This window comes from Actinomadura mexicana (assembly GCF_900188105.1).
Lineage (GTDB): Bacteria > Actinomycetota > Actinomycetes > Streptosporangiales > Streptosporangiaceae > Spirillospora > Spirillospora mexicana.
This window is the reverse complement of sequence record NZ_FZNP01000010.1, coordinates 225,063-281,605: the sequence shown is the minus strand read 5'-3', so window position 1 is coordinate 281,605 and position 56,543 is coordinate 225,063. Positions and strand designations below refer to the sequence as shown.

The window sequence follows — 56,543 nt, the reverse complement described above, 5'->3', positions numbered from 1 at the left end:
CCTCGTCGCCCTCGGCCGCCGCGCCCGCGCCCTGGCCCAGGAGGCGGCCCGCGACATCACCCGCCCCGGCCCCGCCCCCTCCGCCGCACCCGGGGAGGGGCCCGGCCCCGCGCTCGGCGCTCCGCCCGGCGGGGGGCCCGACCCCGCGTCGGGCGCCGCCTCCGGCAGCGTGTCGGCCACCGCGCCCGGCCCGGCATCCGCCGTCGGGCCCGTTTCCGCGTCGGGCGCCACGTCCGGCGCCGAGTCCGGCGTCGCGACCCGCGAAGGGCCCGGCGCCGCGGCCGGCGCGGTTCCCGCCTCCGGCATCGCGCCTGGTGAAGGGGCTGGTGAGGGGGAGGACGGGGACGATCCGCTGCGGCAGCTCGTCAGTGAACTGAACCAGGAGACCGGCAGCCTCGTCGACGCGCTCGACGACCTCGGCCCGCCCGACGCGTTCTCGCCCGAGGGGTACGGTCGCCTGCGCCGCCTCCGCGACGAGCTGCGCGTCCTGCGCGGCCAGGTCGGGCTGCCGCTGCCCGACCTGGTCAACGAGGTCGAGCGCGCGCTCGGCCTCGACATCGAGGTCGCGGCGCGGTCCGGGCTCGACCCCGTCACCGCCCGCGCCGACCTCGACGCGTTCATCGACGCCGCCGCCACGTTCGCGGGCGACGCCGAAGACCCGACGCTCGGCGCGTTCCTCGCCTACCTCAAGGCCGCCGAGACCGAGGAGTTCGGGCTGGAGGCCGGTCGGGTGGGGGAGACCGACAGCGTCAAGCTCCTCACCGTGCACGCCTCCAAGGGCCTGGAGTGGCCGGTCGTCGTCGTCCCCGGCCTGGCGTACACGCCGCAGAAGAACGGCTCCCCCGCCAAGGGGTCGATCTTCCCTTCGCCGCCGCAGAACGCCACGCGCTGGACCGCGAACCCGCGCGTCCTGCCGTTCATGCTGCGCGGCGACCGCGCCGACCTGCCCGCGCTGACCGGGCTGGACAAGGACGACCTCTCCGTCTTCGACCAGGCGTGCTCCGAGCGCGACCTGCGCGAGGAGCGGCGGCTCGCCTACGTCGCGGTCACCCGCGCGTCCAGCCTGCTGATCACCACCGGCTACTGGTGGGGGTCCTCGGGGCGCCCGCTCGGCCCGTCGCCGTTCCTGGAGGAGGTGCGGGCCGTCTGCCTCGCCGGGGCCGGGTCCGTCGCCGTGTGGGCCGACCCGCCGGAGGAGGGCGCCGCCAACCCGCTGCTCGCCGACCCGGAGGAGGCGCACTGGCCCATCGCGCCGGGCGAGCGCGGCCGGTCCGACCTGTCGGCGCGGGCGCGCTACGAGGCGGTCGTGGAGGGGGCCCGCATGGTCGAGGACGAGATGGCCGGGCGCACCCGCCACTGGGCCGGGGACACCGGCCTGTCCGACGCCGACCGGGGACGCATGACGGCGTGGGCGCGCGACGTCGAGCTGCTGCTCGCCGAGCGCGACCGGGGACGCGGGGGCGACGGCCTGGTCGTCGAGCTGCCCGCGCACCTGTCGGTGTCGTCGCTGGTGTCGCTGGCGCGCGATCCGGCGGCGCTCGCGCGGCAGATCCGCCGTCCCATGCCGCGCCCGCCCGCCCCCTACGCGCGGCGCGGCACCGCGTTCCACACCTGGCTGGAGGGCCGCTGGGGGCAGCAGCGCCTCCTGGACCCGGACGAGCTGCCCGGCGCCGCCGACGAGGGCGCCGCCGACGACGCGCACCTGGCGGTCCTGCGCGAGCGCTTCGAGCGGTCGGAGTGGGCGGCGCGCGAGCCGCTCGACATCGAGGTGCCGTTCGAGACCATCATCGGCGACCGGCTGGTCCGGGGCCGGATGGACGCGGTCTTCCGGTCCCGGGACGGCGGGTACGAGGTCGTCGACTGGAAGACCGGCTCCCCGCCGCGCGGGGACGAGGCCCGGTTCGCCGCCGTGCAGCTCGCCGCGTACCGGCTGGCGTGGGCCGAACTCGCCGGGGTGGACGTCGCGCGGGTCAGCGCCGCGTTCCACTACGTCTCGGCCGAGGTCACCGTGCGTCCCGCCGACCTGCTCGACGCCGCCGGGCTCGCCGCGCTGCTGGACGGCGTGCCCGCCGCCTGAGGTTTCATCGCCGCCCCCTGTTCACCGTGCGTGGTTTCGGGGATGATCCGGGCAACCATCCGAGGAGGCGGCGTGTCGGTGACCCATGACGAGAAGGTGGTACGGGAGTTCTCCAAGCAGGCGGCCGGGTTCTCCGACCCGAGGCTGAACACGGCCTTCACCCGCCATCTGGACCGGCTCGTCCGGTTCATGGACCCCGAGCTCGACCTGGAGGACGTCGTTCTGGAGGTCGCCGCCGGGACCGGCATCGTGTCCCGCGCGATCGCCCGCCGCGTCCGGCACGTGACGGCGCTCGACCTCACGCCCGCGATGCTCGCCGAGGGCAAGCGCGACGCCGACCACGCCGGCCTCACCAACGTGACCTTCGCGCACGGCGACGCCACCGCCCTGCCCTACCTCGACCGGTCGTTCACCCTCGTCGTCACCCGCTTCTCGCTGCACCAGGTCGCCGACCCCGAGGCCGTCGTGAGGGAGATGGCCCGGGTCAGCCGCCCCGGCGCCGCGCTGATCATCGCCGACCTGGTCCGGCCCGAGGGCCTGGACGGCGACCCCGACCGCGTCGAGCGCCTCCGCGACCCCTCGCACGCGGAGGCCCTCACCGAGGCGCGGATCGCCGGGCTCGTCACGGCGGCGGGCGCGACGGTGAAGCGCGCCGACCGGTTCGACCGCAGCCGCCCGCTGGACCCGTGGCTGGAGTTCTCGCACACCCCCGCGGAGACCGCGGCGCAGATCAGGCGGGAGCTGGAGGACGAGCTGGCGGGCGGGCCCGCCACCGGCATGCGCCCGAGCATGGTGGACGGCGTCCTGCACTTCACGCACTCCTACCTCTTCCAGCAGGCCATCGTCGGATAACGTTCTCGAGCAGACGTTCGACGCGTGTGACGCGTGTGGTCTATGTTGTCGAACATGGGTTCTAGCACCGTGCGCTCCCTCGATCGCGAGCCGGCCGCGCTGGCGATGCGCATCGGCGTGGTCGCGGCCGAGGCCGCCCTCGCCACCTTCGCCCGCAACCTCGACCTGGACGACCTGGAGGACGGCGTCGACTTCCAGGGCGTGATCGGGCCCGCCGAGTGGCCGGTGTTCTCCCTGGTCATCGACACCCTCGCGGAGGCCGGGCCGGGCGACCGCCGGACGCTGGACGAGCGCCGCGCCGACGCCCTCAACGACCTGGCCCGCATCTGCATGGCCGCCAAGCGGCACGCCGGCGCCGCCTGACCCCCGGGACTGGGGCACGCCCGGGACCTCGCGGCCCTGGGCCCGGGCGTTTCCCTCATCGACCGCCGGAGGCCGGCCGCTTGACCTTGCCGGTGCTGGTGCGGGGCAGTTCCCGCACGAACCGGACGTCCCGCGGGACCTTGTACCGGGCCAGGTGCGCGCGCACGTACTCCTTGAGGTCGTCCTCGGTGACCGCCGCCCCCGCGCTCCTGACGACGTGCGCGGCGAGCCGCTGCCCGAACCTCTCGTCGTCCACCCCGGTCACCGACACCTCCGCGACGTCCGGGTGGCCGCCGAGCAGGTTCTCCACCTCGCCGGGGAACACGTTCTCCCCACCCGAGACGACCATGTCGTCGGCGCGGCCGTCGATGAACAGCCGCCCCGCCGGGTCGAAGTGCCCGAGGTCGCCGGTGCCGGTCAGTCCGTCCCGCACGCGCCTGCCGCCGCCCCCGGTGTACCCGGCGAACCGCAGGCCGCCGCCGGTGTGGACCTCCCCGGTCTCGCCCGCGGGCAGCTCCCGACCGTCCTGCCCGAGCACCTTGATCGTGAGCCGGAAGGACGGCCTGCCGACCGTGCCGGGCGCGGCCCGGAGGTCCTCGGGCGTGGCGATCGTGGCCCACCCGGTCTCGGTCGCGCCGTACACGTTGACGAGCACATCGCCGAAGGCGTCCATGAACGCCTCGGACAGGTGCGGATGCAGGGCCGCCCCGCCGCACACGACGGCCCGCAGCGCCGGCGTCGGCGGCGGGTCCGCCACGTCCAGGACGCGCTGGAGCATGACCGGCACCGCCACGAGCGCCTCCGCCCGGCAGTCCGCGATCGCCTCCAGGACCTGCCGGGGATCGAAGCGGCGGGACAGCACGAGCGGCATCCCCATGGCGAGCCCGACCGTCGTGTAGGCGAAGCCGAGCAGATGGAAGAGCGGGGGTCCGATGACCATCGGCGCACCCGACCGGACGGGAACGCGCATCAGGTGGCTCAGGGCCGCGGGCAGCAGCGACGAGGCGGACAGGTCGTGCCGCGCTCCCTTCGGCGTGCCGGTCGTCCCGGACGTCATCAGGACCACCCGGCTGACCCGGTCGGGCCTGACGGGTTCGGGGACGGTCTCCGCGATCAGCGCGTCGAGCGTCCCACCGCCGTCGGCCCACGCGACCACCCGCTTCCCGGCGTAGCCCGACTCCTCGACGGCCGGCCCGAACTCCTCGTCGTGGACGAGCAGCTCGATCTCCTCACGTTCGACGACCTGCCCCAGTTGCCTGCCGGAGAAATCGGTGTTCAGCAGCACGACGTCGTTGCCCAGCCGCGACGCCGCGAGGACCGTCTCGACGAACCCCCGGTGATTGCGGCACAGGACCCCGACCTTCCCGTCGCCCACACGGCCGCCGAGCGCCGTGGCCAGCGCCGCCGCCCGCCGTTCGAGCTCCGCGTAGGACAGCGCCCCGCGCTCGTCGATCAGGGCCGTCCGGTCGGGGAACCGCAGCGCGGCCATGGCGCCGAGCGTCGCGGGAACGGGTCCGAACCGCACGTACGGGAACAGCAGCCGCGCCGCCCGATCGGGCCGGATCGGCCGCACCACCCCGGCGTCCCGCACCGCCCGGACCGCCCTGACTCCCGCCTCCGCAGCACAACGCACCCGCTCAAGCACCGGCAAGCCACTCCTCCGCAGTCCCGGACTCCGCCTCCCGCCGTCCGGCATACCCGGCTTTTCGGTCGAGCAAAGGCGCCGCCAAGCGACGGGTAACGATCGGCGTAGGCGGCGCCGATGGTCAGTGTCCCCAGGGGAGATTCACGGCGGCGTGCGGGTGATCGAGTCGATCAGGGCGGTGCGGACGGCGCGGACGGCGGGGGAGCGCCAGCGGGAGGACGGCTCGGCGAGCCACAGGTGGTGCCGGGACAGGCCGGCGGGCGGGGTCAGTTCGGCGAGCGCGCCGGCGGCGAGTTCGTCGGCGACCGCGACCGTGGGCAGCAGCGCCACGCCGAGGCCCGCCGCCGCGCAGCGCTTCACCGTCTCGATGCCTCCGAAGCGGGGCGGGCTCGCCGTGGGGTCGGCGGCGGTGACCAGGGCGGCGACCTCGTCGCTGTAGGAGCAGCCCTCCTCCAGGAGGAGGACGCCGGTCGCGGCCAGCTCCGCCGGGGTCAGGGGACGGTCCCCGGGGAGGGGCGTGGACGCCGCCGCGACGAGTGACAGGGCCTGGGCGCCGAGGTCGACCAGGCCCACGCCGGACAGGTCCGGCGAGGGGGCGAGGACGAGGGCCACGTCGGCGCGGCGGTCGGCGAGCGCGGTGAGCGCGGTCCGCGTGTCGGCGGGGGACAGCGAGATGGTCACGTCGGGGAGCCGCGCCCGCAACCGGGGCAGGAGGGGCGCGAGCCAGTAGGCGCACACGGACTCCGGGGCCCTGAGCCGCACGGGGCCTGACGGCTCGGTGCCGGCGGCGGTGACCTCGGCGAGCATCCGCTCCTGGAGGTCGAGGACTCCCCGGGCGTGCTCGGCGAGCAGCGAACCGGCGCGGGTGGGGGAGACGCCGCCGGGGCGGCGGTCGAGCAGCGGCGTCCCGGCGAGGCGCTCCAGCGCCTGGACGTGCGCGGTGACCGTGGACTGCACGAAGCCGAGCTCCGCCGCGGCGGCGGTCATCGCGCCGGTGCGCAGGACCGCGAGGAAGGTGGTGAGCAGGCGCGTGTCCATCGAGTGATCCGATGCCCTCCATCAATATCCATCGTTGGACGCGATGGTAGCCGCTGGAGCAGACTGCCCGCATGAGCGACATCGCACAAGCACTCCGGTACACCGCCTTCGACGTGGACGGCGAGGGCGGCAACCCGGCCGGGGTCGTCCTGGACGCCCGGGGCATGGGGGCCGCGAGGATGCAGGAGATCGCGGCCGAGATCGGGTTCTCCGAGACGGCCTTCCTCGTGGACGAGGGAGGCGCGCCCGAGCGGTTCGCGATCCGCTACTTCAGCCCGCTGGCCGAGGTCGCCTTCTGCGGGCACGCCACGATCGCGACCGCCGTCGCGCTGGCCGAGCGGCGGGGGACGGGGAGCCTGCGGCTGAGCACTGCGGCCGGCGAGGTCGGGGTCGAGACCCGGGAGGCGGACGGCCGCGTCCTCGCCACCCTCACCAGCGTCCCGCCCTCCGTCCGGGCCGTCGAGGAGGCCGACCTCGCCGCGGCCCTGGGCGCGCTGCGCTGGGAGGCCGGGGAACTCGACCCGGAGCTGCCGCCGCGCATCGCCAACGCGGGGAACGACCACCTGGTCCTGGCGGCGTCGACGCGCGCCCGGCTCGCCGACCTCGACTACGACCGCGACGCCCTCGGCGAGCTCATGGCGCGCCGCGGCTGGACGACCGTCCACCTCGTCTGGCGGGAGAGCGGGACCGTCTTCCACGCGCGCGACCCGTTCCCGCCGGGCGGGGTCGTGGAGGACCCGGCGACCGGCGCCGCCGCGGCGGCCTTCGGCGGGTACCTGCGCTCGCTGGGCCTCGTCGACCCTCCGGCCCGGCTCACGGTCCACCAGGGGGAGGACATGGGCCGTCCCAGCCGGCTGCTCGTGGACGTCCCCGCGGGGGGCGCGGGCATCGGCGTGAGCGGGACCGCCGCGCCGATGGGCTGACGGGCGGCCAGGGGTCGTCCAGTAGCGTCGGGCCATGCCGAACCCGACCTCCGCCGTGACCGCAGACGATCTCGACCTCGCCGTTCAGCTGGCCGTCGCCGCCCTGCGGGAGACTCCCTCCGAGGCATGGGACGGGAAGGCCGGGTCGCTCGAATGGGACTGCTGGGAGACCGTCGAGCATCTCAGCGACGATCTGTTCGCCTACGCCGCCCAGCTCGCGCCGAGGACGCCGCCGACGGACGGCGAGGTGCCGTTCGTCTGGGAGAGCCGGCGGTCCGGGGGGCCGGCCAACGCGATCCACGCGGACAGGAGCGCCGGGCCCGCGGGGCTGCTGCAGGTCCTCGACGCGTGCGGCGGGATGCTGGCCGCCGTGGTCCGCTGCACGGCCCCGGACGTCCGGGCGCACCATGTCTTCGGCGCATCGGACGCCGAGGGGTTCGCCGCGATGGGGGTCGTCGAGACCCTCGTCCATATGCACGACCTGGCGGACGGGCTCGGGCTGCCGTGGGACCCGCCCGCCGACCTGTGCGCACGCGTGCTGGGACGCCTGTTCCCCGGTGCGCCGAAGGACACCGACCCCTGGCCGACCCTGCTGTGGGCCACCGGTCGCGGAGACCTTCCCGGCCAGCCGCGCGTCACGTCATGGCGCTGGTACGGGAGCCCCCGCGACTGACCGTCGGCGCCCGGTCACCGCCGATAGTGGAAGGCCGGTTTCGGGTGCATCAGGAAGTCGTGGTGGGAGATGTTCCAGGCGTAGGCCCCGGCCATGGTGAAGGCGACGACGTCGCCCGGCGCCAGTGGCGGGACGAGGACGTCCCGCGCGAAGACGTCCTTCGGCGTGCAGAGCTGACCCACCAGGGTGGCCCGACGCTCCGAGCCGTTCGCGGTGAGAACTTCGAAAGGCTGGTCGTGGCCCTTCGTCACGGGGGTTCTCAGGTGGTGGGTGCCGCCTCTGAGAATGGCGTAGGTCTCTCCGCGCGTGGTCTTCACGTCCAGGACGTCGGTGACGTACCAGCCGTGGTAGGCGGTCATCGCCCGTCCCGGTTCTATGCGGACTTTCGCTGGAATGCGGCTCAGGCCCGTCCCGTAGGTCTGCCAGTCGAAGCGGGATTCTGGGGCCGTGTAGTCCACCGCCATGCCGCCGCCCACGTTCAACTCAGGGTCGTCGACTCCTTGTGAGTGGAGCCAGGGGATCGCCCATTCTGCTATCTGGTGGGCCAGGTCGAGCATGACCGGCGCGTCCAGGCCGGAGGCCAGGTGGGCGTGGACGCCTCGAAGGGTGAGGTTCGGATACTCGGCCAGAAGGCGGGCGCAATGGCCGAGGGTGTCCTCGTCCATGCCGAAAGGGCCGCTCATGGTGAGGGCGGCGTTCGGCACGTGCACGGGCAGATTCGCGCGGAGCAGGACGTCGGCGGGCCCCAGGGCGGCCAGGCGGGCCAGTTCGTTCGGGCTTTCCACATGGATCCGGTCGGCCTTGAGCGTGCGGGACAAGGCCAGTTCGTCAGCCGTTTTCCCGGGTCCGCCGAAAGCCACGGGCTTGCCGGGGAGGGTCTTCCGGACGTGGGCGAGTTCGCCGCCGGACGACACCTCCACGCCGTCGACGTAGGGCGCGAGAGCCCGGAGGATCTCGGCGTCCGGATTGGCTTTGGCGGCGTAGAGGACCTCCGTGTCCGGCAGCGCTGCGCGTATGCCGCGGACGTGGGATTCGAGACCGGGCAGGTCGTAGACGTAGGCCGGGTACCGGTCGAGGTTCAGCGCGAACTCGTTCACAGCGGTCTGGGTGCGGCGAGCGGGTTGGGGACGGGGACGTAGGCCGCGCCGCGGTCGGCCGTCCGTGACCAGCGGGTGCGGAGATTCGCCTTGGCGGGCAGCGGCACACCGGCCAGAAGAGCCCTTACCTGCGGGTGGCGGTCATAGGCGGCGAAGTGCTTGCGCGCCGCGTGCCAGAGGGTCTCGTCCAAGGACGGGTGGAGGTCGGCCACGGCGGCGGCTATCTCGGTGAGGTGGTTGACGAGGAGGCAGTAGACGACACGGTTCCAGCCCTTGTCGGGCGCATAGGTGAGGCCCTCGGCCACGCGGCTGGGGAGGTGCGACAGGTCCCAGTGCCCGGCGGTCAGTTTGGTGCCTTCCATGTCGCGGAACACGGCATGGACGGGCATGCCGTCAGGGTCGACGCAGACGAGGACGTTCTGCAGATGAGGCTCCAGGACGACGCCGTGGTCCAGATAGGAGCCCAGCACGGGCGGTGCCACATGGGCTACGTATGCGTCCCACCAGGCTTGGGCGCCGTCCGGGGACGAGAGGGCGGGCAGGTCGGACAGGAGCGCGTTGTAGGGGTCGGCCAGAGCGCCCGCAAGGAGAGGTGTGCCGGGAAGCGACCTGATGCCCTGCCGCAGGATCACTCCAAGGCCCTCATACAGGCGTCGGTCAGGAAGGGCGACGCTACGGTAGGCGGGTTCTCTGAGGAACGTGGCGTTCAGCTTCTCCAGGATGGGCGGCAGCAACTCGTCGAGCGTCATCGCCCCGGTCAGTTCGTACCAGGCGTTCTTGCGGACGCAGTTGGTGATGCGGACATCCAGGCTGAACTTGCAGAACACATCGGCGCCCGGCAGGTACGCGGTCCGGACGGACGACGTGGGCACCGCCTCCATGTCGGACGGACCGAGATTGACCAGAGCGCCGGTAGCCAGGGCCCTCTGCAAGACGGGGTTGTCCGCCAGCAAGGAGAACTGCCAAGGGTGGACGGGAAGCAACCGACGTCCAGGCGGCACCGGAGGGCCGTGCGCCTCCAAGGTCGTGAACGCCTCCGCGGCCCCTTCCTCAGCGACGAGCCCTTCGGGCACGGCCAGCCACAACGGGCGGAACCGAGCCCTCGTCTCAGGCGCGTACGGAAGCCACTCGTCCGGCGGAACCTGGCGGGCCTTGGGTGACGGGTGGAAACGGTGCCCCGCGACAAGAGACTGCTCTGAGTCGATGTAGTCGATGGGGCAGTCCGCAGCGGATTCACCCCTGGCGGCGAGGATCGCGGTGAGCGCGGCATGGCTGTCGCCCACCTGGACGAGGAATTCCGCGTTCGCGGAGCCGGTCGCCAACTCCAGTTCACCCGCGACCAGGTTCGCCAGCCTGTCCCACGGAGCCGGTATCCACTCGTCCTCGCGGCGCTCCTCGTAGGGCGGCGCCAGGCGGCAGGTCGCCCCGACTGGAGGACGGACCAGTCCCGCGCGCAGCTCGACCCCCGCGCGGGGCAGCCGGAACACGAGGCGGGCCCCGTCCGGCCAGACCTGCTGCTCGGGCCCGCACACCTCTCGGATCAGGCAGTTGAGCAGCGCGGTCGCGGTGGCGTCGTCGGCCGTGACGGCCGGTTCTGTCAGCAGCACGTCGTGTCCAGTAGGTAGTTGGGCCCCGGCGGGCCGTAGTGCTTGTTGATGTCGGCCGCGCCGGTCCTCGCCTTGTCGACGAGGGTCCCGGCGGTGACCATGGCCTTGCCCGGCAGGGTGCCGGCGTCGAGCGTGCGGGCGCGCAGGAACGCGTCGTCCGGCCCGAGCGCCCCGTCGAGCCGTTCGCGGATCATCCGGCGCCCGGTCCGCCAGGGGAGCAGGCCCCGCTCGGCCAGGCCCAGGGCGGGCGCCGCGGCGCAGAGATGCAGGGTGATGGTGACGAAGACGCGGGCGAGGGTTTCGGGATCGGACGTCGTCATCCGGTGGTCGACGAGATCGCGGGGGTCCGTGCCAGGGGACGGCGGGACGCGCTCCCGGAGGCGGGACGGGTCGATCAGCGCACCGTCGTTGTCCTTGATGAGGAGGCGGAGCGGAGACTCGTCCAAGACGAGCGCCACGTTCTGCTGGTGCGCCTCAAGCGCGATCCCGTACCGGAACAGCGTGACGTTCCAGGAGAGCAGCGCCGACAGGTAGGCGCCGAAGAGCGCTTCGACGTCCCAGCGCTCGATGACGTGGCCGTGGTCCGGCGCCTCGGCGAGTAGGGCCGCCACAGGGACGATGTGCGCGCGCGCAGTCTCAGCCGGGAAGCGCCGCACGAGATAGCCGAGAAGCGGGTTGTCGGCGTGGCCGTAGGTCTGTTCGTCGGCGAGAAGGACGGGAAGCGAAGGCTCCTGCGAAAGGACCCGGCGCAGGATCCGTTCGACGAGCGCGCCGTCCGGAAGGGTGCCGGGCACGATGGTGCGCCGGTTGCGGAGGCCGAGGGTGCTCGTCGGCAGCGGCACCTTCACATGGTCGAGCGGCGCCGCCGCGACCGTCCGCATCGACAGAGTGGGCGTGACCTGCAAGTACGGATCGGAGGCGAGCGAGACGCCGGGCTGGGAGCCGACCTGCCGAGCCGCCAGCGGGTGGACGGGGAACAGCGCCCCGGCCGCGCCGTCCGGGCGCAGGCCCACGTCGGACGCCGCGGGCCACCATCCGGGGAGCGTTCCGGCCCGCGTCGCGTTCCGCACGGCCGCCCAGCGCAGCGGGAACGACGGCGCGAACTCGGGCGCGTAGCGGCTCAGCTCGGCCGGGGACAGCCCGGAGCGGCTCCGGCCGGTCGGGTGCACGGGGTGGTCGTTGTAGGCCGCCAGCGTCTCGTAGAACGTGCCGGGGCCCGTCCGCAGCTCGGCCGGGAGGCGTCCCAGCCGGCGGTGGACGGCCGGACGCGCGTCGCCGTGCAGTCGGACGGTCGCCAGTGTCTCAAGGCACTCGCGCTCGAAGGACGCCGTGTCGTCACGCGGGTCGGCCACCAGACGGACGGCATGGAAGACGTCGGTCAGCCTCAGGCCCTGCCCAGGATCCACGACGAGCTCTGAAAGAAAGGCGGGGCGGGCTTCCACAAGGCGCACGGAACGGCCCGGAAGCTCCAAGGTGCTGCCCCGGACGCGGCGTCTCAGGCCCGCGTAGTCCTCCCTCAGCAACGCGTCCAGGACACGGGCCGCGAGTGGGCCTTCGACGTCGTCGCTTGTCACGCGATCGTCCAGTCGTGGGTCGCGCGGAACCGCGCCAGGGCGGCGTTCACTTCCTCCGGGCCAGGGCCGATGGCGCGCACGGTACCCAGGTAGTCGCGGTTGGTCCGGGTGAGGGAGACCGTGTCGCCCACCGCGCGCTGGGGACGGTACGCCAGCCGCACCGGGCCGTCCTCCATCTGCAAGGGGCCGGGAGCCGCGGTGAGCGTGCCGCAGCGATCGGCTATGACCGGCTCGGCGACGGCATGGCGAGGAGGGGGGACCCGCCGTCCCGGCAGGGCCGCCCCGAGATGGACCCGCAGGATCTGCTCGAACAGGGGCACGCCCAGCAGGTCGGCCAGCAGGAAGTCGCAGTGGTCGCCGATCAGCCGGTAGTTGACCTCGATGACGCGGGCGCGCCCCTCATGGACGACGAACTCGGTGTGGCACGCCCCGAAGCCGACGCCCAGCGCCTCCAACTGCCGCAGGACCTGCGCCGCCTCCGGGGGAGGGGGCGACCACTCAAGGCGCTCCTCCACGAAGAACGGCGGCGGCGAGAGCGTCGTGCGGAACGAGCCCAGCACCCGCAGTCGCCGCCCGTCGCCCAGCGTCTCCAGCGTGTGGAGACGGCCCGGCAGGTACTCCTCGGCGACGAGCGGATCGCTGCGGCGGCCCCGGATCTCCTCCACCCGGGCGGCCAGTTCCACGCCGTCGTGGACGAGGAACACGTCCTCGCTCGCCACCCCTTCGCGCGGCTTGACGACGAGCGGATACGGCGCGCCCGCCGGGACCCGCCCCGCGTCCGCCGAGAAGACCGGGTCGAGGGCCGCCAGGTGCCGCCGCATGAGCGCCTTGTTCTTCGCGCGGGTCGCCGCCCGCCAGTCCTTGGCGGGGAGGCCGAAGTACGCGGCGGCCAAGGCGGCGGGCGCCTGCAGGAAGTCGCTGTTGGAGAAGACGGCCGCCGGCTCGCCCCCGCCGCGCGCGGCGGTGTCCTCGACGCGCGCGATGATGTCGCGGAAGTCGGAGACGTCGCACTCGACCACCGGCACGCCGGCGTCGTGGGCGGATGGGCGGTCGGTGAGAAGCGTGACGTCGAGGCCCAGGCGCGCGGCGGCGGGCAGGAATCCGTGCGTCACCGAGTCGGTCGCCTTGCCGGCGACCAGGTAGAGAGAGGCGGCCACGACCGGCCCTTCCAGTGAGTGAGGTAAGCCTTGCCTAACTCGGAGTGATCAACCATAGTGGCCGGGGCGCCCTCCGCACGCAAGAACGATGGCACCGCGTGTCCCGGCCCGTCCCGCGATCCGCCAGGATGGACGCCATGGATCTTGTCGACCGGTGGGTGGCGCTGGCGGGACCCCACACCCGCCACATCGGGACCGAGCTCGACCAGCGCTACGGGGAGCCGCACCGCCGCTACCACACCCGCGCGCACCTCGCCGCGGTGCTCGACCTCGTGGACGAGCTGGCCGGGCACGCCGACCACCCCGACGCCGTCCGGATCGCCGCCTGGTTCCACGACGCCGTCTACGACCCCGAGCGCGCCGACAACGAGGAGCGCAGCGCCCGCCTGGCCGCGCGCATGCTCGCCGACACCGACCTCTCGGACGCGGTCGTCGCCCGGGTCGTCCGGCTCGTCGAGCTGACCGCCACGCACGCGCCGGAGGAGGACGACCGCGACGGGCAGGTCCTCTGCGACGCCGACCTCGCCGTCCTCGGCGCGGAGCCCGAGCGGTACGCCGCCTACGCGGCCGCCGTCCGCGAGGAGTACGCGTTCGTCCCCGACGAGTTCTTCCGCGCCGGACGGGCCGAGGTCCTCAACGGCCTCCTGGCCCTGCCCCGGCTCTTCCACACGCCCGCCGCACGCGAACGCTTCGAGGAACGCGCCCGCGGCAACGTGCGGACGGAACTCCTGCTCCTCAACGCCTAGACGCTCAGCCGGCCGTCCGGAGCCGGCCGGGGCCGGTACGCCTTGCGGCGGCGCAGGCCCGCCCCGGTCAGCCGCAGGAGCAGCTCCTGGCAGCCCACCGCCTCGGCGCCCTGGAGCAGCGCCGCCTCATAGAGCTCCGAAGGGACGTCGTAGTGGTCGCGCTCGAACGCCCGCGGCGGCATCCCCAGTCGCGCGGCGAAGACGTGCAGTTCGTCGTAGGACACGTCACTGACCATGTGCGACCACACGCGGCCCCGCGCGGGCCACAGCGGCGGGTCGATGAGGATCAAGGCCACTCCCGCGATCGAGGCAAGGGGATCCCTTACTGTGATTCTCCAGTCTCGGGGAACACCCGAGGAGTCGGGACGTCCGGAGATCCCGGACAGAGGTCACTCGGCCCGACATTACGACATGCGAAGGGGCATGCAGGTGAACGACGTAGTCGCCTACATCCAGGCGGACCGCGACCGGTTCGTCGCCGACCTCAAGGAGTGGCTGGCGATCCCGTCCATCTCCGGGGACCCGGCCCACGCCGAGGATGTGCGCACCTCCGCCGGATGGCTCGCCGAGTACCTGCGCGGGCAGGGCTTCCCCACCGTCGAGGTCTGGGAGACCCCCGGCCTGCCCGCGGTGTACGCCGAATGGCCCGCCGAGGACCCGCAGGCCCCGACGGTCGTCGTCTACGGGCACCACGACGTCCAGCCGGTCGAGCCGCTGGAGGAGTGGGAGACCGACCCGTTCAAGCCCGTCGAGAAGGGCGACCGGCTCATCGGGCGCGGCGCGTCCGACGACAAGGGCCAGGTGTTCTTCCACACCCTCGGCATCCGCGCGGCGCTCGCCGCGTCCGGGCGGCAGTCCCCGCCCGTCACCGTCAAGCTGCTGGTCGAGGGCGAGGAGGAGTCCGGCTCGGTGCACTTCGCCGAGCTGCTGCGCACCCACCGCGACCGGCTCGCCTGCGACGCCGTCGTCATCAGCGACACCACCATGTGGTCGGCGGACGTGCCGTCCATGTGCACCGGCATGCGCGGCCTCGCCGACGCCGAGGTCACGCTGCGCGGCCCGGACGGCGACCTGCACTCCGGCTCGTTCGGCGGCGCCGTCCCCAACCCGCTGCACGCGATGGCCTCGCTGCTCGCCGCCCTGCACGACGCCGACGGCCGCGTCGCCGTCCCCGGCTTCTACGACGACGTCGTCCCGCTGAGCGACGAGGAGCGGGAGCTGTTCGCCCGGCTGCCGTTCGACGAGGCCGAGTGGCTGCGAACCGCGGGGAACAGCCGCGCCGCCCACGGCGAGAAGGGCTACACGACCCTCGAACGCGTCTGGGCCCGGCCGACCGCCGAGATCAACGGCATGTGGGGCGGGCACACCGGCCCGGGCGGCAAGACGATCGTCCCCCGCGAGGCGCACGCCAAGATCTCGTTCCGGCTCGCCGCCGGGCAGGACCCCCGCAGGGTCCAGGACCAGTTCCGGGCGTGGGTCGCCGAGCAGGCGCCGCCCGGCGTCGAGGCCGAGGTCCGCGTCTCGGGCGGCGGCGTCCGGCCCTGCTTCTCGCCGATCGACTCGCCCGGCGTCAAGGCCGCGCGGCGCGCCATGGAGCGGGCGTTCGGCACCGAGGTGCTGTTCACCCGCGAGGGCGGCAGCGGTCCCGAGGCCGACCTCGCCGACATCCTGGAGGCGCCGCTGATCTTCGTCGCGGTCGGGCTGGACGGCGACCGCATCCACGCCCCCAACGAGAAGGTCGAGATCCCGCTGCTGCTCAAGGGCGCCGAGACCGCCGCGTACCTGTGGGAAGAACTCGCGGCCGCGCTGCGCTGAACACGCAGGAGAGGAGCACGATGACCGACGCCCCGCTGGACAGTCCGCCTGCTCCGCAGGAGACGTCCGCCGCCCCGCTGGAGTGGCTCGCGCTCGCGCGCGGCACGCTCGACCGCGTCGCGCTGAACCGGCGCGACGAGGCCTGGCTGGACGCGGCGTGGGCGGACCCCAGGACGCGCGTCCTGGTCATCCAGGAAGGCCGGTCGCCGGTCACCTTCGAGCCCGCTCCCGCGCTCGTCCTCGTCCCGCCGGACCAGGCGCCGGACGGCGACCGGTGGCTTCTCGGCGTCGACGGCGACGGCGTCGCCCACTTCGGGGTGAGCGGCCCGCTGCCCGTCGTCGAGGGGGCGCGGCCGGCGGGGCTCCGCGGCGTCGGCGCCCTGCTCGGCGACCAGGACTCCGGCCTGCTCACCCATGCCGTCGCCCTGGAGCACTGGCACGGCACCCACCGGCACTGCCCGCGGTGCGGCGCCCGGACGCGCGTGGCGTCCGCCGGGCACGTGCGCGTCTGCCCCGAGGACGGCTCGCAGCACTTCCCGCGCGTCGACCCCGCCGTGATCATGCTGGTGACGGACGAGGCCGACCGCGTGCTGCTGGCCCGCGGCCCGCAGTGGCCCGCCGACCGCCGCTCGATCCTCGCCGGGTTCGTCGAGCCGGGCGAGTCCCTCGAACAGGCCGTCGCGCGGGAGGTGCAGGAGGAGGTCGGGCTGCCCGTCCGGGACGTCCGCTACCTCGGCAGCCAGCCGTGGCCGCTGCCGCAGAGCCTCATGCTCGGGTTCACCGCGCGGACGGACGGGGGCCTCCCGCTGCGCCCCGACCCCGAGGAGATCCTGGACGCCGCCTGGTACACGCGCGAAGAGCTGCGCGCCGCCGTCGACGCGGGGGAGATCGTCGCACCGGGCCCGCTGTCCATCGCCGCCCAGCTCATCATGCGCTGGTACGGCGGCGAACTCCCCAAGATGCCGGCGTTCTAGGGGGGATCGCGCACGCGGGAGGCCCGCCGACCGGACGGCCGGCGGGCCTCCTCCTCGGGTCTCAGCCCGCGTCGGCGATCTGCGCGAGGCGGCGCTTGACCTCCTTGGCGCTGGGGTTGGTCGCGGCCGTGCCGTCGGGGAACACCAGGGTCGGGACCGTCTGGTTGCCGCCGTTGACCTTCATCACGAACTCGGCGGCCTCGGGGTCGCGCTCGATGTCGACCTCCACCATCTGGATGCCGTCGCGGGCCAGCTGGCTCTTCAGCCGCCGGCAGAACCCGCACCAGGACGTCGTGTACATGGTGAGCTGGCCGGCCGCGCCCTTGGCCTGCTCGGTCGTCGGCGTCGCCATCGCTTCCGCGTCTCCTTGCGCTAGGGGGTGTGCCTCCGCAAGAACAGTAGACAGCCGTTTCCCATTCCGCGTCGTCCACAGGCGGCGGGATGGCTGATACAGGTGAGGCGGGCTGCGAGTATGGGGGAATGTCAGCTGAGTCGGTGCTGGAGGGACTCGATCCCGAGCAGCGGGCGGTCGCCGAGGCGGTGAAAGGCCCGGTCTGCGTCCTCGCGGGCGCCGGGACGGGCAAGACCAGGGCCATCACCCACCGGATCGCCTACGCCACCCTCACCGGCGTCGTGACGCCGCAGCGGGTGCTCGCCGTGACGTTCACCACACGGGCGGCGGGGGAGCTGCGCAGCCGGCTGCGGCAGCTCGGCGCGCCCGGCGTGCAGGCCCGCACGTTCCACGCGGCCGCGCTGCGGCAGCTCCACTACTTCTGGCCGCGCGTCGTCGGCGGCGAGCCGCCGAAGATCGTCGACTCGAAGATCAAGCTGGTCGCGGACGCGGCGCGGGCGTGCCGGCTCACGCTCGGCCGCACGGAGCTGCGCGACGTCGCGGGCGAGATCGAATGGGCGAAGGTCACCCAGAACCGCCCCGAGGACTACCCGGCCGCGGTCGTGAAGGCGGGCCGCCGGCCGCCCGCCGAGGTCGTCGACGTGGCCCGCGTCTACGCGATGTACGAGCAGCTCAGGCGCGAGCGCAACCTGCTCGACTTCGAGGGCATGCTGGAGCTGACCGCCGCCGTCCTCACCGAGCACCGCGAGGTCGCCAACCAGGTCCGCGAGCAGTACCGGTACTTCGTCGTGGACGAGTTCCAGGACGTCAACCCGCTGCAGAAGATGCTGCTCGACACCTGGCTCGGCGACCGCGACGACCTGTGCGTCGTCGGCGACCCCAACCAGACGATCTACTCCTTCACCGGCGCGTCCCCCTCCCACCTGCTCGACTTCACCCGCGAGCACCCCGACGCCAAGGTCGTCAGGCTCGTCCGCGACTACCGCTCGACACCGCAGGTCGTCCGGCTGGCGAACGGGGTGATCGGGCAGGCGCGCGGCGCGCGGCACAGGCTGGAGCTGGTCGCGCAGCGCGAGAACGGGCCCGAGCCCGTGTTCAACGAGTACGACGACGAGGTCGCCGAGGCCGACGACGCCGCCCGGCGGGCCCGCAAGCTGATCGAGGAGGGCGTCCCCGCGCGGGAGATCGCGATCCTGTACCGGATCAACGCGCAGTCCGAGACGTACGAGTCGGCGCTCGCGGCCGTGGGCGTCCCGTACGTGCTGCGCGGCGCGGAGCGCTTCTTCGAGCGGCCCGAGGTGCGCGAGGCCGTGGTCCGGCTGCGCGGTGCGGCCCGGGCGGGCGCCGACGCCGAGACCGACGGGATGGGGCTGATCCAGACCGTCCGGCACGTCCTGAGCGGGGCGGGGTTCTCCGACCGGCCGCCCGAGGGCGCGGGCGCGGCCCGCGCGCGCTGGGAGTCCCTGGCGGCGCTGGCGCAGCTCGCCGAGGACATGGCCGCCGAGAACCCCGGGGCCGGGCTCACCGAGTTCGTCGCCGAGCTGGAGGAGCGCGCCGCCGCGCAGCACGCGCCGCCGCTGGAGGGCGTCACGCTCGCCTCGCTGCACGCCGCCAAGGGCCTGGAGTGGGACGCGGTGTTCCTCGTCGGGCTGGCCGAGGGCACGCTGCCCATCGTCTACGCCAAGACGCCCGAGCAGATCGAGGAGGAGCGCCGCCTCCTGTACGTCGGCGTGACGCGGGCCCGCGTGCACCTGAACCTGTCGTGGGCGCTGGCGCGCTCGCCCGGGGGAACGCAGGCCCGCCGCCCGTCCCGCTTCCTGGACGGCCTGACCGGCAAGACCACCACGCACACGCCCGCGCGCGTCGACCGGTCGAAGCGGCGCCCCGCCAAGGGGCCGCAGCCGTGCCGCGTGTGCGGCCGCCCGCTGACCGCCGCCGTCGAGCGCAAGCTCGGCCGCTGCGAAGACTGCCCCTCCGAGCTGAACGAGGAGCTCCTCCTCGCGCTCAGGGAGTGGCGCGCCGAGGCGTCGGCGGAGCAGAAGGTGCCCGCGTACGTGGTGTTCACCGACGCGACGCTCCAGGCGATCGCCGAGCACGCCCCCGAATCCCGGGAGGACCTGGCCCGCATCCCCGGCGTCGGCAGGGTCAAGCTCGACCGCTACGGCGATGCCGTCCTCGGTCTCTGCGGGCACTGAGGCCGCGGGGCGGGACCGGCGCGCGGGTGCGTCCGGCGTCACGGGGTGAGACCTGGCTCACTCAGGCCGATAGGGAAGACTGGCCGCCGTGAAGGAATCGCTGAAGGCACTGCTGGACCTGCTCGACCTGGAGCAGATCGAGAATGACATCTTCCGCGGCCGCAGCCCCGAAGAGCGGCGGCAGCGCGTGTTCGGGGGTCAGGTGGCGGGGCAGGCGCTCGTCGCCGCCGGGCGCACCGTCCCCGCGAACCGGCCCGTCCACTCGCTGCACGCCTACTTCATCCGGCCCGGCGATCCGCTGGTCCCGCTCGTCTACACCGTCGACCGGGTCCGGGACGGGCGGTCCTTCACCACCCGCCGCGTCACGGCCGTGCAGCACGGCAAGGCGATCTTCACGCTGTCGGCGTCGTTCCAGGTCGACGAGGACGGCCCGTTCCACCAGGCCCCGATGCCGGAGGCCCCCGCCCCGGAGACGCTGCCGGACGGCCTGACCCGCCTCACGCCGCTGTTCGGCGAGGTCGGCGCGCGCGAGTTCGTCACCCGCCGCCCGTTCGACATCCGGCACGCGACGCCGCTGACGTGGGAGGCGGCCAAGGACCCCGCCCTCGCCACGCCCGAGTCGAAGGTGTGGCTGAAGGTGGACGGCGAACTGCCGCACGACCCGCTGCTGCACGTGTGCCTCATGACCTATGCCTCGGACATGACGCTGCTCGACACCGTCCTGCTCAACCACGGGCTGGCCTGGGGCGACAAGCGGACGATGGGCGCCAGCCTCGACCACGCGATGTGGTTCCACCGTCCGTTCCGCGCCGACGACTGGCTGCTGTACTACCAGGACACGCCGTTCGCCGGCGGCGCCCGCGGGCTCGCCCGCGGCCAGGTGTTCACCCGCTCGGGGGAACTGGTCGTGTCGGTCATGCAGGAGGGCCTCGTCCGCGTCTCCGACACCGAACGCAGGCGCCCGGAGACCCGTCCGTGAGATGATCGTTCCGTACGGGGCTCCCGGGAGTTTCGATGCTCGCGAGGCGCACCGGGTTCTGTGGAACGAGGGTGAAGTCCCCCACGAAACCGCAGGTCAAAAATATCTTGCTTGATCCGGCGGAGTCCCCGTACGCTCGACGCGAGCAATCAACCGGCCGACCGGTGTGGATCTTGAATCCGCCGGCCCCGGCCCGAGGAGCCAGAGAGGTGGTGTGCAGTCCGGTGAGCAACACGTTGACCAAATCCGCGTCGTCCTGGACCGCGGCCTGCTCTGGCGCCTCGCTGCCAGGCATCTCCGCGTCCCGCGCCCCGATGACCCGTCTCTCGATGCCCGGCGAGCCCGCCGCGTATTTCGGGGCGTCCGGCGTCGAGGCGTCCGCCGCGCGAAAGCGTGAGAGCGGCATGTGGCGGCGCGACGAGCGCGGGCTGCGCGGCACGAATCTGTGCGCTCAGCGCTTCGAGCAGCGAATCCAGGACGACCAGGGGCGCAGTGTCTTCGAACACCTTTTCGAGGACATGAGCGCTCCGGCTCCGGCCACGGCCCACGTGGGCGTCACCCGCACGGGTGGCGTGTCGGGTCCGTACCCCTGGAGGCGACGACCGGTCTAGAACGAAGACCGGCAAGCCCCCAGGCCGCGGATCCAGACACCGGATCCGCGGCCTTCTTCTTTGTCCAGACCCACCGACACGCCCGTTGAGATCCAACGAGAGGAACAAGGGTGACTGTGATGCAGGGGGCTCTCGCAGTGTGCGAGGAGGACCTCACGCTTCCGTGCCGGACCGACCCGGAGCTGTTCTTCGCCGAGGCTCCCGCCGACGTCGAGCTCGCCAAGGCCCTGTGCCTGGAGTGCCCGCTCCGCAGGGAGTGCCTCGCCGGGGCGCTGGAGCGCAAGGAGCCCTGGGGCGTCTGGGGCGGCGAACTGTTCGTCCGCGGTGTGATCGTGCCGCGCAAGCGGCCGCGCGGCCGCCCGCGCAAGCACCCGCGGCCCGACGAAGTGGCGGCGTGAGGCACGATGCCCACCGCGCCGGTGATCGGCCGAACCGAACCCGGAGGCGCGGCCCCCGCGCGGGGACCGCGCCTCCGGGCGGCCGTGGAGAACGAGATGACGGTGTTCAGCGAGATGACGTTGCTCAGCCAGGATCTGTCCCGGGAGCGAATACCGGCGACCGTGCCCGACGAGCTCGCCGCCCGCGTGGTCGCGCTCAGGCGCGCCCGCCGGGAGGCGCGGACCAGGGCGTCGCGGGTGCGGCGCGTCCTGCTCGCGCCCACCGCGGCCGGCGAGGCGTACGCGCACCCGCAGCGGCCGCGGCACCGGGACTGACCGACGAACCGGGAACCGATCGACGAACCGGGAAACCGGTCGCGAAGCAGGACTGAAAGGCCCAGAGCTCGCCGGTCGCAGGCCGCCGTCCGTCCTTTCTTGGATGGTTTGGCGGACGGCACGCCTCCCGGCGGGCACGTGGAGCGCGTCCCGTGGCCCACTCACCGGACGCGCGAAGAGCGGGGCCCCGCACACCTCATCAGTGCGCGGGGCCCCCGAGCCTCTCCAGGTGCCGACGCTTCCGCGCGCGGCGCATGCCGGGTGCAGCCGTCAGCCGCCGACCAGCTCGCCGTCCGCGTCGTCGGCGAAGCCGGGCACCCACTTCAGCGACTCGGCGCGGGCCGGGATCTCGCACTCGAGCTGGCACAGCACGCCGGTGCCCGCCGACAGCACCCGGTGGATGATCACGTACTCGGGCGGCAGGTTCAGCTGCCGGACGACGTTGGAGGGCCGCAGGTCGGTGACCCGGGCGGCCATGTCGCGCAGCCACTCGCGGTTGAACTCGAACGTCTCGGTGACGAACGGCTCGGTGATCGGCGCGAGGAACCCCTGCAGCGACTCGGCGTCGATCTCCACCCCCTCGCGGATGAAGTCCTCCCGGCGCAGGGCCTCCTCGACCTCGTCGATGTCGGCCATCGTGCCGATCCGCAGCAGCAGCCCGAGCCGCCGCTGGAACCCGCCGGGGATGCGGTCGACGGCGCCGAAGTCCAGGACGCCGAGCCGGCCGTCCTCCAGCAGCCGGAAGTTGCCGGGGTGCGGGTCGCCGTGCAGCATCCCCGACCGCTTCGGCCCCGACAGCAGGAACCGGCAGTACAGCAGGGCCGCGTGGTCGCGGGTCTCCTGGTCCCCGTCGCTGATGATCTTCGAGAGCGCGGTGCCGTCCATCCACTCGCTGATCAGGATGTCGCCGGACTGCGCGATGACCTCGGGGATGGCGAAGTCGGGGTCGTCCAGATATGCCTCGCGGAACCGCGTTTGCGACTCGGCCTCGATCGTGTAGTCGAGCTCCTCGGCCACCCGCTCCCTGAGCTCGGCCAGCATCGACTTGACGTCCAGGCCCGGCATCAGCACCCCGAACAGCCGGCCCAGCCGGGCGAGCTGGTTGAAGTCGCTGATCAGCGCCTTGCCCGCGCCCGGGTACTGCACCTTCACCGCGACGGCCCGGCCGTCGTGCCAGACCGCGCGGTGCACCTGGCCGATCGACGCCGCGGCGGCCGGCCGGTCGTCGAACGACTCGAAGTAGTCCCGCCAGTCCTCCCCGAGGAACTCCTCCAGCACCTTGTGGACGGTCGACACCGGCAGCGGGGGAGCGGCCTCCTGCAGCTTGGTCAGCGTGGCCCGGTACGGGCCGGCGATCTCCGGCGGAAGCGCCGCCTCGAAGATCGACAGCATCTGGCCGAGCTTCATCGCGCCGCCCTTGAGCTCGCCGAGCACCTTGAACAGCTGCTCGGCGGTCCGGGTCTGGATCTCCATCGCGACCGTCTCCGCCGGCCGGCCGAAGGTCCGCTTTCCCATGCCGAGGGCGGTGCGTCCCGCGAAGCCGATGGGGAGGGACGCCAGCTTTGCTGACCGCGTCACCGCGCGGCGGGGAAGATCGCTCACGCCGACCATTGTCGGTGATCCACTGTCATTCACGCCACAACCATCCCCAACTCTCCCCGAAGCCGGAACCGTCCCCCCCGCTTGACCTGGTCAAACGTGGTAAGTGTGCGCTTTCTCACGCGTGGGAGGGGCCGCGCGGCGCGCGCCGCGGCGGGCGCGGTACGGTGCCGGACATGTCCGCGGAGCCTGCCGATGTGCTATTGATCGACCGCCGTCCCGACGGGGTCGCCGTCCTGACCCTCAACGACCCCGGCCGCCGCAACGCGATGGCGGACGGCCTCACCGCCGCGTGGAAGCGGGCCGTCGAGGACCTGCGCGCCGACCCGGCGCTGCGCTGCGTCGTCGTGACCGGCGCCGGCACCGCCTTCAGCTCCGGCGGCGAACTGTCCTGGCTGGCCGGAACCGGTGACGTCGCCGTCCCGCCGCTGCGCGACCGGATGCTGGAGTTCTACCGGACGTGGCTCGCGATCCGCGGCCTGGAAGTGCCGACGATCGCCGCCGTCAACGGGCACGCGGTCGGCGCCGGCCTCTGCCTCGCGCTGGCCTGCGACCTGCGGTACGCGGCGCGGGACGCCAAGCTGCTCGCCCCGTTTACCGCGCTCGGCCTGCACCCCGGAATGGCCGCGACCTGGCTGTTCCCCGAGGTCGCCGGGCTGCCGCTGGCCCGCGAGATGCTGCTGGCCGGACGGGTCCTCACCGGTGCCGAGGCCGCCGGGCACGGCCTGGTCAACCGGGCCTTCCCGCGCGAGGACGTGCTGGCGGAGTCCCTCGCCGTCGCCGCCCGCGTCGCCGCGCAGGCGCCGATCGCGACCCGGCTCACCAAGGTCGCCCTGGCGAACGGCGGCCACCCCGACATGGAGTCGGCGCTGCGCTGGGAGTCCCTCGCCCAGCCGGTGACGATGGCGTCCCGGGACATGCGCGAAGGGCTCGCGGCGCAGCGGGAGAAGCGCAGCCCCCAATTCTCAGGCGAGTAAAGTGCGCGGGCCACCGCCGAAACCGTCCGCCGAGATTGGTGGAAGCGTTGGAGAACTGTCCAAAACGTAGGGGTTGACCTGCGATAACGTCAAACACCCCCTGTGGATTTGGCAAAAATTCGAGTACGGTTCTGACCGTGCCCCCTAACGTTGAGGTCCGCCGCAGCCCGAGGCGCAGGCGCACCGTGTCCGCCTACCGTGAGGGCGACAAGGTGGTGGTGATGGTTCCGTCCAGGCTGAGCAAGGCCGAAGAGGAACAGTGGATCGCGACCATCCTCGAACGCCTCGCGGAGAGGGAGCGCCGACGGCGGCCCACAGACGCCGACCTCCAGTCCCGCGCACGCGAGCTGTCCCGCCGCTACCTGGCCGGCCGCGCCGACCCGGTCAGCGTCCGCTGGGTCGCCAACCAGCGCGCCCGCTGGGGGTCGTGCACCCCCGACGACGGCACCATCCGGCTGTCCACGCGGCTGCGCGGCATGCCCGGCTGGGTCGTGGACTACGTCCTGGTCCACGAGCTGGCACACCTGCTCATCCCCGGGCACGGCGCCGACTTCTGGCAGCTGGTCGGCAACTACCCGAAGGCCGACCGCGCCCGCGGCTACCTGGAAGGCGTCGCCGCCGCCGCCCACCTGCCGCTCGAAGCGGACGCCCCGGGCGACGTCGCGGACATCCACCACGGCGACGGCCTGCACCCCGGCGAGGAGTTCCCGCACGAGGCCGCCGGGTGACCGACCAGGCCACCACGGCGCCGAGGCCCGCAGGCCCGGCGCGCTGCGCCGCCGTGCTCGCGTGGCCGTCCCGCTCCGCCGTGCCGCCCGGCCTCGACCCGGAGGAATTCCGGCTCGCGCTGCTCGAGGACACCTACGAGGTCGTCGCCGGACTCGAACTGGTGACGCCCGCGCTCGTCCTGGACCCGCCGGACCAGCCGGACGCCGAGGCCGTCACCTGGCCGGGCACGCCGATCGTCCGGGAGGCCACCCTCGCCGGCGCGTTCGCCGCCCTGCACGCCCTCGGCGCCGAGACCGCCGCGCTGATCGCCGCCGACGCCCCCGACCTGCCGGGGCTGCTGCTCGGCAAGCTCTTCCGCGCCCTCGGCACCGCCCCGGCCGCCGCCTGCCGGGCCGAAGGCCCCGCCGCCCGCGGCGACGGCCTGGTCGCCCTCGCCGCCCGCCTCCCGCTGCCCGGCTGGCTGGCCGGCGCCCTGCGCGAGGTCGACCTCGACACCCCCGACGCCCTCGCCCGGCTCCGCGCCGCCGCGCCGCGCCCCGGGCTCGTGCCGCAGGGCCCCGGCTGGCACCGCCTCCGCACCCTCGACGACCTGCGGTTCCTCGACCCCGGCCTGGAAGGCTGGGAGAACACCCGCGCCCTCCTGGAAGGCCGCCCGCTCGGCCGCTGACGACGGTGCGCGCCGCCGACGAGGCCACGACGTCACGCGCTCGCGGCCACCGCCCGGGACACCAGGCGCCGGACCGCCGCGTCGGCCGACTCCGGCAGACCGTCCACCGGGAACCAGCGGAGATCGTCCGACTCGTCCGAGATCGCGTGCCGGGCGCCCTCCGGAGCGACCGCGACGTACTGCACGTCCAGATGCCAGGTGCCCTGCGGATGGCAGGGGACCTCGTGCCGGTCGAGCTGGACCGGTCCCGGCACCAGCCGCAGGCCCGCGATGCCCGACTCCTCCGTCGCCTCCCGGAGCGCCGCGCCCGCGAGCGCGAGATCGCCCGGCTCGCAGTGCCCGCCGAGCTGGAGCCACGCCTTGACCTTCGAGTGCAGCGTCAGCAGGACCCGGGTACCGGACGCGTCGAGAACGGCGGTGCTGGCGGTGATGTGCCCGTCCGCGCACTCGCGCCACAGACCGTCCGCCGGATGCTCCTCCAGATGCCGCAGGAACTCCAGCCGCAGCCCGTCCTGGGCGGGATCGGGCGCCTGCCAGGACGAAAGGACGCGCACGGCGTCGCCGTAGAGGACCTCTGACGTCACGACCGCGTGCCCGGCGAGCGCCTCACGCGCGGCCGACGCGCGGGTAGCGGGAGTTGTCGGGGCGGCGGCGGCGCCGCTCCTGGTCGAGCGGCCGCTGCCAGCACAGGCTCGCCCGCGCGACCCGCCTCCGGATCGCGTTCGTGGACGAGCCGGGCTCGTACCGGCAGCCGTTCACCCGCGACGGGCGCGACCGGCTCATGAGCGCGGCCCCTCGTCGCCGGGCCCCCGTTCGCCGCCGGGATCACCGCCGTCCGGCTCCTCCCCGGCGTCCTTCGCGTCGCCGGACTCCTTCTCGTCGGGCTTGCCGTCCTCGTCCAGCCCCTTGGTGAGCTTGGACAGGTCGATGTCGGACAGGCCCTCGATCTCGTCCCGGCCGTGGACGAAGCCCTCCGGGTCGTCCAGGTCGTCGGACGTCGGCAGCAGGTCGGGGTGCTCCCAGACCGCGTCCCGGCCCTCGGTGCCGCGCGCCTCGGTCAGCGACCGCCACAGCGCCGCCGCCTCCCGCAGCCGGCGCGGCCGCAGTTCGAGGCCGACGAGCGTCGCGAACGTCCGCTCCGCCGGACCCCCCGTCGCGCGGCGCCGCCGCACCGCCTCCGCCAGCTTCACCGAGCCGGGCAGCCGGCCCTGCGCGGCCTCGTTCACGACCGTGTCGACCCAGCCCTCGACCAGCGCCAGCGTCGTCTCCAGCCGGGCCAGCGCCGCCTTCTGCCGCGGCGTCTCCTCGGGCTGAAGCTGGATCTCCCCGCCGAGCGCCTCCTGGATGGCCTCCGGGTTGCTCATGTCGAGCCCCTGGACGGCCTGCTCGATGCCCGACAGGTCGACGGTGATGCCGCGCGCGTACTCCTCGACCGCGCCCAGCAGGTGCGAGCGCAGCCACGGCACGTGCGTGAACAGCCGCTGGTGCGCGGCCTCCCGCAGCGCCAGGTAGAGCCGGACCTCGTCGGAGGAGACCTCCAGGCCCTCCCCGAACGCCTCGACGCCCGCGGGCAGCAGCGCCCCGACGCCGTCGGGCGCCAGCGGCAGCCCCACGTCGGCGGAGCCGGTCACCTCGCGGGCCAGCCCGCCGAGGGCCTGCCCGGCCTGCCCGCCGACCATCGCCCCGGCCATCTGCTTGACCATCCCGATCAGCGGGCCCGCCATCGCCTGCATCTCGGTGGGCATCTCGCCGCCGCCGAGCGCCCCGCCCATCGAGTCGACCATGCGGGACGCGATCGGGTCGCACACCTTCGCCCACACCGGGAGCGTCTGCTCGATCCACTCCGACCGGCTCCACGCCTGCGGGGTGCGGATCCCGGCGGGCAGCGTCGTCCGCTCGTCCAGCCACAGCTCCGCCAGGCGCAGCGCCTCCTCGACCTGGCGCCGCTCGGCGTCCACGACCGACGGGTCGCCCTGCTCCACCACGGAGTGCCGGGCGATGTTCTTGGCCAGGTCCCAGTTCAGGGGGCCGCCGCCCTCGCCGCCCGCACCCTGCGCGCCGATCATGTCCGCGAACCGGTGCAGCATGTCGGCGAACTGTGCCATGTCGCCGCCCATGCCCTTGAACGGATCCTGGGGCCGGTCGTCGTCGTCGCCGTCCCCGGGACGGTTGAAGCCGAACGGGGTGTCACTCATCGGTTTGCCCCTGGGATGCATGATGGGCTCATATCCGCAACGTTAGCCGGTCCCGGCAAGGTCGCGTACTCAAGGAAGGGGGCACCCCCGTGGCAACGGGCAAGGTTCGCCCTCGGCGTAGCAAGGGCCCGGTCGTCGCCGTCACCGGCGCGGCCACCGGCGCGGGGCGGCTGCTGGCCGCCCGGCTCGCCGAACGGGAAGAGATCCGCAAGGTCGTCGCCATCGACGGGCACCGCGGCGACGTGCCCGGCGTCACCTGGCGTGTCGTCGACATCAGGGATCCGCTGCTGCCCGGCCGGCTCTCCGACGTCGACGTGATCGTCAACCTGGACCTCGAACGGTCCCCCGACGTGGACCCGCGCGAGCGCCGCACCCACAACGTCCGCGGCGCCCAGACCGTGGTCACCGCCGCGGCGGCGGCCCGCGTCCGGCGCGTGGTCCTCGTCACGTCCGCGATGGTGTACGGGGCGGGGCCCGGCAACGAGGTGCCGCTGAGCGAGGACGCGCCGCTGCTCGCCGAGGCCAGCACCTCCATCGCCGGCGACTACCTGGAGATCGAGGAGCTGGCCGCCACCGCGCACCTCACCCACCCCGGGGTGGAGGTCACCGTCGTCCGCCCGGCCGCGCTCGCCGGGCCCGGCGTGGACACCGTCGTCACCCGGCACTTCGAGGCGCCCCGGCTGCTGTCGGTCAAGGGCAGCACGCCCGGCTGGCAGTTCTGCCACATCGAGGACCTCGCGTCCGCCCTGGACCTCGTCGTCGCCGCGAACGTGCCCGGCCCCCTCGCCGTCGGCTCCGAGGGCTGGCTCGGCCCCGAGGAGGTCGCCGAGATCACCGGCAAGCGCCCCATCGAGCTGCCCGCCGCCCTCACCTTCGGGATGGCGCAGCGCCTGCACCGGCTCGGCATGACCCCCGCGCCGGCCACCGACCTGCACTACGTCGCCTACCCGTGGGTCGTGGACTGCGCGCGGTTGCGCGCCGCCGGCTGGAAGCCCCTCCACGACAACGCCGCCGCCCTGCGCGCCGTGATGGAGGAGACCGCCGGACGGCACGCCGTCGTCGGCCGCCGCGTCGGCGGCAAGGAGGCCACCATGGCGACCGCCGCGGGCGCCACCGTCGCCGCGATCGGCGCGGCCGCCGCCATCCGCCGCGCCCGCAGGCGCCGCCGCTGAACCCCGCCGGCCGGCCCGTCCGGGCGGGCCGGCGGCACCGTCAGCTCGCCGGCGGCGTGGCGCTCGGCGAGGCGGACGGCGACGGCGACCCCGACGGGCTCGGCGACGGGCCGGGGGAGGTCTTCGGCGGCTCCCGGCCCGCGGCCGACAGCGCCGCCTGCGCGTCCTTGATCCGCTTCCATGCCTCGCCCATGCCCGGGTAGTCGCCCTTCTTCTGGGCGCTCTCGTAGTCGGCCACGGCGGCCTTCAAATCCTCGATCGCCTTCTGCGCGGGCGCGCTCAGCTGCTGGTCCGGCGGCGGCTGCGACCCCGGCCGGGCCGGGGCGCCGGTGCCGCCGAGCACCTGCTTCAACGCCTCATCGAGCGTGTCGGCCGCGGCGATGCCCTCCCCGTACCGCACGAGGATCTTGCCGCGGATCGGGTAGGGCTGCTGCTCGGAGCCCCCCGCCGCCTTCGTGTACATCGGCTCCACGTACAGCAGGCCGCCCCCGAACGGGATCGTCAGCAGGTTGCCCGGGACGGTCTTCGTCCCGCCCTGCCGCAACGCGAACAGATCGGCCTTCACCTTCGGATCGGTCTCGAAGGAGTTCTGCACCTGGCCGGGCCCCGCCGGCTGCGCGTTGCGCGGCATCTGCAGGATCTGGATCTGCCCGTAGTCGCGCCCCGGGTTCGACCCCACCGACATGAACGCGGCCAGCTGCGGGTTGCCTCGCGGGTTGAACACCGTGGTCAGCGAGAAGGACTGGTCGTCCTGGCCCGGCATCCGCAGGCTCTGGTAGTAGGGGGGCTGCTGCTTGCCCCTGGCGGACGGGTCCTCGGGCACCTCCCAGAAGCCCTCCCCGTTGTAGAACGCCGACGGGTCCGTCACGTGGTACTTCGTGAGGATCTTCCGCTGGACCTTGAACTGGTCCTGCGGATAGCGGAAGTGCGACTCCAGCTCCGGCGGGATCGACGACCGCGGCTGCACCGTGCCGTCGAACACCTTCATCCACGTCTTGGTGATCGGGTCGTTCTCGTCCCACTGGTAGAGGTGGACGGTGCCGTCGTAGGCGTCCACCGTCGCCTTCACCGAGTTGCGCAGGTAGTTGATGTGGTCGTTGGCCTGCCGCGCCACCGCCGACCGCGTGTCGGTGATCGTGTCGCGGGTGGCCTCCCCGAGGCTCATCTCCTCCGAGTACGGGTAGCTGCCGGACGTCGTGTAGCCGTCCACCACCCACAGGATGCGGCCGTTCACCACCGTCGGGTACGGGTCGCCGTCCAGCGTCAGCCACGGCGCCGCCTTCTGCACCATCTGCCGCGGCGACCGGTCGTAGAGGATCTTCGCGTTCCTGTCGATCGCGCCCGACAGCAGCAGGTTCTTGTCCTGGAACTTCGCCGAGTACAGCAGCCGGTGCGCGAACGAGTCGACGGGCACGCCGCCCTGCCCGTCGTAGGTGCTGCTCTGCTGCCCCGAGGGGCTGTTGTCGGGGTAGTTCAGCTCCTGCTGCCCGCGGCCGCCGACCACCGAGTACCGCGGCGAGCGCTCCCCGAAGTAGATCTCCGGCTGCGCCACCTTGATCGGCTGGTTCGGGGACGCCGGCATGTCCGGGGTGATGAAGGCGGGCTCCGTCGAGTCGAAACGGTCGCCGTAGGCGGACACGAACCCGTAGCCGTGCGTGTAGACCATGTGGTCCTTCACCCAGCTGCGCTGCCCCACCGGCGCCCCGGACAGCTCGCGCAGCGCCACCACGGTGTCGACGAGCTTGCCGTCCACCTGGTAGCGGTCCACGTCCAGCGTGTCGGGGAACCGGTAGAACGGCCGGATCCGCTGCAACTGCTGGAACGTCTCGCCCACCACGTTCGGATCGAGGACGCGCACCCCGTTCTGCCCGAGCTTGGCGGCCTCGTCCTGGAGGGACTTCTTGTCGGTCCCCGGCTGCGACCCGTACGGGACGACACGCGCCCCGTCCACCCCGTAGGCCCTGCGCGTGAACTCGATGTTGCGCTGGATGAACTGGCGCTCCCTGGCCAGCTCGTCCGGCTTCACCTGGAACTGCTGGATCAGCAGCGGGTACACCCCGCCCAGCAGGATCGCCGACAGCACCAGCAGCGTGAACCCGACGCCCGGCAGCATCATGCCGCGCCGCAGCAGGTTGCTGAAGAACATGACGGCGCACAGCAGGGCGATCACGGCCAGGATCGTCTTCGCCGGCAGCAGCGCGTTCACGTCCGTGTAGGACGCGCCCGTCGCCACCCCGCGCTCCGAATGCACCAGCCCGTACCGGTCGAACCAGTACGCGACCGCCTTCAGCAGGATGAACAACCCGAACAGCACCGACAGGTGCGCCCGCGCGGGCGGGCTCGCCTTGTCGCCCGGCCCCTGCAGCCGCAGCCCCCCGTACAGGTAGTGCACCATCACCGCGGCCAGGATCGACAGGATCACCGTCGCGAAGACCACCCCGATGACCAGGCGCAGGAACGGATACGTGAAGACGTAGAACGAGACGTCCTTGTGGAACTGCGGGTCCTCCACGCCGAACGGCGTCCGGTTCAGGAACGCCAGCCACACGGGCCACTGGCCCGCCACCGACGACCCCGTCAGCATCCCCAGCACCCCGAGCAGGCCCCACGCGATCAGCCGCCGCCGCGGGTCGATCACCGCCCGGTAGCGCTCCAGCCCCTGCTGCTCCACCGACAGGGGGCGGTACGCCGGGCGCAGCCGGTACGCCACCACCACGTTCGCGCCCACCACCAGCGCCATCAGCAGCCCCGCCCCGAAGAACAGCACCGCCTTCGCCCGCAGCTGCGTCGTGTAGACCGACGAGAAACCGATCGAGCGGTACCACAGCAGGTCCGTGTACACCGCCGTGAACACCAGGAAGGCGACCAGCAGCGCGGCCAGCGCCACCATCACCGGCAGCAGCAGCCGCGTCCGTCCGGTACCGAGCCGGCGCCCGAAACCGGGAGTCCGGAAGGTCAAGTGGCCCCTCCGATCGAGATCTCTCCCACCGGCCGCCCGCCGGTGCTGTAGATGCAACTTACCGACTGGCACGGGGGTTCCCGCACTTCCCCGGGCTGAATGGGGGAAAGATGGGCCCGTGAGTCTTCTGGAAGAAGTCGTGCTGGACCTCGAACGTCACTCGGCCCAGGAGGGCTGGGACAGCGCGCCGCGCATCTACGCCCTCGTCCGCAGCTCCGAACTGCGCCGCGCCGAGCCCGAGCTCGCCGAGCAGCTCGGCCTGCGGGAAGGCGCCGACACCCTCGCCGCCCTCGAACAACCCGCCCTGCCCGACCAGGCCGGCGTCGAGGACGCCCTCGCCACCATCGCCTGGCCCGACACGGTCGAGGGCTGCGCCCTCGTCCTGGAACGGATCGTCCTGCCGCCCGAGGTCGAGGAGGAGATCCCCGAGGAGGAGGCCCGGGCCGCCGAGTTCGCCGCGTCCCACCCCAGGCGCGAGGACGTGCGCATGATCGTCGGCGTGCTGCGCGACGGCGCCCGGCACTCCGCCCTCCGGCTGCGCCGCCACGACGCCGACGACGAGGTCCTCACCGGCCCCGACCTCGTCCCCGCCCTCGCCGAGGCCCTCGCCGCCACCCTCGAACCCGACGAGCCCGGCACACCCGAGTAAAGGCGGCAGTCCCGGAGAGGTAGCCTGCGGAACGTGAGCCAAAGCGCTACCGGCGGGGACGTCATCCGGCTGATCGGCGTCCGCGACACGCCCCTGTCCGTCGACGAGGTGTACGCCGCCGTCGGCGCCCCCGGCGCCGGCGGCACCGCCGTCTTCGCCGGCGCCGTCCGCGACACCGACCACGCCCGCGCCGTCACCGCACTCTCCTACAGCGCCCACCCCAGCGCCGAGCGCGAACTCCGCGCCGTCATGGAGAAGGTCGCCGCCGACTTCCCCGTCCTCGGCCTCGCCGCCCTCCACCGCGTCGGCGACCTGCGCATCGGCGACATCGCCGTCGTCGTCGCCGCGTCCTGCCCCCACCGCGAAGAGGCCTTCGCCGCCTGCCGCCGCCTCATCGACGACCTCAAGGCCAGCGTCCCCATCTGGAAGCACCAGACGTTCGCCGACGGAGGCGACGAGTGGGTCGGAGCCTGCTGAGAGCCCGAACCGCATAGAGTCTCCGGCATGTCTCGTCGTGCCGCCACGCTCACCCTCGCGAGCGTGCTCGTCCTCGTGCTCGCCGTCGTCGGCTCCGTCATGCGCGTCCCGTACGTCGCCCTGATGCCCGGCCCCACGAGCAACACCCTCGGGACGAACGACAAAGGCCAGCCCCTCATCAGGATCGAAGGCCGCCAGACCTACCCCGACCAGGGCCACCTCAACTTCACCACCGTCACCTACCGCGGCGGCCCCGGCGGACGCATCGACCTGTTCACCGCCCTGCGCGGCTGGTTCGCCGGCGACACCGCCATCGTCCCCGAAGAGACGATCTTCCCCAAGGACGAGTCGCCCAAGCAGGTCGACCAGGAGAACACCCGGGCGATGCAGGACTCCCAGCAGAACGCCGAAGCCGCCGCCCTCCACGAACTCGGCGTCCCCGTCACCACCCGCGTCGTCGTCGACGGCGTCCAGAAGGGGCGCCCCGCAGACGGCGCCCTCAAACCCGGCGACGAGATCACCGCCCTCGACGGCGCCGCCGTCTCCAGCGTCTCCCAGGTCACCGGCACCATGGCCAAGCGCGCGATCGGCGCCCCCGTCACCCTCGCCTACACGCGCGACGGCAAGCAGGGCAAGGCCACCCTCAAGACCGTCGCCGACCCCGGCGGCAAGCGCGCCGTCGTCGGCATCGTCCTCTCCGACCAGTACAAGTTCCCCTTCAAGATCGACATCAGCATCGGCGACATCGGCGGCCCCTCCGCCGGCCTCATGTTCTCCCTCGCCATCGTCGACAAACTCACCCCCGGCCCCCTCACCCAGGGCAGATTCATCGCCGGCACCGGCACCATCACCCCCGACGGCAAGGTCGGCCCCATCGGCGGCATCCAGCAGAAGATGATCGCCGCCCGCAGGGCCGGCGCCACCGTCTTCCTCACCCCCAAGGACAACTGCGCCGACGCCGCCGGCTCCCGCCCCGACGGCCTCCGCCTCGTCCGCGCCGACACCCTCCACGACGCCGTCCAATCCCTCAACGCCCTCACGAGCGGCAAAGGCACCGTCCCCGCCTGCACCCGATGACGCACCCGTACGAACCACTCCGCCCCATGCCATAGACTTAAGACATCACCGCGGGGTGGAGCAGTTCGGTAGCTCGCTGGGCTCATAACCCAGAGGTCGCAGGTTCAAATCCTGCCCCCGCTACTGGTCCTAGGGCCCTCTTGGTCGCAGGCTTTGCCTGCTCCCCAAGGGGGCCCTTCGCATTTCGCCCGGGGGGCGACCCCCCGGATCCCCCCGTTCCTCCGCCTCCCCCACCCGCCCGCCCCTGGGGCTCCGCCCCTAGACCCCCTTTCGGCTTCGCCCCTCGAAGCCCGCCCTCGACCCCCCGCGTGCCCGTTCCGCTGGGTCCGGCCCTGGGGCCTTGGGGAAACCGGGCGGTCGTCAGGCGAGTGCCAGTGCTGGCACCAGGACGATGAGGAGAGAATCGAGCCTGTCGAGCAGGCCGCCTGCGCCCGCCAGCCAGGAGGCGGAGTCCTTGGCCTTTACGCCTCTCTTGACCATCGACTCCAGCAGGTCCCCCAGCGGGGCGCCGACCGCCACCGCGACGGCCCAGGCCGGCGTGAAAGCGCCGAGCACGGCCAGTGTGCCCAGTCCCGTGACGGTCCCGGTCAGCAGGCCGCTCCAGTGCTTGGACGGCGACAGCCGGGAAAGGGGCGGCCCGCCCAGCGACCGGCCGCCGAACGAGGCGGTGATGTCGGCGATCGACACCGCGGCGAACAGCGCCAGGCTCTCCGGGCCGAGCAGGACCACGCCGGCCAGCGGCGCGAACCAGATCACTCCGAGCACACCGAAACACAGCCTGGAGAGTCCGCCGGCCGCGTCACCGGCCAGGACCGGCACCAGGGCGACGGTGGCGAGGGTGAGGGCGAGAAGGCGGGGCAGATGGCCGGGCGCCAGCCAGGCCGTCACCGGCGCCACGGGCACGGCGACGGCGAGCACTGCGCGGTCCAGCCGGGGCAGGCCGGTCAAGGCGGCGTATTCGACGGCGCACGCCACTCCCGCCGACGCGGCTAGGGCGGCCGCACCGCCAGGGCCCATGCCCAGGGCGACCACCACGACGGGCACGCCCACGGCCCAGGCGCACCACCGCAGTACGTACTCACGCCGCTTGGACAAGCCGGCCGCGATGCCGCCGACGCACAGCGCGCCGGCAAGGTAAGGGACCAGATCCGCGACCTCGGTCACGCCGTACCGTGCGGGACGCGCAGGGCCTCGGCTACGGCACCCGCCACGCGGGCGTTCGCGGCGGGGTCGCGGACCGCGATTCGCACCGTCCTGCCCTCGAACGCCGGGGACATCGGCGACAGGTCCCGCAGGAACACGCCCCGCCGCCGGCACCGGTCGACGAGCCGCGACGCGGTGAGGCCGCCCCGGGGCAGTGTGAGCAGCACGAAGTTCGCCACCGACTCACTGACGCGCAGGTCCTCATCGGCCTCCGCGAGCGCGGCGGCAAGTCCGGCGCGCAGCGCCGCCGTCTGGGCCCATCGGGCGGTGTAGTACGCCGGATCGCGCAGCGCGCCCACCGCGGCGATCTGGGCGGGCAGGCTCACCGACCACGGCGGGGTCCAGCGACGCAGATCCGCCACGATCGGTGGAGGGGCGGTGAGATAGGCCGCCCGCAGGCCCGACAGGGCGTACATCTTCGACAGCGATGTACAGACGACGGCGTTGCCGGCCTCCGCCGCGTAGGGCTCCAGCGTCTGCCCGGCGCCGACGTAACCGGCGTACGCCTCATCGATCCAGAATCGGGTCCCGCCCGGCGCGCCCTCCAGCACCTCCCGCAGTCCGGCCGTGTCGAGATGGACCCCGGTCGGGTTGTTGGGATTGACGATGACCACGAGGTCGTAGCGTTTCCGCAGGACGCGGGCGAGACGTTCCGGGTCGATCCGCCAGCCCTCCGCCCGGGACAACGGGAACCGGTCGGCGCGGCAGCCGATCACCTGCTCGACGACGTGCGCGTACTCGCCGTAACAGGGGTCGATCAGGAGCACCCTGCTGGAGGCGTCCAGCCAGCCGCGGAACGCGCGGAAGATCAGGTCGGAGGAACCCGCGCCGACCGCGACGGCGTTCTCGGGCAGGCCCCGGCGAAGCGCGATCTCCTCGATCAGCCCCTCCGCCCGCGCCGGCGGAGACGTGCGCGCGATCCACTCCTGCCCGCCGGTCAGGGCCGCGACCGCGGCGGGAGCCGGCGGGAACCAGGCGTCGAGCACGTCGGCGGGGACGACGTCGCCGTGCGCGCCCAGGGTGTCGAACCCCCGTCCCAGCGCCTCGATGGACGCACCGCCGTGCGCGCAGGACTCGTCCTCCGGCAGGAAGGACACCTCCAGCCTCCACCGCACCTTCCGTCCTAGATCGCGCAGCAGCGGTCCGTGCTGTCGCAGGGTCCGGTCGGTGAGCTCGGCGACGTCGCCGGTCAGGAGCTGGAAGTCCACCGCCCCCGATCGCACCGCCGTGCTGGTGGACGCGAGCCCCAGCGCCAGGTACATCGGCAGCAACTCGACCCGCCCCAAGGCGACGATGCTCCGGCCTCCGTGCCCCGCCACCCAGCGAAGCGCCGCGTACATCAGCAGCCTGCCGATCATCTTGCCCCGCAGGCCCGGATCGACGGCCAGGATCCGGATCTCGAACAGGCCGTCATCGCACAGCGCCGGATGCGCGTCCCTCCGCAGATGGCGATCGATCGAGAAGCGGCCCGCCCACGGGGGCGTCACACTGACGAACCCGGCCGGTTCTCCGCGGCGGACCGCCACGATGTAGACGTTGCTCCCGTCGAGGTCATCGGTGAGAAGGCCGGCGGCGTTGGGGGCGTGCTGGCCGAGTTCCCGCGCGTAGATCTCATGCCGGAGACGGCGGATCCACCCGTCGTCCGCCTCGGACGACATGCGGAACTCCAGCCCGTCGACGACCGCCGCGACGGACGAACCGCCGGCGGCCCGTCCCGGGGATTGCTGATCGGTGCTCATTGGCATCACCTCGGGTGCCACTCTGCCGAGGCCCTCGCCCCACCGCCTGAGCACCCGTGCTCAGCCGCCCGGGAGTCCGTACTCACTTCCGCCGCCGGTACTCCCGAGGTTCGGTTCGCGGGGTTCGGCCCTGACCCCTTTTCGGGGGTGGTGAGGGGGTCCGGGTGTGCGGTTATGATCGGCCTTCTTGCTCTCACCTGGCCTTTTTGTCGTGGAGAAGGTGGCGGTTGTGTCGGTCGTTGCTCGGGCTCGGCAGCACTCGGTGGGGGATCTGCTGCATCGGACGGCGCGGCGGGATCCCCGGAAGGTGGCCGTCGTCAGCGGGGAGCTGCGGGTCACCTACGCGGAGTTCGACGTCGCGGTGAACCGGGCCGCGCACGCGCTGGCGGCGCGGGGGCTCGGCAAGGGGGACCGGCTCGCGCTGCTCAGCCACAACTGCTGGCAGTACGCGGTCACCGTGTTCGCCGCGGCGAAGCTCGGCGTGGTGCTCGTTCCGGTGAACTTCATGCTGAACGCCGGGGAGATCGCCTACATCCTCGGGCACTCGGGGGCCTCCGGGATCATCGCGGAGGACGCGCTCGCCGCGACCGCGGAGAAGGCGCTCGCCGCGGCCGGCGTCCAGGACGGGGTGCGCGGGTGGATCCCGCTGTCGGGCGCCGCGCCGGGCGAGGGGTGGGAGGACGTCGACGCCTGGTGGCGCGAAGGGCCCTCGACGGCGCCGGACGTCCTCGTCGGGGACGACGACCCGCTGCGGATCATGTACACCTCGGGGACCGAGTCGCGGCCCAAGGGCGTGGTGCTGACGAGCCGGTCCCTCCTCAGCCAGTACGTGAGCTGCGTGGTCGACGGCGAGATGAGCTCCGACGACGTCGAGGCGCACACGCTGCCGATGTACCACTGCGCGCAGCTCGACTGCTTCTTCTCCGTCGACGTCTACCTGGGCGCCACCAGCGTCATCCTCCCCGGGCCGGACCCGGCGGCGGTGCTGGAGACGATCGAGCGGGAGAAGGTCACCAAGCTCTTCTGCCCGCCGACCGTCTGGATCTCGCTGCTGCGCCACCCCGACTTCGACCGGCGCGACCTGTCGAGCCTGCGGAAGGGGTACTACGGCGCGTCGCCCATGCCCGTCGAGGTGCTCCGGGAGCTGATGTGGCGGCTGCCGGACGTGCGGCTGTGGAACTTCTACGGGCAGACGGAGATGGCTCCGCTCGCCACCATCCTCAAGCCGCACGAGCAGCTCGAACGGGCCGGCGGCGCCGGGCGTGCGGCCATCAACGTGGAGACCGTGCTCGTCGACGACGACGGCGCCCCCGTGGCGCCGGGGGAGGTCGGCGAGATCGTCCACCGCAGCCCCCACGCCGCGCTCGGGTACTACCGCGACGAGGAGAAGACCGCCGAGGCCTTCCGGGGCGGCTGGTTCCACTCCGGCGACCTCGGGATCATGACCGAGGACGGCTACCTGACGGTGGTCGACCGCAAGAAGGACATGATCAAGACCGGTGGCGAGAACGTCGCCAGCCGGGAGGTCGAGGAGGCCGTCTACGAGCTGGGCGGGGTCGCCGAGGTCGCCGTCTTCGGGATCAGCCACCCGCACTGGATCGAAGCCGTCACCGCGGTGGTCGTGCCCAAGCCGGGCGCCGTCCTGACCGTGGACGACGTCCATGCCCATGCCCGCGAGCGTCTCGCCCCCTACAAGCGTCCCAAGTACGTCGTCCTCGCGGATGCGCTGCCCAAGAACCCCAGCGGCAAGATCCTCAAGCGGGATCTGCGGGAGCGGCACGCCGGTCTTGCCGAGTGACCCCCTTCAGGTGAGGTGGGGGGCGACCGTCAGGGCCAGGTGAAGGGTCAGGCGGTCCTGGCCGTCGGTGAGGGTGAGGGACGTCAGCTCCTCTATGCGGCGGAGGCGGTGGTAGAGGGTCTGGCGGTGGATGTTCAGGTTCTTCGCTGTCTGCTGGACGTTGCCCGCCAGGTCAAGGTAGGTGCGGGCCGTCGCGGCGAGGTCCTCGTGTTGCAGGAGGCGTTCCGTCCCGGGGGTCTGGGTCGTCTGGGCCAGGGCCTCGTCGCCCGCGGTGCGGAGGAGGCGCAGGACGCCCAGGGACGTCCAGTCGCGGGTCTCGCCGGGGGCGGCGGTGCGGGCGGCCACGCGGGCTCGGAGCCAGCCCTCGTGGACGTCGTCCAAGGTCGGGCAGGGCGAGTACACCCCCGTCTGGACGGGGGCGTTGCGTTCCTCAAGGAGGCGGCGGGCGCGGGGCAGGGCGGCCGGGGCGTTGCCCGCGGGGAGGAGCAGGACGTGGTCGCGCTGCCACACCGTGGCCAGGACGGAGTGGGGGAGGAGCCACGGGTTCAGGGGCTCGGGGCTCGGGGTGCGCAGGACGGCCACCGTGAGGGGCGTGTCGGCCGCTCCGGCGTCGGTGAGGTCGTCGGCGGCCTGGCTCCGGACGTCGGGGTGCGTGGACAGGAGGTCGGCGACCTTCCAGCCGAGGTCGTCGCGCTCGCGGGCCTGGCGGGCCATGAGGAGGCCGGCGCTCTCGCACAGGGGCATGGCCCTGGCAGCCTGGGGATCGGTGATGCGCTGCCGGTCGTCCAGCAGCCAGAGGTAGCCGTAGGTGACGTTGTTCCAGCGGACGGGCAGGCACAGGCGGGCGAGCTGGCCCAGGGCGGCGTCGGCCGGGATGCGGACGGGGCCCGTCGCGCGGGCGATGCCGTGGCGCTCGAAGCGGGCGCGGACGGCCTCGGTGGCGCGGCGGTGCAGGATCGAGTCCATCCGGACGGGGTCGATCGTGTCGCCGTGCGCGGCGTAGGCGACCAGGTGGAAGTCGCGGTCCTCCAGGGTCGCGGGCGCGCCCAGGAGGTCGGCCGCCTGCTCCACGATCTCCTGGAGGTCGAGTGCCATCGCGATTCCTTCGTACATCTGTATGAGGCCAGGCGGCCCTGAAAGTGGCGTTTGACTATAGGGGGTGCGCGGCGGTGCTCCTAACGTGCGAGGTGTTCCTTGACGTTGGAGGGTTCCATGCTCAGCCCGCTTCTCCTCGCCGCCGCGCGCAGCGGACGGATGCGCGATGTCATCACCTCCGTGCCGCTGACCAGGGGAGTAGTCGACCGGTTCGTCGCCGGGGACGATCTCGACGCCGCCCTTGAGGGCGTGCGGGAACTGCGGGACGGCGGGCTGGAGGTCACCCTCGACCACCTGGGGGAGGACACCCGGGAGCCCGCCCAGGCGCGGGCGACCCGGGACGCCTACCTGCGGCTGTTCGCGGCGTTCGAGGAGCAGGGGCTCGCCGGGGGCTCCGACGCCTCGGTGAAGCTGTCCGCGCTCGGGCAGGCGCTGCCCGGCGACCTCGCGCTCGACCACGCGCGGGAGATCTGCTCCGCGGCGGGGCGCGTCGGCATGACCGTCACCCTCGACATGGAGGACCACACGACCGTGGACTCCACGCTGGAGGTCCTCGGGAAGCTGCGGGTCGACTTCCCGTGGGTGGGGGTCGCCGTCCAGGCGATGCTGCGGCGCACCGAGGAGGACCTGCGGGGCCTGGTGGGCGAGGGGTCGCGCGTGCGGCTGGTCAAGGGCGCCTACGCCGAGCCCGCTTCGGTCGCGTTCCAGAGCAGGCACGAGGTCGACCGGGCGTACGTCCGGGCGCTGCGGCGGCTCATGCGGGGCGAGGGATACCCGATGGTCGCCAGCCACGACCCCCGGATCATCGAGATCGCGCTGTCCCTGGCGGCCGAGCGGTCGCCCGCCTCCTACGAGTTCCAGATGCTCTACGGGATCCGGGCCGCCGAGCAGCGGCGGCTCGCCCAGGCCCACCAGATGCGCGTCTACGTCCCCTACGGGGCCGACTGGTACGGCTACTTCATGCGGCGGCTCGCCGAGCGGCCCGCCAACCTCGCCTTCTTCCTCCGTTCGTTCGTCTCCCGCTAAGGAGTTTCCATGGACGCCGTCACCAACGTTCCGACGCCGGCGAACGAGCCGGTGCGCGGCTATGCGCCCGGCAGCGCCGAGCGGGCCCGGCTGGAGGCGAAGCTCGCCGAGCTGACCGCCGAGTCCCCGATCGACCTGCCCATGACGATCGGGGGCGAGCGGCGGCTCGGGGCGGGCGCCAAGGTCGCCGTCGTCCAGCCGCACCGGCACGCTTCGGTGCTCGGCACGTTCGGCACCGCCACCGAGGAGGACGCGCGGGACGCCGTCGCCGCGGCGCTGGAGGCCGCGCCCGCGTGGCGGTCGATGGCCTTCGACGACCGGGCCGCGATCTTCCTGCGGGCCGCCGACCTGCTCGCCGGGCCGTGGCGGGAGACGCTGCTGGCCGCGACGATGCTCGGGCAGTCCAAGACCGTCCAGCAGGCGGAGATCGACAGCCCGTGCGAGCTCGTCGACTTCTGGCGCTTCAACGTGCACTTCGCGCGGCGGATCCTCGCCGAGCAGCCGATCAGCGGCCCCGGCGTGTGGAACCGGTCGGACCACCGGCCGCTGGAGGGGTTCGTCTACGCGATCACCCCGTTCAACTTCACCGCGATCGCCGCGAACCTGCCCACCGCGCCCGCGCTCATGGGCAACGTCGTGGTGTGGAAGCCGTCGCCCACGCAGACCTACTCCGCCGTGCTCCTCATGAGGCTGCTGGAGGAGGCCGGGCTCCCGCCGGGCGTCATCAACCTGGTGACCGGCGACGGGCTCGCGGTGTCGGACGTGGCGCTCCGGCACCCCGACCTCGCCGGGATCCACTTCACCGGCTCCACCGCGACGTTCCAGCACCTGTGGAAGACGGTCGGCGCCAACATCGAGAAGTACCGGAGCTACCCGCGGGTCGTGGGGGAGACGGGCGGCAAGGACTTCGTCGTCGCGCACCCGTCCGCAGACCCGGCCGTGCTGAAGACGGCGCTCGTCCGCGGCGCCTTCGAGTACCAGGGCCAGAAGTGCTCCGCCGCGTCCCGCGCCTACATCCCGCGCTCCATCTGGGAGGACGGGTTCAAGGAGGCGCTGGCCGCCGAGGTCGACGGCCTCACCATGGGCGACGTCGCCGACCTGTCCAACTTCATGGGCGCGGTGATCGACGAGCGGGCCTTCGCCAAGAACAAGGCCGCGATCGAGCGCGCCGAGGCCGACCCGGACGTCGAGATCGTCGCCGGCGGGACCTGCGACGACTCCGTCGGGTACTTCGTGCGGCCCACCGTGCTCGTGTCCGGCGACCCCGAGAACGAGATCTTCCGGACCGAGTACTTCGGGCCGGTCCTCGGCGTCCACGTGTACGAGGACGCGAGGTACGACGAGATGCTCGCCCAGATGGAGTCGGTCGCCGACTACGCCCTGACCGGCGCCGTCATCGCCACCGACCGGGCCGCGGCGGCGCGCACCGCCGAGGTGCTCCGGTACGCGGCCGGCAACTTCTACATCAACGACAAGCCCACCGGCGCCGTCGTCGGGCAGCAGCCGTTCGGCGGCGCGCGGGCCTCCGGCACCAACGACAAGGCCGGCTCGGTGTTCAACCTGCTGCGCTGGACGTCCCCCCGCTCGATCAAGGAGACGTTCGTCCCGCCGACCGACTACCGCTACCCGCACATGCAATAGGCGCCGCTCGGGCCCTGACGGGGTCGGTGGCCGCGGGCCCGCACCCGAGTGGTGCGGGCCCGCGGCCGTGGGGAGGCAGACCCGCATGCCCGTCACAGCTAGTATCCGATCATTACTATGGGTAACCTTCGACATGTGGGAAAGCGTGCGACCGAGGCAGGCGAGCCGCGTGCACGGATGATGCGCGCATGGGTGTTGGCGGCGATCCCCTTGGTGCTGTTGCTGCACGGGGTGAGCCACTCCAGCGGCCATCGCGGCAGCGCGGCGTACATCGCTAAAGCCGACCGGCCGGCCGCCTCGGTGTCCTGCACGGATTCGTTCACCCACGGCGCGGAAGCCCTCTCCCAGCCGTCCGTCGAGCACTGCGAGGCCGACCACGGCTCCTACTTCGGAGGCGCCGCGCACTTCCCGCCCGGCGTGGCCGCTCCCGCCGTGACCGCCGTGACCAGACGCCCGGCGGCCGGCGCCGGCAGACCCTCGACGGCCAGGGGCCCCGCGGCGCCGTCCCGCAACCGATCGCAGATCCTGCGCTGCTGATACCGGACGCCCACGTGGACGAGCGCGCGGTCGAACGCGTGTGAGTTCCGCGTACCCGCACCTGACCCCGTCTGGTTCGTCACCGGAAGCGAAGGACCTGCTCCCCCATGCAACCTCTCATCGACCATGCCCGCCTCGCCCCGCAGCGCCAGGCCGGTCACCGGACCGGCGGCGCGCCGACCCCGGCGCCGCGGGCGATGTTCATCGCCTGCTCCGACGCCCGTCTCGTGCCGACCGAGCTGACCGGTGCCCGGCCGGGCGAACTGTTCGAACTGCGCACCGCCGGCAACGTCATCCCGCCGCACCGGATCGGACGGCTCACCGCCGAGGCCGCGACGGTGGAGTACGCCGTCAACGTGCTGCGCATCACCGACATGATCCTGTGCGGCCACAGCCAGTGCGGCGCCGTCCAGGCCCGGACCCGCTCACAGGCCCCGCGGACCGCGCCGACGATGTGGCTGTGGCTGCTGCAGACCCACCACTGGCGCCGGCTGAACGCCCCCGAAGCGAACCCCGGCGCGGATCCCGGGCACCTGCATCTGCTCGCCCAGGCGGACAAGCTGCGCCGCTACCCGGCGGTGACCAGGAGCCTGCGCAGCGGACGCCTGCGCATGCACCTCTGGTACTACGACGTCAGCACCGCGACCGTCTCGGCCTATGAGGAGAGCGGGGTCTTCGCCCCCCTCTGACGGCCCGGCTCAAGGCGGGGACCTACGGCCGGTTCTTCGGCCCCCTGACGCCCGTCGCCGGGAGTGAGACCCAGCCGCGGCTGCAACATCCCCGCCCACCCCCGACCACGACACCTTCACCACCGACCTCACCGCCGCCTCCAACCCCCACCCGAACCCGTTTGCCTAACCCACCCCCACCCCATACAGTTAAGACATCGCCGCGGGGTGGAGCAGTTCGGTAGCTCGCTGGGCTCATAACCCAGAGGTCGCAGGTTCAAATCCTGCCCCCGCTACTGGTCCTAGGGTCCCCCTGGTCGCCGCTTTGCGGCTTCCCCAGGGGGACCCTTCGCTTTGCCCGGGGGACGATCCCCCGGAGCCCCCTGTGCCGCCGCCATCCCCCACCCGCCCGCCCCTGGGGCTTCGCCCCTAGACCCCCCTCGGTCCCTTGGGGCTTCGCCCCTCGGTCCTCTCCGCTTCGGTCCTCGGTCCTCTCCGGTTTCGGGCTCTTCGCCAGAGCCCGCCCCTGGGCCACGGGAACGACGCGGCTCAGGGGGTGGTGCTCGGACGGGTTACCGGGTCTTCTGATCGAGGTTGCCGTGGGCCTCGGCCGACAGGTCCTGTCCTTCGTCCCAGACCTTGAGCCGCTCGGCGTAGGCCTGCTGGATCATCGGGTAGAAGCCCTGGCCGAACAGCACCCGCAGGGGCGGTTCGTCGGAGTCGACGATCTTCAGAAGGGTCTGGGCGGCGGCGGCCGGGTCGCCGGCGGGCTGCTTGCCGGTGACCTCGGCGAGGCGTCGGCGCAGCGGAGCGTAGGCGGGGGCGGCCTCGGCCATGTGGCCGTTGTCGAGGGGGTCGGGGTTCTTGCCGGACCGGGTGGCGAACCCGCCGGGCTCGATCACGGTCACCTTGATGCCGAAGTCGGCGACCTCGCGGGCAAGGGCTTCGTTCAGGCCCTCCAGCGCCCACTTGGAGGCGTGGTACGCGCCGCCGAGCGGCATCGCGATGAGACCGGCGGCCGATGACAACTGGATGATGTGCCCCCGCCCCTGCTCTCGCAGGTAGGGCAGCGCGGCCTGCACGATCCACACCGCGCCGAACAGGTTGGTCTCCATCTGGTCGCGCAGTTCCTGCTCGGTCAGCTCCTCGATCGCGCCGACCTGCGCGTAACCGGCGTTGTTCACGATGACGTCGAGACGGCCGAAGTGCTCGGCGGCCCGCCGCACGCCCGCGAAGGCGGCGGCCCTGTCGGTCACGTCCAGCGCGAGCGGGAGCACCGCCTCGCCGTAGGCGGCGACCAGCTCGTCCAGGCTTGCGGTGTCCCGAGCGGTCGCGGCCACCTTGTCGCCGCGCGCCAGAGCGGCCTCAACGAAGCTGCGGCCCAGACCGCGCGACGAACCGGTGACGAACCAGACCTTGCTCATGATGTCTTTCCCATCCTTCGAAGTCATGCTGTCGAACACGAGACACCGACGGACCGGCCCCCGTAACAGGCGCGGCCATATGGCCCGCGTCACACGGGATTGCCCCTCCCGCGCGCCACCCGAGCCGGCCCTCTCCGTTCCCGGTCGGCCACCGGTGGATGGGCGGGCGCCGGCGTCCCCGAGAGCGCGGCCGCACCATAGGTGCCCGACCATGACGCGGCCGTTCCCCGGCGGCGGCGGCTCGGACGCCGGCGCTTAGCCTTGAGGGGTGCGGAAGGTCTTGGGTGGGGTCGTCGACGTTCTCTGTGTGCTCGTGTTCGTCGCTGTCGGACGGGCTTCGCATGAGGAGGCGGCCAGTTTGGGCGGGTTCTTGACCACTGCCTGGCCGTTTCTCGCGGGGCTTGGTGTCGGGTGGGGGCTTCTCCGGGCCTGGCGGCGGCCTGAAGGGATCCTGCCCGTCGGTGTCGGGGTCTGGGTCTCCACCGTGGCCGTGGGGATGGTGCTGCGGGTCCTGGGCGGGCAGGGGACCGCCCTTGCGTTCGTGATCGTGGCTTCCGTGTTCCTCGGGGTCGCGCTGGTCGGGTGGCGGCTCCTGGTGCGGGCGGTGGGGGCTCGGAAGGCGTCCGCCCCCGGGTGACGGGCTTGTGGGACGCCTCCAAATGACCGGGCGGTCTCTTTGGCTGATCGAACCGGTTGACGGGGTCGCGCAGCCCTGGTGAAGTTACCCGCGAGTTATGTACGGGCGCGAGCCTTTCCTGTGAAGGGGACACGATGCCATCTGCGCTGCGCGACTGGCTGGACAAGCCGAACACCGGACGCGGCGTCCATCTGGCGGCCGACGACGGCGGCTGGGAGTTCCGCGACTACGGTGAGCTGGCGTCGGCCGCGCGACGCACCGCGGGAGCGCTGGTCGAGGAGGGCGTCCGGCCGGGCGACGTCGTGTGCCTGGTCCTGCCCACGGACTTCACCTGCGTCGAGACGTACTACGCGGTCTGGGCCGCGGGGGCCACGGTGTGCCTGATCACTCCGCCGCTGTTCCAGGACGGCGACGACTACGTCGCGCACGTGGCGGCGATCCTGCGGCAGGCGTCGCCGGCGCTGGTCGTCGCCTCCGACGGGCTGGCCGACTACGCGCGGCGGGCCATGGCCGACGCCGGGCTGGACGGGGAGCCCTGGCGCCCCCGGCAGGCCGCCGAGGAGATCGAGGTCCAGCCCGCGGGTGAGCTCGCCCTGCTCCAGTTCACCTCCGGGTCCAGCGGGTCGCCCCGCGGCGTCATGGTCACCTGGGAGAACCTGGAGGCCAACAGCGAGCTGATCGCGCGCATGGCCGGGTACGAGGACGGGGACGTGGTGGCCTCCTGGCTGCCGCTCTACCACGACATGGGGCTCATCGGCTGCTTCGTCACCCCCATCGCGCGGCAGGGGATGCTGAAGCTGATGCGGCCCGACCACTTCATCCGCGACCCGGCACGGTGGCTCCGGTGCTTCGCGGAGGCGGCGCACACGGCGGCGCCTCCGTTCGCCTACGCCTACTGCGCGCGGCGGGTCAAGCCCGAGCAGCTGGAGGGCCTCGACCTGTCGGGCTGGAAGATGGCGCTGATCGGCGCCGAGCCCATCGACCCGCACGCGCTGGAGGTGTTCGCGCAGCTCGTGGAGCCGTTCGGGTTCTCCCGGACGATGTTCAAACCCGCTTACGGGATGGCCGAGACGACCCTGCTCGTCACCATGGACGACGCCCCGCGCAACCCCCTGGCGATCCGGCCCGACCCGGAGGCGCTGGCGTTCGGGCAGCCCGTCCGGATCCTGGCGCAGCACCGGCTCGGGCCCGAGTCCCTCGGCGCCAAGGCGGGCTGGGTCGTCGGGTGCGGGACGCCCGAGGACGACGTGCCCGTCACCATCGTCGACGACGAGGGGCGCGAGCTGGAGAGCGGGCTCCTCGGCGAGATCGTCGTGGGAGGACCGTCGGCGTGCCCGGGGTACTTCGCGGGGGCCGAGGCCAAGTCGACCCGGTTCGTGGACGGGAAGGTCTACACCGGCGACGCCGGGTTCTTCCACGAGGGGCAGCTGTTCGTCCTCGGGCGGATGGGCGACAGCATCAAGGTGCGCGGGCGCTCGGTCTACGTCGAGGACCTCGAATCCAAGATCGCCGAGGTGAGCGGGCTCGGGAAGGGCCGCATCGTCGTGGTCGGCGTCCCCGGCGCCGGGCGCAAGGGGCTCGCGCTGTTCGCCGAGACGCAGGACGAGACCTGGATCGGCGGGGTGCGCGAGATGCTGCGGCGGCGGCTCGGGGACGACGTGGAGCTCACGATCGTCGTCGGCGCCGGGCTGATCCAGCGCACCTCCAGCGGCAAGCCCCGCCGCAGGTACATGTGGGAGAGGCTGCAGGGCGGCCACATGGAGGGCGCGCGGATCATCAGCTGATTGCTAAAGCCGGTGGAGACAGGACAACATGGCGTTGACGCTGTGAGAGGGCCATGATGCCGGCTGTTGCCAGAACGCTGCTCCGTGCGGTTCGAGGGGGGGCGGCCCCCCTCGCCCCCCGTGTCGCTCCGCTCCTTAAGGTCGGCTCCCGCCTGGGCTCTACCGCCCAGAACGCCCTGGAGGTCGCCCGTTTCGGCGGCTTCGACACCGACGAGGACGCCTCGCCCTGCGACGTGGTGACCGAGCAGCGCGTCTACCGGCTGCGGCACTACTTTCCCGGCGCGGGCGGCGGGCCGGTCGTGCTGCTCGTCCCGCCGCTGATGATCACCGCGGAGGTGTACGACATCTCCTCGCGGGTGAGCGCGGTGCGGGTGCTGCGCGACCTCGGCGTCGACCCGTGGGTGGTGGACTTCGGAGCGCCCGAGCGCGAGCCCGGCGGGCTGGAGCGGACGGTCAGCGACCACGTGCTGGCCGTCAGCGACGCGGTGGACCGGATCCGGGAGGCCACCGGGCGGGACGTCCACCTCGCCGGGTACTCGCAGGGCGGCATGTTCGTCTACCAGGCCGCCGCGTACCGGCGCAGCGAGGGCATCGAGTCCGTGGTGACGTTCGGGAGCCCGGCCGACACCAGCGTCGGGCTGCCGTTCGGGCTGCCCAGCTGGCTGGCGTCCGAAGGGGTCGAGCGCATACCCGACGCCCTGCTCGGCGGGTTCGCGGTGCCGGGCTGGGTCACCCGGCTCGGGTTCCAGCTCCTCAGCCCCGTGAAGTCGGTGCGCTCGCGGGTCGACTTCATCCTCCAGCTGCACGACCGGGAGCGGCTCGCGCCCCGGGAGCGCCAGCGCCGGTTCCTGGAGCGGGAGGGCTGGGTGTCGTGGCCCGGGCCCGCGCTGGCGGAGTTCATCCGCCAGTTCATCCAGCACAACCGCATGCTGACCGGCGGGTTCCTCATCGGCGACCGGCTCGTCACGCTCGCCGACATCACCTGCCCCGTCCTGACGTTCCTCGGGGAGGTGGACGAGATCGCGGCGCCGCCGATGGTGCGCGGGATCAGGCGGGCCGCCCCGCGCGCCGAGGTGTACGAGGCGTCCCTGCGCGCCGGGCACTTCGGGCTCGTCGTCGGCAGCCTCGCCATCGCCCGGACCTGGCCGGCCGTCGCCGGGTGGGCGCGCTGGCGGGACGGCGAGGAGGAGCTGCCCGAGATCGTCGTGCCCGTCGCCGGGGACGAGGAGGCCGCGCCCGGCGGGCTGCCGGGCGGCCCCGCCGGGTACGGGCTCCAGCTCGCCATGGGCATCGGCGCGAGCGCCGCCCGGTCGGCGTACCGGACCGCGTCGCGGGCCGTGCACGGGACCCGCCAGCTCGGCGGGGAGGCCGCGCAGAACCTGCCGCGCCTGGCCCGGCTGGAGCGCATCCAGTCCGACACCCGCATGTCCATGGGGCTGCTGCTGGACGAGCAGGCCCACCGCATGCCGGACGAGGTCTTCTTCCTGTACCAGGGGCGCGGGCACACCCACGACGCCGCCAGGCGCCGCATCGACGCCGTGGTCCGCGGCCTGATCGACATCGGGGTGCGGCGCGGCGACGCGGTCGGGGTGCTGATGGGCACCCGGCCGACCGCGCTCGCGCTCGTCGCCGCGCTCAACCGGCTCGGCGCCGTCGCGGTGCTGCTGCGGCCCGACGGCGACCCGGCCGCCGAGGCCCGGCTCGGCCAGGTCACGCGGGTCATCGCCGACCCCGAGCACGCCGCGGCGGCCGCGAAGCTGGCGGACGTGCCCGGCTTCCTGCTGGGCGGTGCGGGACGCGGCGAGCGCGGTCCGCTGATGGACATGGAGGCCATCGACCCGGACCGGGTCGACCTGCCCGGCTGGTACCGGCCCAACCCGGGCCGGGCCGGCGACCTCGCGTTCGTGGTCTTCCGCGGCGACGGGGACCAGCTGCGCGCCAGCCGCATCACCAACCGGCGGTGGGCCCTGTCGGCGTTCGGGACGGCGTCCTCGGCCTCCCTGTCCTCGTCCGACACCGTCTACAGCCTCACGCCGCTCCAGCATCCGTCCGCGCTGCTGATGAGCCTGGGAGGAGCCGTGGCGGGTGACGCGCGGCTGGCACTGGCCAGCGCGTACGACCCGGAGACGTTCTGGGACGAGGCGCGGCGCTACGGCGTGACCGTCGCCTCCTACACCTGGACGCTCCTGCGCGAGCTCGTCAACGCCCCGCCGAACCCGGCGGAGCGGCACCACGCCGTCCGGCTGTTCATCGGGTCGGGCATGCCGCGCAACCTGTGGCGGCGGGTCGAGCAGCGGTTCGCGCCCGCGCGGGTGCTGGAGTTCTACGCCTCCACCGAGGGCGAGTCGGTGCTGGTCAACCTGAGCGGCAAGAAGCCCGGGTCGCTCGGGCGGCCGCTGCCGGGCAGCGCCGAGGTGCGCCTGGCCCGCTACGACCTGGAGAGCGGGCGGCTCGCCGAGGGACCGGACGGGTTCGCCGTCGCGTGCGAGCCCGGCGAGATCGGCATGCTGCTCGCCCGGGTGCGGCTGTCGGCGATCGGGTCGGCGGCCCGCCCCGTGCGGGGGGTGTTCCGGCCCGAGGACGCCTGGACGATCACCGGGGACCTGTTCCGGCGGGACGACGGCGGCGACTTCTGGCTCCTCGGGCGGGAGACCGAGCTGATCCGCACGGCCGACGGCATCGTCCCGCCCGGCCCGATCATGGACGCGCTCGGGGACCTGCCGTACGTCGACGCCGTGGCCGTCTACGGGATCCCGGTGGGCGGGACGGAACTGGCCGCGGCCGCGGTGAGCCTGCGGGCCGCCCGGGGAGGCCGCGCGCAGGACGCCGTCAAGCCGGTGGACCTGTCGGAGGCGCTGCTGCGGGTGGAGCCGGGGCTGCGGCCCGCCATCGTGCGGATCGTGGACGAGGTGCCCGTCACGGCGGGACGGCGGCTGCGGACGGCGCCGCTGCGGGACGAGGGCGTCCCGGCGGCGGGCGACGGGCGCGCCTTCTACCGGGACAGGGCGGGCGCGTACCGGCCGCTCACGGACGCGGCGCGGCGGCGGCTCCTCAAGGCGCAGCCCGCCCGCGAGGCCCGCTGACGCCCAAGTCACCGCGGATAAGTCTGGACTTACGGGCGGCCGTTGCGTTAGAACAAAGCAACAGAATTCGCGCATTTGTTGCATGCGTCCGGAGGGGTCATGACGAGCGTTCTCGCGCCGCCGCCGCAGGGCAGCGACCTGAAACCGGTGCCCGGCGTGCCCGGCGTCCCCTACATCGGCAGCACGCTCGCGGTGATGCGCGACCCGATCGGGGTGGCCCGCAAGCGGTACGCCGAGTACGGCCCGGTCGCCTGGGGATGGCTGCTCGGCCAGCGGACGGTCACCGTCCACGGACCCGAGGCCGCCGAGGTCGTCCTGGTCAACCGGGACAAGGCGTTCGCGAACGGGCCCGCGTGGAGCTACTTCATCGGCCCGTTCTTCAACCGCGGCATCATGCTCCTGGACTTCGAGGAGCACCTGCACCACCGCCGCATCATGCAGCAGGCGTTCACCCGTCCCCGGCTGCACTCCTACATGGACGCGATGGCGCCCGGCATCGTCAAGGGCGTGGAGTCGTGGGAACCCGGACGGGACTTCAAGGTCTACGACCACCTCAAGAAGCTCACGCTCGACCTCGCGGTGGACGTCTTCATGGGCGTCGAACTCGACGACGCCGAGCGCGCGCGGGTCAACGGCGCGTTCATCGACGCCGTCCGGGCCGGGACGGCCTACGTCCGCTTCCCGGTCCCCGGGCTGCGCTGGCACAAGGGCCTGCAGGCCCGCAAGGTGCTGGAGGAGTTCTTCCACCGGCACCTGCCCGCCAAGCGCGAGGGCGGCGGGAGCGACCTGTTCTCGGCGCTCTGCCAGGCCGAGACCGACGACGGCGAGCGGTTCACCGACGAGGACGTCGTCAACCACATGATCTTCGCGTTGATGGCGGCGCACGACACCACCACCATCACGCTGACGACGATGGCCTACTACCTGGCCAAGTACCCCGAGTGGCAGGAGCGGCTCCGCGAGCGGTCGCTCGATCTCGGCAAAGAGCGGCCCGGCTTCGACGACCTGGACGCCTTCACCGGCATCGACATGGTGATGAAGGAGTCGATGCGGATGGTCACGCCCGTCCCCGCCCTGCCGCGCAAGGTCGTCAAGGACACCTCCATCCTCGGCTTCCACGTCCCCGCCGGGACGACCGTCGTGGTGCCGATGCTCAGCAACCACCACATGGCCGACTGGTGGACCGATCCCGACGAGTTCGACCCCGGGCGGTTCTCCCCGGAGCGCCGCGAGGACAAGGTCCACAAGTACGCGTGGGCGCCCTTCGGAGGCGGCGCGCACAAGTGCATCGGGCTGCACTTCGCCGGGATGCAGGTCAAGACGATCCTGCACCAGATGCTCCTGCGGTACCGCTGGAGCGTGCCCGCGCGGTACGAATGGCCCCTGGACACCACGTCCCTTCCCTCGCCCAAGGACGGGCTCCCCGTCCGCCTCGACCGACTGGAGCAGCGAACATGAGCAAGGCCGTCGCCATCACCGGGGCCGCGCGGGGGATCGGCCTCGCCACCGCCCGCGCCCTCAAGGCCAGGGGCGCCACCGTCGTCATCGGCGACATCGACGAGACCGCCGTCAAGGAGGCCGCCGAGTCGCTCGGCGTCACCGGCCTCGCCCTGGACGTCACCTCCCGCGAGTCGTTCACCGCCTTCCTCGACAAGGCCGAGGAGGCCGCCGGACCGCTCGACGTCGTCGTCAACAACGCGGGGATCATGCCGATCGGGCCCGTCACCGGCGAGAGCGACGCCGACGCCCGCCGCTGCATCGACATCAACGTGCACGGCGTCATGCTCGGCACCAAGCTCGCCCTCGACCGGATGCTGCCGCGCGGCCGGGGCCACGTCATCAACATCGCCTCGCTCGCCGGCGTCATGTTCACCCCCGGCCTCGCGCTCTACAACGCCAGCAAGGCCGCCGTCGTCGGGTTCACCGAGGCGACCCGGCTGGAGGTCCAGGACCGCGGCGTGCACGTCAGCGCCGTCCTGCCGACCTTCACCAACACCGAACTGACCGCCGGGACGCGCAGCCCCAAGGGGCAGAAGAACTGCGAACCCGAGGACATCGCCGCCGCCGTCGCCCGGCTGGTCGGCAGGCCGCGCCCGCAGGCCGTCGTGCCGAAGAAGCTCGGCGCGCAGGTCCGGCTCGGCGCGCTGCTGCCCGAGCGGGTCCGGCAGGCGACCTCCCGCCGCCTCGGCCTGGACAAGATCTTCCTGGAGTACGACCCCGAGGCGCGCAAGGGCTACGACGCGCGCATCCGGTCGGGGTCCTAGACCGCTCCGGTCCGCCGCGCCCTGCGGAAGGCGCGGCGGGCCGGCGGCAGGTAGCGGACGGCCTCGGGCAGCAGCGGCCACACCCGTCCCGCCGCGCGGACGGCCGCCGCGAACCGCCGGTGGCGGCGCTCGTCGGCGGCGCTCCACGGCAGGTCGAGCAGCTCGCGCATCCGCGGGTGCAGGCCGCCGACCGTGATGAACCGGGCGACCGCGTTCAGCGGCGGCGACACCGCCCGCCACACCGGCGCCGGCACCTTCGGCGGCGCGGGCAGCCCCTTGGTGACGTAGCCGACGCCGTACCGGGCGGTCCGGTGCGGGACGATCTCCTCGTCCAGCATCCGCTTCCAGTACGCCTGGAAGGCATCCCAGTCGTCCGGCATGGCCCGGTCGCTGACCCCGTACATCCGGAACCAGGTCTTGGACTCCTCGTAGATCCGGCGCCTGTCGTCCTCGCCGAGCGGCCGGACGAAGGTCTCGACGCCGTACAGCATGGTGTCGAGGAAGGTCGCGTGCGCCCAGTAGTAGGTCTCGGGATCGAGTGCGTGGTAGCGGGAGCCGTCCGGCAGCGTCCCCTTGATCTCGCGGTGGTGGTCGCGGACCCTGCGGCCCGTCGCGGCGGACCGCTCCCCGCCGTACACCGTCTCCAGGATCGGGCCGGCGGACCTCCTGACCCGCGCGAACGTCTCGGCGAAGAACACCGAGTGGTCCAGGACGCCCTGGCCGAGCGCGGGGAGCATGTTCTGCAGCACGGCCGCCCGGGGGCCGACGAGGAGCATCCGGGTGTCGCCGAAGTACCGCCAGGTCAGCGAGCCGGGCCCGAGGGGGGCCGGGGTCCGCGCGTCGGCCTCGTCCGTCATGTGCACCGCCGGGGGTCGGAGCAGAACTACAGAACGACGATTATTGTAACTGTGTCGCACCCGGCGGCGAGGCGCCGGGTGCCCGGCGGTTAGGGTGTGTCATGACCACGGACGCGAGCGGCGCGCAGGGGCTGCGGGACCGGCTGGCGGCGCCGGACGCCGGCGCCGACGAGCTCGACACCCGCATCTTGGACGCCGCGCTCGCGGAGTTCGAGACCTACGGGCTGCGCCGGGTCAGCGTCGAGGACGTCGCCAGGCGGGCCGGGGTCGCGCGCACCACGATCTACCGGCGGTTCACCAACAAGGAGCAGCTGCTCCAGGCCGTGATCCTGCGCGAGTGCCGCCGCTTCCTCACCGCGATCGCCGAGGCCACCGAGGACCTCGCCTCCCCGGAGGACGCCGTCGTCGAGGGCTTCGCGGTCGGCCTGCGCAGCGCCCGCACCCACCCGCTGATGACGCGCGTCCTGCAGAGCGAGCCCGAGGCGTTCCTCCCGCAGCTCAGCATGAACGGCGGCGCGGTGATGCTCGCGGCCCGCGACATCCTCGCCGACCGGCTGCGCCGCGCCCGCCCCGGCGTCGCCGAGGACCACGGCACCGTGGCCGAGGTGCTGCTGCGGCTCGCGGTGTCGCTGCTCCTCGTGCCGGGCGGCGGCCTCGCGCTGGACGACGAGGACGCCATCCGCGCCTTCGCCCGCGACTACCTCACGCGTCTGTTGGCATTTCCCTCCTCCTTCGGGCCCGGCGGCCCTCCATCGTCGGGAAACGCGGGCGATCGCCGGCATCGATCCGACTCGCCTTGAGGCTCGCTGCGCGATCAGATTCTTGCTTTGCTCAAATCTGCCTTCGGACGCGATCGCGGTCCCTCAGGTCGTCGCGTGGTTGCGGTGGGGGCCGAGGCCGCTGCGACGCGGTTCCCGGGTGCCTACGGGTGGGGGGGGCTGAGCGTTCCGCGCTCGTGTCGTCTCCCGTACGCTCTGGTTGTCGAATTTCGTTCTAGAATCGGAGGCGCGGCATGGCGGCTGTCGTACAGACGTCCCGCGGGAGAGTCCGGGGCGCGGCACGGGACGGCGTCACCGCCTTCCTCGGCATCCCCTACGCCGCGCCGCCGTTCGGACCGGACCGCTTCCAGGCCCCGCGCCCGCCCGAGCCGTGGGACGGCGTCCGTGACGCCGTCGAGTACGGCCCGACCGTGCCCAAGCCCGGCTACCCCCGGGTGTTCGCCGCGCTCCTGCCCGACCCCGCCATTCCGGGTGACGACTGCCTCAACCTGAACGTGTGGACACCCCGCCTCCCGGACGGTGCCGGACCGGACGAGGCGGGCCTCCCGGTGATGGTGTGGATCCACGGCGGCGCGTTCCGGAACGGGTCGGGCGCCGTCCCCGTCTACAGCGGCCACACTTTCGCCCGCGACGGCGTCGTCTGCGTGACGATCAACTACCGGCTCGGCGTCGAGGGCTTCGCGCACCTGCCCGGCGCCCCGCCCAACCGCGGGCTGCTCGACCAGATCGCCGCGCTGGAGTGGGTCCGCGACAACATCGCCGCGTTCGGCGGCGACCCGGCCCGGGTCACCGTGTTCGGCGAGTCGGCGGGCGCGATGAGCGTCACCACCCTGCTCTCCCTCGACCTCGGCCTCTTCCACCGCGCCGTCGCGCAGAGCGGTGCGGGCAGCATCGCCCAGGACCCGGCCGACGCCCTGCTCGTCACGCGGGAGATGGCCGCCCGCCTCGGCGTCGAGCCCACCGCGGAGGCGTTCGCCGTGCTCGACCCGGCCGCGATCATTCCCGTCCAGAACGCCGTCGCCGCCGAGGTCGCGGCGCTGCCCGACCCCGGCCGCTGGGGCGCCACCACGGCCGCGGGCGGCATGGCGCTCACGCCCGTCCTGGACGGCGAGCTGATCACCCGCCGCCCCGAGGACGCCCTCGCCGCCGGCGCCGGGCGGGACGTGGACCTGCTCATCGGCTACACCACCGAGGAGTTCCGGCTCTTCCTGATGCCGACCGGGATCGCCGCCGGCCTGAACGACGAGCTGGTCGGCGCCGTGGCCGCGGGCATGGGCGTCCCGCCCGGGCTGCCCGCGGCCTACCGGGCCCACCACCCGAACATGGCGTCCGGCGAGCTGCTCGCGGCGATCATCACCGACAGCCTGTTCCGCATCCCCGCGCACCGCGCCGCCGCCGGGCACGCCGATTCCGGCGGGCGCACCTGGATGTACGAGTTCGCCTGGCGGTCGCCGAACCACGACCTCGGCGCCTGCCACGCGCTGGAGATCGGCTTCGTGTTCGACAACCTCTCCGCCGAGGAGGAGGGGCTCACCGGGCCGAACCCGCCGCAGGCGCTCGCCGACCGGATGCACCGCGCCTGGACCCGCTTCGCCGTGGACGGCGACCCCGGCTGGGAGCGGTTCGACCCGGCGAGCCGCGCGGTGATGGTCTTCGACGGCCCCGGCGACGAGACCATCCGCGACCCCCACAGCCGCGACCGCAAGCTCTGGGACTGAAGCAGCCGCACCCTCGATCGCGCCGATCTCAGCCACCGCCGCAACCCCGCAACGACCTGGGGGCCGCGATCGCAACCCCGCAACGACCTGGGGGCCGCGATCGCAACCCCGCAACGACCTGGGGCCGCGATCGCAACCCCGCAACGACCTAGGGCCGCGATCGCAACCCCGCAACGGCCTGGGGCCGCGATCGCAACCCCGCAACGACCTGGGGGCCGCGATCGCGTCCGAAGGCAGATTCGAGCGAAGCAAGAATCTGATCGCGCAGCGAGCCGCAAGGCGAGCCGGAGCGATGCCAGCGATCGCCGCAGTGCCCGACGATGGAGGGCCGCCAGGCCCGAAGGAGGAGGGCACTGCAATGAACAAGGAGGGCACTGCGATCAGAGCAGGCGGTCCAC

The 56,543-nt window shown here is 73.0% G+C and carries 51 protein-coding genes and 2 tRNA genes (2 of these 53 cut by a window edge); 34 read left to right on the top strand and 19 right to left on the bottom strand.

The genetic code is table 11. The annotated features are described in order from the left end of the window. The 3 genes from CHC11_RS42895 to CHC11_RS26105 form a co-directional block, all read left to right on the top strand. Positions 1-2,077, top strand: partial view of an ATP-dependent helicase gene (locus CHC11_RS42895; protein WP_245919777.1) — the 3' portion only. The gene continues 1,511 nt to the left of window position 1, outside the view; the window shows 2,077 of its 3,588 coding nt (coding positions 1,512-3,588); the start codon falls outside the window, past its left edge; its stop codon occupies positions 2,075-2,077. Between the two features lie 72 nt (positions 2,078-2,149). Next, positions 2,150-2,929 (top strand): class I SAM-dependent methyltransferase, encoded by a 780-nt coding sequence (locus tag CHC11_RS26110; protein WP_089314444.1) that lies wholly within the window; start codon positions 2,150-2,152, stop codon positions 2,927-2,929. Between the two features lie 54 nt (positions 2,930-2,983). Then, positions 2,984-3,292 (top strand): hypothetical protein, encoded by a 309-nt coding sequence (locus CHC11_RS26105; RefSeq protein WP_089314443.1) that lies wholly within the window; start codon positions 2,984-2,986, stop codon positions 3,290-3,292. Positions 3,293-3,347: 55 nt separating this feature from the next. Here the strand turns inward: CHC11_RS26105 and CHC11_RS26100 are convergent, their stop codons facing one another. Further along, positions 3,348-4,937 carry an AMP-binding protein gene (locus CHC11_RS26100; RefSeq protein ID WP_245919775.1) on the bottom strand — a complete coding sequence of 530 codons (1,590 nt, stop codon included), beginning with the start codon at positions 4,935-4,937 and terminating at the stop codon, positions 3,348-3,350. A 141-nt stretch (positions 4,938-5,078) separates the two neighbouring features. Further along, positions 5,079-5,975, bottom strand: a complete 897-nt coding sequence (locus tag CHC11_RS26095; protein WP_089314441.1) for a LysR family transcriptional regulator — start codon at positions 5,973-5,975, stop codon at positions 5,079-5,081. Positions 5,976-6,046: 71 nt separating this feature from the next. Here CHC11_RS26095 and CHC11_RS26090 point away from each other — a divergent pair, with 71 nt between their 5' ends. Both CHC11_RS26090 and CHC11_RS26085 read left to right on the top strand, forming a co-directional pair. Beyond that, positions 6,047-6,898 (top strand): PhzF family phenazine biosynthesis protein, encoded by an 852-nt coding sequence (locus CHC11_RS26090; RefSeq protein WP_089314440.1) that lies wholly within the window; start codon positions 6,047-6,049, stop codon positions 6,896-6,898. Positions 6,899-6,932: 34 nt separating this feature from the next. After that, positions 6,933-7,571, top strand: coding sequence for a hypothetical protein (locus tag CHC11_RS26085; protein WP_089314439.1), 639 nt, complete (start codon positions 6,933-6,935; stop codon positions 7,569-7,571). A 14-nt stretch (positions 7,572-7,585) separates the two neighbouring features. Here the strand turns inward: CHC11_RS26085 and CHC11_RS26080 are convergent, their stop codons facing one another. The 4 genes from CHC11_RS26080 to CHC11_RS26065 all read right to left on the bottom strand — a co-directional run bounded on the left by CHC11_RS26080 (position 7,586) and on the right by CHC11_RS26065 (position 13,006). Continuing rightward, positions 7,586-8,668 (bottom strand): alanine racemase, encoded by a 1,083-nt coding sequence (locus CHC11_RS26080; protein WP_179278998.1) that lies wholly within the window; start codon positions 8,666-8,668, stop codon positions 7,586-7,588. Beyond that, positions 8,665-10,275: an IucA/IucC family protein gene (locus tag CHC11_RS26075; protein ID WP_089314437.1), complete on the bottom strand. Its 1,611-nt coding sequence runs from the start codon at positions 10,273-10,275 to the stop codon at positions 8,665-8,667. The genes CHC11_RS26080 and CHC11_RS26075 overlap by 4 nt, the downstream gene beginning before the upstream one ends. Further along, entirely contained in the window at positions 10,266-11,681 is a 1,416-nt protein-coding gene (locus CHC11_RS26070; protein WP_245919773.1) for an IucA/IucC family protein, read from the bottom strand. Before CHC11_RS26070 ends, CHC11_RS26075 begins: the two co-directional genes overlap by 10 nt. A 164-nt stretch (positions 11,682-11,845) precedes the next feature. Continuing rightward, entirely contained in the window at positions 11,846-13,006 is a 1,161-nt protein-coding gene (locus tag CHC11_RS26065; RefSeq protein WP_089314435.1) for an ATP-grasp domain-containing protein, read from the bottom strand. 137 nt (positions 13,007-13,143) lie between these two features. On the opposite strand from CHC11_RS26065, the gene CHC11_RS26060 reads away from it, so the two are divergent. Next, positions 13,144-13,752, top strand: coding sequence for an HD domain-containing protein (locus CHC11_RS26060; protein ID WP_089314434.1), 609 nt, complete (start codon positions 13,144-13,146; stop codon positions 13,750-13,752). Here the strand turns inward: CHC11_RS26060 and CHC11_RS26055 are convergent. After that, entirely contained in the window at positions 13,749-14,042 is a 294-nt protein-coding gene (locus CHC11_RS26055; RefSeq protein WP_089314536.1) for a DUF4031 domain-containing protein, read from the bottom strand. The genes CHC11_RS26060 and CHC11_RS26055 overlap by 4 nt on opposite strands. Before the next feature lie 139 nt (positions 14,043-14,181). Between CHC11_RS26055 and CHC11_RS26050 the strand changes: the two genes are divergently transcribed. Then, the gene (locus CHC11_RS26050; protein WP_245919771.1) at positions 14,182-15,567 is read left to right on the top strand and encodes a dipeptidase; all 1,386 of its coding nucleotides are present in this window, start codon (positions 14,182-14,184) and stop codon (positions 15,565-15,567) included. 20 nt (positions 15,568-15,587) lie between these two features. Further along, complete coding sequence (gene nudC / locus CHC11_RS26045; RefSeq protein ID WP_089314432.1) at positions 15,588-16,541, top strand: NAD(+) diphosphatase; 954 nt, start codon at positions 15,588-15,590, stop codon at positions 16,539-16,541. Positions 16,542-16,602: 61 nt separating this feature from the next. On the opposite strand, the gene CHC11_RS26040 is transcribed toward nudC, so the two are convergent. Continuing rightward, positions 16,603-16,893: a mycoredoxin gene (locus CHC11_RS26040; RefSeq protein WP_089314431.1), complete on the bottom strand. Its 291-nt coding sequence runs from the start codon at positions 16,891-16,893 to the stop codon at positions 16,603-16,605. A 128-nt stretch (positions 16,894-17,021) separates the two neighbouring features. Here CHC11_RS26040 and CHC11_RS26035 point away from each other — a divergent pair, with 128 nt between their 5' ends. The 5 genes from CHC11_RS26035 to CHC11_RS26015 all read left to right on the top strand — a co-directional run bounded on the left by CHC11_RS26035 (position 17,022) and on the right by CHC11_RS26015 (position 21,391). Further along, a complete protein-coding gene (locus tag CHC11_RS26035; protein WP_089314430.1) occupies positions 17,022-19,088 on the top strand; it encodes an ATP-dependent DNA helicase UvrD2 in 2,067 nt (688 codons plus the stop codon). A gap of 88 nt (positions 19,089-19,176) precedes the next feature. After that, positions 19,177-20,067 carry an acyl-CoA thioesterase II gene (gene tesB, locus CHC11_RS26030; RefSeq protein ID WP_089314429.1) on the top strand — a complete coding sequence of 297 codons (891 nt, stop codon included), beginning with the start codon at positions 19,177-19,179 and terminating at the stop codon, positions 20,065-20,067. A gap of 71 nt (positions 20,068-20,138) precedes the next feature. Continuing rightward, a complete protein-coding gene (locus CHC11_RS26025) occupies positions 20,139-20,678 on the top strand; it encodes a hypothetical protein (protein ID WP_179278997.1) in 540 nt (179 codons plus the stop codon). Positions 20,679-20,797: 119 nt separating this feature from the next. Then, positions 20,798-21,076, top strand: a complete 279-nt coding sequence (locus CHC11_RS26020; RefSeq protein WP_089314535.1) for a WhiB family transcriptional regulator — start codon at positions 20,798-20,800, stop codon at positions 21,074-21,076. Positions 21,077-21,172: 96 nt separating this feature from the next. Next, entirely contained in the window at positions 21,173-21,391 is a 219-nt protein-coding gene (locus CHC11_RS26015) for a hypothetical protein (RefSeq protein WP_143227323.1), read from the top strand. 270 nt (positions 21,392-21,661) lie between these two features. Here CHC11_RS26015 and CHC11_RS26010 read toward each other — a convergent pair whose 3' ends face one another. Next, entirely contained in the window at positions 21,662-22,993 is a 1,332-nt protein-coding gene (locus tag CHC11_RS26010) for an ABC1 kinase family protein (RefSeq protein WP_089314534.1), read from the bottom strand. A gap of 173 nt (positions 22,994-23,166) precedes the next feature. Here CHC11_RS26010 and CHC11_RS26005 point away from each other — a divergent pair, with 173 nt between their 5' ends. From CHC11_RS26005 to CHC11_RS25995, 3 genes are all read left to right on the top strand, one after another. Beyond that, positions 23,167-23,967 carry an enoyl-CoA hydratase/isomerase family protein gene (locus tag CHC11_RS26005; RefSeq protein ID WP_089314426.1) on the top strand — a complete coding sequence of 267 codons (801 nt, stop codon included), beginning with the start codon at positions 23,167-23,169 and terminating at the stop codon, positions 23,965-23,967. 185 nt (positions 23,968-24,152) lie between these two features. After that, positions 24,153-24,695, top strand: coding sequence for a M48 metallopeptidase family protein (locus tag CHC11_RS26000; protein ID WP_179279007.1), 543 nt, complete (start codon positions 24,153-24,155; stop codon positions 24,693-24,695). After that, positions 24,692-25,363 (top strand): glycosyltransferase family protein, encoded by a 672-nt coding sequence (locus tag CHC11_RS25995; RefSeq protein WP_245919769.1) that lies wholly within the window; start codon positions 24,692-24,694, stop codon positions 25,361-25,363. The genes CHC11_RS26000 and CHC11_RS25995 overlap by 4 nt, the downstream gene beginning before the upstream one ends. A 32-nt stretch (positions 25,364-25,395) precedes the next feature. Here the strand turns inward: CHC11_RS25995 and CHC11_RS25990 are convergent, their stop codons facing one another. The 3 genes from CHC11_RS25990 to CHC11_RS25985 are packed head-to-tail and all read right to left on the bottom strand — an operon-like array spanning position 25,396 to position 27,558. After that, the gene (locus tag CHC11_RS25990) at positions 25,396-25,947 is read right to left on the bottom strand and encodes an NUDIX hydrolase (protein WP_245919767.1); all 552 of its coding nucleotides are present in this window, start codon (positions 25,945-25,947) and stop codon (positions 25,396-25,398) included. 22 nt (positions 25,948-25,969) lie between these two features. Continuing rightward, positions 25,970-26,146: a hypothetical protein gene (locus CHC11_RS41595; protein WP_179278996.1), complete on the bottom strand. Its 177-nt coding sequence runs from the start codon at positions 26,144-26,146 to the stop codon at positions 25,970-25,972. Further along, positions 26,143-27,558, bottom strand: a complete 1,416-nt coding sequence (locus CHC11_RS25985; RefSeq protein WP_089314424.1) for a zinc-dependent metalloprotease — start codon at positions 27,556-27,558, stop codon at positions 26,143-26,145. The genes CHC11_RS41595 and CHC11_RS25985 overlap by 4 nt, the downstream gene beginning before the upstream one ends. A gap of 89 nt (positions 27,559-27,647) precedes the next feature. Between CHC11_RS25985 and CHC11_RS25980 the strand changes: the two genes are divergently transcribed. After that, on the top strand, positions 27,648-28,730 hold the full coding sequence (locus CHC11_RS25980; RefSeq protein WP_089314423.1) for an NAD-dependent epimerase/dehydratase family protein: 1,083 nt from the start codon (positions 27,648-27,650) through the stop codon (positions 28,728-28,730). Positions 28,731-28,770: 40 nt separating this feature from the next. On the opposite strand, the gene CHC11_RS25975 is transcribed toward CHC11_RS25980, so the two are convergent. Beyond that, positions 28,771-31,689: a UPF0182 family membrane protein gene (locus CHC11_RS25975; protein ID WP_089314422.1), complete on the bottom strand. Its 2,919-nt coding sequence runs from the start codon at positions 31,687-31,689 to the stop codon at positions 28,771-28,773. Positions 31,690-31,807: 118 nt separating this feature from the next. Here CHC11_RS25975 and CHC11_RS25970 point away from each other — a divergent pair, with 118 nt between their 5' ends. The 4 genes from CHC11_RS25970 to CHC11_RS25955 all read left to right on the top strand — a co-directional run bounded on the left by CHC11_RS25970 (position 31,808) and on the right by CHC11_RS25955 (position 34,015). Next, complete coding sequence (locus tag CHC11_RS25970; protein ID WP_089314421.1) at positions 31,808-32,338, top strand: PPA1309 family protein; 531 nt, start codon at positions 31,808-31,810, stop codon at positions 32,336-32,338. A 33-nt stretch (positions 32,339-32,371) separates the two neighbouring features. After that, positions 32,372-32,815, top strand: coding sequence for a molybdenum cofactor biosynthesis protein MoaE (locus CHC11_RS25965; protein WP_179278995.1), 444 nt, complete (start codon positions 32,372-32,374; stop codon positions 32,813-32,815). Between the two features lie 27 nt (positions 32,816-32,842). Beyond that, positions 32,843-33,892 (top strand): YlbL family protein, encoded by a 1,050-nt coding sequence (locus CHC11_RS25960; RefSeq protein ID WP_089314419.1) that lies wholly within the window; start codon positions 32,843-32,845, stop codon positions 33,890-33,892. A 49-nt stretch (positions 33,893-33,941) separates the two neighbouring features. Then, positions 33,942-34,015: transfer RNA gene (locus CHC11_RS25955), tRNA-Met, on the top strand. A 237-nt stretch (positions 34,016-34,252) separates the two neighbouring features. On the opposite strand, the gene CHC11_RS25950 is transcribed toward CHC11_RS25955, so the two are convergent. After that, positions 34,253-35,056, bottom strand: a complete 804-nt coding sequence (locus CHC11_RS25950; RefSeq protein ID WP_089314418.1) for a phosphatidate cytidylyltransferase — start codon at positions 35,054-35,056, stop codon at positions 34,253-34,255. Next, positions 35,053-36,834, bottom strand: coding sequence for an aminotransferase class I/II-fold pyridoxal phosphate-dependent enzyme (locus CHC11_RS25945; RefSeq protein ID WP_089314417.1), 1,782 nt, complete (start codon positions 36,832-36,834; stop codon positions 35,053-35,055). Before CHC11_RS25945 ends, CHC11_RS25950 begins: the two co-directional genes overlap by 4 nt. A 229-nt stretch (positions 36,835-37,063) precedes the next feature. On the opposite strand from CHC11_RS25945, the gene CHC11_RS25940 reads away from it, so the two are divergent. Continuing rightward, positions 37,064-38,632 carry an acyl-CoA synthetase gene (locus CHC11_RS25940; protein WP_245919765.1) on the top strand — a complete coding sequence of 523 codons (1,569 nt, stop codon included), beginning with the start codon at positions 37,064-37,066 and terminating at the stop codon, positions 38,630-38,632. A 6-nt stretch (positions 38,633-38,638) separates the two neighbouring features. Here the strand turns inward: CHC11_RS25940 and CHC11_RS43550 are convergent, their stop codons facing one another. Further along, positions 38,639-39,727 (bottom strand): PucR family transcriptional regulator, encoded by a 1,089-nt coding sequence (locus CHC11_RS43550; RefSeq protein ID WP_089314415.1) that lies wholly within the window; start codon positions 39,725-39,727, stop codon positions 38,639-38,641. A 117-nt stretch (positions 39,728-39,844) separates the two neighbouring features. Between CHC11_RS43550 and CHC11_RS25930 the strand changes: the two genes are divergently transcribed. The 5 genes from CHC11_RS25930 (at position 39,845) to CHC11_RS25910 (ending at position 43,895) form a co-directional block, all read left to right on the top strand. After that, positions 39,845-40,753 (top strand): proline dehydrogenase family protein, encoded by a 909-nt coding sequence (locus CHC11_RS25930; RefSeq protein ID WP_089314414.1) that lies wholly within the window; start codon positions 39,845-39,847, stop codon positions 40,751-40,753. A gap of 9 nt (positions 40,754-40,762) precedes the next feature. Beyond that, positions 40,763-42,394, top strand: coding sequence for an L-glutamate gamma-semialdehyde dehydrogenase (gene pruA / locus CHC11_RS25925; protein WP_089314413.1), 1,632 nt, complete (start codon positions 40,763-40,765; stop codon positions 42,392-42,394). 135 nt (positions 42,395-42,529) lie between these two features. Beyond that, entirely contained in the window at positions 42,530-42,931 is a 402-nt protein-coding gene (locus CHC11_RS25920; protein ID WP_143227322.1) for a hypothetical protein, read from the top strand. 107 nt (positions 42,932-43,038) lie between these two features. Further along, positions 43,039-43,620 carry a carbonic anhydrase gene (locus CHC11_RS25915; RefSeq protein WP_089314411.1) on the top strand — a complete coding sequence of 194 codons (582 nt, stop codon included), beginning with the start codon at positions 43,039-43,041 and terminating at the stop codon, positions 43,618-43,620. A gap of 201 nt (positions 43,621-43,821) precedes the next feature. Beyond that, a tRNA-Met gene (locus CHC11_RS25910) sits at positions 43,822-43,895 on the top strand. A 276-nt stretch (positions 43,896-44,171) separates the two neighbouring features. Here the strand turns inward: CHC11_RS25910 and CHC11_RS25905 are convergent. Then, on the bottom strand, positions 44,172-45,023 hold the full coding sequence (locus CHC11_RS25905; RefSeq protein WP_089314410.1) for an SDR family NAD(P)-dependent oxidoreductase: 852 nt from the start codon (positions 45,021-45,023) through the stop codon (positions 44,172-44,174). 268 nt (positions 45,024-45,291) lie between these two features. Between CHC11_RS25905 and CHC11_RS25900 the strand changes: the two genes are divergently transcribed. From CHC11_RS25900 to CHC11_RS25880, 5 genes are all read left to right on the top strand, one after another. Then, a complete protein-coding gene (locus CHC11_RS25900; RefSeq protein WP_089314409.1) occupies positions 45,292-45,660 on the top strand; it encodes a DUF3054 domain-containing protein in 369 nt (122 codons plus the stop codon). Positions 45,661-45,794: 134 nt separating this feature from the next. After that, the gene (locus CHC11_RS25895) at positions 45,795-47,444 is read left to right on the top strand and encodes an AMP-binding protein (protein WP_089314408.1); all 1,650 of its coding nucleotides are present in this window, start codon (positions 45,795-45,797) and stop codon (positions 47,442-47,444) included. Positions 47,445-47,497: 53 nt separating this feature from the next. Beyond that, complete coding sequence (locus CHC11_RS25890) at positions 47,498-50,527, top strand: AMP-binding protein (RefSeq protein WP_245919763.1); 3,030 nt, start codon at positions 47,498-47,500, stop codon at positions 50,525-50,527. Between the two features lie 99 nt (positions 50,528-50,626). Continuing rightward, positions 50,627-51,985 (top strand): cytochrome P450, encoded by a 1,359-nt coding sequence (locus CHC11_RS25885; protein WP_089314407.1) that lies wholly within the window; start codon positions 50,627-50,629, stop codon positions 51,983-51,985. Then, positions 51,982-52,791 (top strand): SDR family oxidoreductase, encoded by an 810-nt coding sequence (locus CHC11_RS25880; RefSeq protein WP_089314406.1) that lies wholly within the window; start codon positions 51,982-51,984, stop codon positions 52,789-52,791. Before CHC11_RS25885 ends, CHC11_RS25880 begins: the two co-directional genes overlap by 4 nt. On the opposite strand, the gene CHC11_RS25875 is transcribed toward CHC11_RS25880, so the two are convergent. After that, on the bottom strand, positions 52,788-53,648 hold the full coding sequence (locus CHC11_RS25875; RefSeq protein WP_089314405.1) for an oxygenase MpaB family protein: 861 nt from the start codon (positions 53,646-53,648) through the stop codon (positions 52,788-52,790). The genes CHC11_RS25880 and CHC11_RS25875 overlap by 4 nt on opposite strands. Positions 53,649-53,749: 101 nt before the next feature. Here CHC11_RS25875 and CHC11_RS25870 point away from each other — a divergent pair, with 101 nt between their 5' ends. After that, complete coding sequence (locus tag CHC11_RS25870) at positions 53,750-54,448, top strand: TetR/AcrR family transcriptional regulator (protein ID WP_089314404.1); 699 nt, start codon at positions 53,750-53,752, stop codon at positions 54,446-54,448. Positions 54,449-54,660: 212 nt separating this feature from the next. Next, entirely contained in the window at positions 54,661-56,145 is a 1,485-nt protein-coding gene (locus CHC11_RS25865; RefSeq protein ID WP_089314403.1) for a carboxylesterase/lipase family protein, read from the top strand. A 380-nt stretch (positions 56,146-56,525) separates the two neighbouring features. On the opposite strand, the gene lhgO is transcribed toward CHC11_RS25865, so the two are convergent. Then, on the bottom strand, positions 56,526-56,543 hold the 3' end of the coding sequence (gene lhgO / locus CHC11_RS25860; RefSeq protein ID WP_089314402.1) for an L-2-hydroxyglutarate oxidase. It continues 1,173 nt past the right edge of the window; 18 of the gene's 1,191 nt are visible here — the last part of the coding sequence; the start codon falls outside the window, past its right edge; its stop codon occupies positions 56,526-56,528.

What these genes read in the sequence shown, in the direction of transcription:
- CHC11_RS26105 (WP_089314443.1), top strand. Translation starts at nt 2,984, where the DNA reads ATGGGTTCTAGCACCGTGCGCTCCCTCGATCGCGAGCCGGCCGCGCTG.
- CHC11_RS26095 (WP_089314441.1), bottom strand. Translation starts at nt 5,975, where the DNA reads ATGGACACGCGCCTGCTCACCACCTTCCTCGCGGTCCTGCGCACCGGC.
- CHC11_RS26090 (WP_089314440.1), top strand. Translation starts at nt 6,047, where the DNA reads ATGAGCGACATCGCACAAGCACTCCGGTACACCGCCTTCGACGTGGAC.
- CHC11_RS26085 (WP_089314439.1), top strand. Translation starts at nt 6,933, where the DNA reads ATGCCGAACCCGACCTCCGCCGTGACCGCAGACGATCTCGACCTCGCC.
- CHC11_RS26060 (WP_089314434.1), top strand. Translation starts at nt 13,144, where the DNA reads ATGGATCTTGTCGACCGGTGGGTGGCGCTGGCGGGACCCCACACCCGC.
- nudC (WP_089314432.1), top strand. Translation starts at nt 15,588, where the DNA reads ATGACCGACGCCCCGCTGGACAGTCCGCCTGCTCCGCAGGAGACGTCC.
- CHC11_RS26040 (WP_089314431.1), bottom strand. Translation starts at nt 16,893, where the DNA reads ATGGCGACGCCGACGACCGAGCAGGCCAAGGGCGCGGCCGGCCAGCTC.
- CHC11_RS26035 (WP_089314430.1), top strand. Translation starts at nt 17,022, where the DNA reads ATGTCAGCTGAGTCGGTGCTGGAGGGACTCGATCCCGAGCAGCGGGCG.
- CHC11_RS26020 (WP_089314535.1), top strand. Translation starts at nt 20,798, where the DNA reads ATGCAGGGGGCTCTCGCAGTGTGCGAGGAGGACCTCACGCTTCCGTGC.
- CHC11_RS26015 (WP_143227323.1), top strand. Translation starts at nt 21,173, where the DNA reads ATGACGGTGTTCAGCGAGATGACGTTGCTCAGCCAGGATCTGTCCCGG.
- CHC11_RS26005 (WP_089314426.1), top strand. Translation starts at nt 23,167, where the DNA reads ATGTCCGCGGAGCCTGCCGATGTGCTATTGATCGACCGCCGTCCCGAC.
- CHC11_RS41595 (WP_179278996.1), bottom strand. Translation starts at nt 26,146, where the DNA reads ATGAGCCGGTCGCGCCCGTCGCGGGTGAACGGCTGCCGGTACGAGCCC.
- CHC11_RS25985 (WP_089314424.1), bottom strand. Translation starts at nt 27,558, where the DNA reads ATGAGTGACACCCCGTTCGGCTTCAACCGTCCCGGGGACGGCGACGAC.
- CHC11_RS25960 (WP_089314419.1), top strand. Translation starts at nt 32,843, where the DNA reads ATGTCTCGTCGTGCCGCCACGCTCACCCTCGCGAGCGTGCTCGTCCTC.
- CHC11_RS25945 (WP_089314417.1), bottom strand. Translation starts at nt 36,834, where the DNA reads ATGAGCACCGATCAGCAATCCCCGGGACGGGCCGCCGGCGGTTCGTCC.
- CHC11_RS43550 (WP_089314415.1), bottom strand. Translation starts at nt 39,727, where the DNA reads ATGGCACTCGACCTCCAGGAGATCGTGGAGCAGGCGGCCGACCTCCTG.
- CHC11_RS25930 (WP_089314414.1), top strand. Translation starts at nt 39,845, where the DNA reads ATGCTCAGCCCGCTTCTCCTCGCCGCCGCGCGCAGCGGACGGATGCGC.
- pruA (WP_089314413.1), top strand. Translation starts at nt 40,763, where the DNA reads ATGGACGCCGTCACCAACGTTCCGACGCCGGCGAACGAGCCGGTGCGC.
- CHC11_RS25915 (WP_089314411.1), top strand. Translation starts at nt 43,039, where the DNA reads ATGCAACCTCTCATCGACCATGCCCGCCTCGCCCCGCAGCGCCAGGCC.
- CHC11_RS25905 (WP_089314410.1), bottom strand. Translation starts at nt 45,023, where the DNA reads ATGAGCAAGGTCTGGTTCGTCACCGGTTCGTCGCGCGGTCTGGGCCGC.
- CHC11_RS25895 (WP_089314408.1), top strand. Translation starts at nt 45,795, where the DNA reads ATGCCATCTGCGCTGCGCGACTGGCTGGACAAGCCGAACACCGGACGC.
- CHC11_RS25890 (WP_245919763.1), top strand. Translation starts at nt 47,498, where the DNA reads ATGATGCCGGCTGTTGCCAGAACGCTGCTCCGTGCGGTTCGAGGGGGG.
- CHC11_RS25885 (WP_089314407.1), top strand. Translation starts at nt 50,627, where the DNA reads ATGACGAGCGTTCTCGCGCCGCCGCCGCAGGGCAGCGACCTGAAACCG.
- CHC11_RS25880 (WP_089314406.1), top strand. Translation starts at nt 51,982, where the DNA reads ATGAGCAAGGCCGTCGCCATCACCGGGGCCGCGCGGGGGATCGGCCTC.
- CHC11_RS25875 (WP_089314405.1), bottom strand. Translation starts at nt 53,648, where the DNA reads ATGACGGACGAGGCCGACGCGCGGACCCCGGCCCCCCTCGGGCCCGGC.
- CHC11_RS25870 (WP_089314404.1), top strand. Translation starts at nt 53,750, where the DNA reads ATGACCACGGACGCGAGCGGCGCGCAGGGGCTGCGGGACCGGCTGGCG.
- CHC11_RS25865 (WP_089314403.1), top strand. Translation starts at nt 54,661, where the DNA reads ATGGCGGCTGTCGTACAGACGTCCCGCGGGAGAGTCCGGGGCGCGGCA.